This is a genomic window from Enterobacter cloacae complex sp. GYL001, from assembly GCF_049237125.1.
Taxonomy (GTDB): Bacteria; Pseudomonadota; Gammaproteobacteria; order Enterobacterales; family Enterobacteriaceae; genus Enterobacter; species Enterobacter hormaechei_C.
Genome location: NZ_JBMKGW010000009.1, coordinates 55,668 through 113,338, shown reverse-complemented (window position 1 = coordinate 113,338; position 57,671 = coordinate 55,668). Strand labels below are relative to the sequence as shown.

General features: G+C 57.7%; 47 protein-coding genes (2 of these 47 cut by a window edge). 32 read left to right on the top strand and 15 right to left on the bottom strand.

What is annotated here, in order from left to right:
• Both ACOTWU_RS16370 and livJ read left to right on the top strand, forming a co-directional pair.
• Positions 1–1,125: the 3' portion of a 4-aminobutyrate--2-oxoglutarate transaminase gene (locus ACOTWU_RS16370; protein WP_126499070.1), read on the top strand. It extends 141 nt beyond the left edge of the window; only the last 1,125 of its 1,266 coding nucleotides appear in the window; its start codon lies beyond the left edge, outside the window; its stop codon occupies positions 1,123–1,125.
• A 197-nt stretch (positions 1,126–1,322) separates the two neighbouring features.
• Complete coding sequence (gene livJ, locus ACOTWU_RS16365; RefSeq protein WP_015571474.1) at positions 1,323–2,423, top strand: branched chain amino acid ABC transporter substrate-binding protein LivJ; 1,101 nt, start codon at positions 1,323–1,325, stop codon at positions 2,421–2,423.
• Positions 2,424–2,585: 162 nt separating this feature from the next.
• On the opposite strand, the gene panM is transcribed toward livJ, so the two are convergent.
• Positions 2,586–2,969, bottom strand: a complete 384-nt coding sequence (gene panM / locus ACOTWU_RS16360; protein WP_003861532.1) for an aspartate 1-decarboxylase autocleavage activator PanM — start codon at positions 2,967–2,969, stop codon at positions 2,586–2,588.
• Between the two features lie 424 nt (positions 2,970–3,393).
• On the opposite strand from panM, the gene livK reads away from it, so the two are divergent.
• The 10 genes from livK to ugpQ all read left to right on the top strand — a co-directional run bounded on the left by livK (position 3,394) and on the right by ugpQ (position 13,431).
• Positions 3,394–4,503, top strand: a complete 1,110-nt coding sequence (gene livK / locus ACOTWU_RS16355; RefSeq protein WP_126499071.1) for a high-affinity branched-chain amino acid ABC transporter substrate-binding protein LivK — start codon at positions 3,394–3,396, stop codon at positions 4,501–4,503.
• 46 nt (positions 4,504–4,549) lie between these two features.
• Positions 4,550–5,476 carry a high-affinity branched-chain amino acid ABC transporter permease LivH gene (gene livH, locus ACOTWU_RS16350; RefSeq protein WP_003861540.1) on the top strand — a complete coding sequence of 309 codons (927 nt, stop codon included), beginning with the start codon at positions 4,550–4,552 and terminating at the stop codon, positions 5,474–5,476.
• Positions 5,473–6,750 carry a high-affinity branched-chain amino acid ABC transporter permease LivM gene (locus tag ACOTWU_RS16345; RefSeq protein WP_003861542.1) on the top strand — a complete coding sequence of 426 codons (1,278 nt, stop codon included), beginning with the start codon at positions 5,473–5,475 and terminating at the stop codon, positions 6,748–6,750. The genes livH and ACOTWU_RS16345 overlap by 4 nt, the downstream gene beginning before the upstream one ends.
• The gene (livG, locus tag ACOTWU_RS16340) at positions 6,747–7,511 is read left to right on the top strand and encodes a high-affinity branched-chain amino acid ABC transporter ATP-binding protein LivG (RefSeq protein ID WP_003861544.1); all 765 of its coding nucleotides are present in this window, start codon (positions 6,747–6,749) and stop codon (positions 7,509–7,511) included. The genes ACOTWU_RS16345 and livG overlap by 4 nt, the downstream gene beginning before the upstream one ends.
• Before the next feature lies 1 nt (position 7,512).
• On the top strand, positions 7,513–8,226 hold the full coding sequence (gene livF / locus ACOTWU_RS16335; RefSeq protein WP_126499072.1) for a high-affinity branched-chain amino acid ABC transporter ATP-binding protein LivF: 714 nt from the start codon (positions 7,513–7,515) through the stop codon (positions 8,224–8,226).
• Positions 8,227–8,473: 247 nt separating this feature from the next.
• Positions 8,474–9,790 (top strand): sn-glycerol-3-phosphate ABC transporter substrate-binding protein UgpB, encoded by a 1,317-nt coding sequence (ugpB, locus tag ACOTWU_RS16330; protein ID WP_045333883.1) that lies wholly within the window; start codon positions 8,474–8,476, stop codon positions 9,788–9,790.
• A 102-nt stretch (positions 9,791–9,892) separates the two neighbouring features.
• Positions 9,893–10,780 (top strand): sn-glycerol-3-phosphate ABC transporter permease UgpA, encoded by an 888-nt coding sequence (gene ugpA / locus ACOTWU_RS16325; protein WP_049132956.1) that lies wholly within the window; start codon positions 9,893–9,895, stop codon positions 10,778–10,780.
• Positions 10,777–11,622, top strand: coding sequence for a sn-glycerol-3-phosphate ABC transporter permease UgpE (gene ugpE / locus ACOTWU_RS16320; RefSeq protein ID WP_015571468.1), 846 nt, complete (start codon positions 10,777–10,779; stop codon positions 11,620–11,622). Before ugpA ends, ugpE begins: the two co-directional genes overlap by 4 nt.
• Before the next feature lies 1 nt (position 11,623).
• Positions 11,624–12,694: a sn-glycerol-3-phosphate import ATP-binding protein UgpC gene (locus ACOTWU_RS16315; RefSeq protein WP_015571467.1), complete on the top strand. Its 1,071-nt coding sequence runs from the start codon at positions 11,624–11,626 to the stop codon at positions 12,692–12,694.
• The gene (gene ugpQ / locus ACOTWU_RS16310; protein WP_103269754.1) at positions 12,691–13,431 is read left to right on the top strand and encodes a glycerophosphodiester phosphodiesterase; all 741 of its coding nucleotides are present in this window, start codon (positions 12,691–12,693) and stop codon (positions 13,429–13,431) included. Before ACOTWU_RS16315 ends, ugpQ begins: the two co-directional genes overlap by 4 nt.
• Here the strand turns inward: ugpQ and ACOTWU_RS16305 are convergent.
• Positions 13,421–13,792: a DUF2756 family protein gene (locus ACOTWU_RS16305; protein WP_015571465.1), complete on the bottom strand. Its 372-nt coding sequence runs from the start codon at positions 13,790–13,792 to the stop codon at positions 13,421–13,423. The genes ugpQ and ACOTWU_RS16305 overlap by 11 nt on opposite strands.
• A gap of 122 nt (positions 13,793–13,914) precedes the next feature.
• On the opposite strand from ACOTWU_RS16305, the gene ggt reads away from it, so the two are divergent.
• Complete coding sequence (gene ggt, locus ACOTWU_RS16300; RefSeq protein ID WP_072134592.1) at positions 13,915–15,660, top strand: gamma-glutamyltransferase; 1,746 nt, start codon at positions 13,915–13,917, stop codon at positions 15,658–15,660.
• Between the two features lie 87 nt (positions 15,661–15,747).
• Here ggt and yhhY read toward each other — a convergent pair whose 3' ends face one another.
• Positions 15,748–16,236, bottom strand: a complete 489-nt coding sequence (gene yhhY / locus ACOTWU_RS16295; RefSeq protein ID WP_220719716.1) for an N-acetyltransferase — start codon at positions 16,234–16,236, stop codon at positions 15,748–15,750.
• Positions 16,237–16,547: 311 nt separating this feature from the next.
• On the opposite strand from yhhY, the gene ACOTWU_RS16290 reads away from it, so the two are divergent.
• The 5 genes from ACOTWU_RS16290 (at position 16,548) to gntU (ending at position 21,489) form a co-directional block, all read left to right on the top strand.
• Positions 16,548–17,585, top strand: a complete 1,038-nt coding sequence (locus ACOTWU_RS16290) for an oxidoreductase (RefSeq protein WP_220719715.1) — start codon at positions 16,548–16,550, stop codon at positions 17,583–17,585.
• Between the two features lie 123 nt (positions 17,586–17,708).
• Positions 17,709–18,404 carry a pirin family protein gene (locus ACOTWU_RS16285; RefSeq protein WP_003861565.1) on the top strand — a complete coding sequence of 232 codons (696 nt, stop codon included), beginning with the start codon at positions 17,709–17,711 and terminating at the stop codon, positions 18,402–18,404.
• A gap of 91 nt (positions 18,405–18,495) precedes the next feature.
• Positions 18,496–19,491: a gluconate operon transcriptional repressor GntR gene (gene gntR, locus ACOTWU_RS16280; protein ID WP_003861567.1), complete on the top strand. Its 996-nt coding sequence runs from the start codon at positions 18,496–18,498 to the stop codon at positions 19,489–19,491.
• A 126-nt stretch (positions 19,492–19,617) separates the two neighbouring features.
• Complete coding sequence (gene gntK, locus ACOTWU_RS16275; RefSeq protein ID WP_003861569.1) at positions 19,618–20,145, top strand: gluconokinase; 528 nt, start codon at positions 19,618–19,620, stop codon at positions 20,143–20,145.
• Between the two features lie 3 nt (positions 20,146–20,148).
• A complete protein-coding gene (gene gntU / locus ACOTWU_RS16270; RefSeq protein WP_017693851.1) occupies positions 20,149–21,489 on the top strand; it encodes a gluconate transporter in 1,341 nt (446 codons plus the stop codon).
• A 161-nt stretch (positions 21,490–21,650) separates the two neighbouring features.
• Here the strand turns inward: gntU and yhgN are convergent, their stop codons facing one another.
• Positions 21,651–22,244, bottom strand: a complete 594-nt coding sequence (gene yhgN / locus ACOTWU_RS16265; protein ID WP_003861574.1) for an NAAT family transporter YhgN — start codon at positions 22,242–22,244, stop codon at positions 21,651–21,653.
• A gap of 178 nt (positions 22,245–22,422) precedes the next feature.
• Between yhgN and asd the strand changes: the two genes are divergently transcribed.
• The 6 genes from asd (at position 22,423) to glgP (ending at position 33,134) form a co-directional block, all read left to right on the top strand.
• Positions 22,423–23,526, top strand: a complete 1,104-nt coding sequence (asd, locus tag ACOTWU_RS16260) for an aspartate-semialdehyde dehydrogenase (protein ID WP_003861575.1) — start codon at positions 22,423–22,425, stop codon at positions 23,524–23,526.
• Positions 23,527–23,765: 239 nt separating this feature from the next.
• On the top strand, positions 23,766–25,952 hold the full coding sequence (gene glgB, locus ACOTWU_RS16255; RefSeq protein WP_023304556.1) for a 1,4-alpha-glucan branching enzyme: 2,187 nt from the start codon (positions 23,766–23,768) through the stop codon (positions 25,950–25,952).
• Entirely contained in the window at positions 25,949–27,922 is a 1,974-nt protein-coding gene (gene glgX / locus ACOTWU_RS16250; protein ID WP_126499073.1) for a glycogen debranching protein GlgX, read from the top strand. The genes glgB and glgX overlap by 4 nt, the downstream gene beginning before the upstream one ends.
• 17 nt (positions 27,923–27,939) lie before the next feature.
• Positions 27,940–29,235, top strand: a complete 1,296-nt coding sequence (glgC, locus tag ACOTWU_RS16245; protein WP_017384139.1) for a glucose-1-phosphate adenylyltransferase — start codon at positions 27,940–27,942, stop codon at positions 29,233–29,235.
• Positions 29,235–30,668 carry a glycogen synthase GlgA gene (gene glgA / locus ACOTWU_RS16240; protein WP_017384140.1) on the top strand — a complete coding sequence of 478 codons (1,434 nt, stop codon included), beginning with the start codon at positions 29,235–29,237 and terminating at the stop codon, positions 30,666–30,668. Before glgC ends, glgA begins: the two co-directional genes overlap by 1 nt.
• Positions 30,669–30,686: 18 nt before the next feature.
• Positions 30,687–33,134 carry a glycogen phosphorylase gene (glgP, locus tag ACOTWU_RS16235; RefSeq protein ID WP_045338506.1) on the top strand — a complete coding sequence of 816 codons (2,448 nt, stop codon included), beginning with the start codon at positions 30,687–30,689 and terminating at the stop codon, positions 33,132–33,134.
• 87 nt (positions 33,135–33,221) lie between these two features.
• Here the strand turns inward: glgP and glpD are convergent, their stop codons facing one another.
• Positions 33,222–34,730: a glycerol-3-phosphate dehydrogenase gene (gene glpD / locus ACOTWU_RS16230; RefSeq protein WP_015571453.1), complete on the bottom strand. Its 1,509-nt coding sequence runs from the start codon at positions 34,728–34,730 to the stop codon at positions 33,222–33,224.
• Positions 34,731–35,015: 285 nt separating this feature from the next.
• Here glpD and glpE point away from each other — a divergent pair, with 285 nt between their 5' ends.
• Genes glpE through ACOTWU_RS16215 form a run of 3 tightly spaced genes read left to right on the top strand, consistent with a single transcriptional unit; the run spans position 35,016 to position 37,001 of the window.
• Entirely contained in the window at positions 35,016–35,348 is a 333-nt protein-coding gene (glpE, locus tag ACOTWU_RS16225) for a thiosulfate sulfurtransferase GlpE (protein ID WP_008503062.1), read from the top strand.
• A 47-nt stretch (positions 35,349–35,395) separates the two neighbouring features.
• Positions 35,396–36,226 (top strand): rhomboid family intramembrane serine protease GlpG, encoded by an 831-nt coding sequence (gene glpG / locus ACOTWU_RS16220; RefSeq protein WP_015571451.1) that lies wholly within the window; start codon positions 35,396–35,398, stop codon positions 36,224–36,226.
• Between the two features lie 16 nt (positions 36,227–36,242).
• Positions 36,243–37,001 (top strand): DeoR/GlpR family transcriptional regulator, encoded by a 759-nt coding sequence (locus ACOTWU_RS16215; protein ID WP_032655365.1) that lies wholly within the window; start codon positions 36,243–36,245, stop codon positions 36,999–37,001.
• A 62-nt stretch (positions 37,002–37,063) separates the two neighbouring features.
• Here ACOTWU_RS16215 and malT read toward each other — a convergent pair whose 3' ends face one another.
• A complete protein-coding gene (gene malT / locus ACOTWU_RS16210; RefSeq protein WP_015571449.1) occupies positions 37,064–39,769 on the bottom strand; it encodes an HTH-type transcriptional regulator MalT in 2,706 nt (901 codons plus the stop codon).
• A 572-nt stretch (positions 39,770–40,341) separates the two neighbouring features.
• On the opposite strand from malT, the gene malP reads away from it, so the two are divergent.
• Both malP and malQ read left to right on the top strand, forming a co-directional pair.
• On the top strand, positions 40,342–42,735 hold the full coding sequence (gene malP / locus ACOTWU_RS16205; RefSeq protein WP_015571448.1) for a maltodextrin phosphorylase: 2,394 nt from the start codon (positions 40,342–40,344) through the stop codon (positions 42,733–42,735).
• A 9-nt stretch (positions 42,736–42,744) separates the two neighbouring features.
• Positions 42,745–44,823 carry a 4-alpha-glucanotransferase gene (gene malQ / locus ACOTWU_RS16200; RefSeq protein WP_045348705.1) on the top strand — a complete coding sequence of 693 codons (2,079 nt, stop codon included), beginning with the start codon at positions 42,745–42,747 and terminating at the stop codon, positions 44,821–44,823.
• A gap of 111 nt (positions 44,824–44,934) precedes the next feature.
• Here the strand turns inward: malQ and gntT are convergent, their stop codons facing one another.
• From gntT to gntX, 3 genes are all read right to left on the bottom strand, one after another.
• Positions 44,935–46,251 (bottom strand): gluconate transporter, encoded by a 1,317-nt coding sequence (gntT, locus tag ACOTWU_RS16195; protein WP_017384145.1) that lies wholly within the window; start codon positions 46,249–46,251, stop codon positions 44,935–44,937.
• A 305-nt stretch (positions 46,252–46,556) separates the two neighbouring features.
• Complete coding sequence (gene nfuA / locus ACOTWU_RS16190; RefSeq protein ID WP_003861601.1) at positions 46,557–47,132, bottom strand: Fe-S biogenesis protein NfuA; 576 nt, start codon at positions 47,130–47,132, stop codon at positions 46,557–46,559.
• 61 nt (positions 47,133–47,193) lie between these two features.
• Positions 47,194–47,874, bottom strand: a complete 681-nt coding sequence (gene gntX / locus ACOTWU_RS16185) for a DNA utilization protein GntX (protein ID WP_126499075.1) — start codon at positions 47,872–47,874, stop codon at positions 47,194–47,196.
• Between the two features lie 36 nt (positions 47,875–47,910).
• Between gntX and bioH the strand changes: the two genes are divergently transcribed.
• Positions 47,911–48,693, top strand: a complete 783-nt coding sequence (gene bioH / locus ACOTWU_RS16180; RefSeq protein ID WP_126499076.1) for a pimeloyl-ACP methyl ester esterase BioH — start codon at positions 47,911–47,913, stop codon at positions 48,691–48,693.
• Here the strand turns inward: bioH and feoC are convergent.
• The 5 genes from feoC to greB all read right to left on the bottom strand — a co-directional run bounded on the left by feoC (position 48,668) and on the right by greB (position 54,703).
• Positions 48,668–48,904: a [Fe-S]-dependent transcriptional repressor FeoC gene (gene feoC, locus ACOTWU_RS16175; RefSeq protein ID WP_039269603.1), complete on the bottom strand. Its 237-nt coding sequence runs from the start codon at positions 48,902–48,904 to the stop codon at positions 48,668–48,670. The genes bioH and feoC overlap by 26 nt on opposite strands.
• A gap of 11 nt (positions 48,905–48,915) precedes the next feature.
• On the bottom strand, positions 48,916–51,234 hold the full coding sequence (gene feoB, locus ACOTWU_RS16170; RefSeq protein ID WP_015571442.1) for a Fe(2+) transporter permease subunit FeoB: 2,319 nt from the start codon (positions 51,232–51,234) through the stop codon (positions 48,916–48,918).
• Positions 51,235–51,264: 30 nt separating this feature from the next.
• On the bottom strand, positions 51,265–51,492 hold the full coding sequence (gene feoA, locus ACOTWU_RS16165; protein WP_015571441.1) for a ferrous iron transporter A: 228 nt from the start codon (positions 51,490–51,492) through the stop codon (positions 51,265–51,267).
• 319 nt (positions 51,493–51,811) lie between these two features.
• Positions 51,812–54,142 (bottom strand): Tex family protein, encoded by a 2,331-nt coding sequence (locus ACOTWU_RS16160; RefSeq protein WP_015571440.1) that lies wholly within the window; start codon positions 54,140–54,142, stop codon positions 51,812–51,814.
• Between the two features lie 87 nt (positions 54,143–54,229).
• The gene (gene greB / locus ACOTWU_RS16155) at positions 54,230–54,703 is read right to left on the bottom strand and encodes a transcription elongation factor GreB (RefSeq protein ID WP_017384149.1); all 474 of its coding nucleotides are present in this window, start codon (positions 54,701–54,703) and stop codon (positions 54,230–54,232) included.
• A gap of 228 nt (positions 54,704–54,931) precedes the next feature.
• Between greB and ompR the strand changes: the two genes are divergently transcribed.
• Entirely contained in the window at positions 54,932–55,651 is a 720-nt protein-coding gene (gene ompR / locus ACOTWU_RS16150) for a two-component system response regulator OmpR (protein WP_001157751.1), read from the top strand.
• Positions 55,648–56,994 carry a two-component system sensor histidine kinase EnvZ gene (gene envZ / locus ACOTWU_RS16145; RefSeq protein WP_003861615.1) on the top strand — a complete coding sequence of 449 codons (1,347 nt, stop codon included), beginning with the start codon at positions 55,648–55,650 and terminating at the stop codon, positions 56,992–56,994. The genes ompR and envZ overlap by 4 nt, the downstream gene beginning before the upstream one ends.
• A gap of 93 nt (positions 56,995–57,087) precedes the next feature.
• Here the strand turns inward: envZ and pckA are convergent, their stop codons facing one another.
• Positions 57,088–57,671 carry the final stretch of a phosphoenolpyruvate carboxykinase (ATP) gene (pckA, locus tag ACOTWU_RS16140; RefSeq protein ID WP_017693860.1) on the bottom strand. 1,033 nt of this gene lie beyond the right edge of the window, so the window shows 584 of its 1,617 coding nt (coding positions 1,034–1,617); its start codon lies off the right edge, out of view — the gene reads right to left on this strand; it ends in the stop codon at positions 57,088–57,090.

Here is a 57,671-nt window from a genome sequence, read left to right as displayed (position 1 = left end):
GGGATCGCCGTGCTGAATACCGGGCATCGTCATCCTAAAGTTATCGCCGCCATCGAAAAACAGCTTTACGCCTTTACCCATACCGCTTATCAAATCGTCCCCTATGAAGGTTATGTGGCGCTTGCCGAGCGCATCAACCAGCGCGTACCCATAGAGGGGCCAGCCAAAACCGCCTTCTTCTCAACGGGGGCGGAAGCGGTCGAAAACGCGGTGAAAATCGCCCGCGCGTACACCAGACGTCCCGGCCTTATCACCTTCGGCGGCGCGTTCCACGGCCGTACCTTTATGACCATGGCGATGACCGGCAAAGTGGCGCCCTATAAGCTCGGCTTCGGCCCGTTCCCCGGCTCGGTGTACCACGCGCAATTCCCCAACAGCCTGCACGGGGTTAGTACCGCCGAAGCGCTAAAAAGCCTGGAGCGCATCTTCAAAGCCGATATCGCGCCCGATCAGGTGGCGGCAATCATTATTGAACCGGTTCAGGGCGAGGGCGGGTTCAACGTCGCGCCCGCTGATTTTATGCAGGCGCTGCGTGCCCTGTGCGATACCCACGGGATTTTACTGATTGCCGACGAAGTGCAAACCGGCTTCGCCCGTACCGGCAAGCTGTTCTCCATGGAAAACCACTGCGTGAAGCCCGATCTGATCACCATGGCGAAAAGCCTGGCGGGCGGGATGCCGCTCTCTGCCGTCTCTGGCCGGGCGGAGGTGATGGATGCGCCCGCCCCGGGCGGTCTGGGCGGAACCTACGCGGGTAACCCGCTGGCGATTGCGGCGGCCCATGCGGTGCTGGATGTGATTGACGAGGACGATCTCTGCACCCGCGCGGCGCATCTCGGGCATCATCTGGTCGAGGTGCTGAATAAAGCGAAGGATGGCTGTCCGTATATCGCCGATATCCGTGGGCAGGGCTCGATGGTGGCGGTAGAATTTACCGATCCGCAAACCGGACAGCCGTCGCCCGAATTTACCCGTCAGGTTCAGGAGCGCGCGTTGAACGAAGGGCTGCTGCTTTTGAGCTGCGGCGTTTACGGCAACGTTATTCGCTTCCTCTACCCGCTCACCATCCCCGAAGTGCAGTTCCGTAAAGCGCTGGATATTATTTCCGCCTCGCTGACACGATAAAGCCAAAAGCCCGGCTGAAATGACAGTTGGGCTTATCATATTTTCATTTCAAATTAGCTATTCCAAAATCATAAAAATGGGGTATGTTTTAGCAGAGTATGCTGAAAAAGCGCGAACAGCACGCCTATAACCGAAATAAAGCGCTACACAACAACATCACAACAATCGTTATAACCATAATAATGGGGAATCTCAGGATGAACATGAAGGGTAAAGCGTTACTGGCAGGATGTATCGCGTTGGCATTCAGCACTATGGCCCAGGCCGATATTAAAGTGGCCGTGGTGGGCGCGATGTCCGGTCCGGTAGCACAGTACGGCGACCAGGAATTTACCGGCGCGGAACAGGCGGTTGCAGACATTAATGCTAAGGGCGGCATCAAGGGCGAAAAGCTGCAAATCGTAAAATATGACGATGCCTGTGACCCGAAACAGGCGGTCGCGGTGGCGAACAAAGTGGTAAACGACGGGATCAAATACGTTATCGGTCACCTGTGCTCCTCTTCCACCCAGCCCGCGTCTGACATCTACGAAGACGAAGGCATTCTGATGATCACGCCGGCCGCGACGGCGCCAGAGCTGACCGCGCGCGGCTATAAGCTGATCCTGCGTACCACCGGTCTGGACTCCGATCAGGGGCCAACCGCCGCGAAATACATCGTGGAAAAAGTGAAGCCGCAGCGCATCGCGATTGTTCATGACAAACAGCAGTACGGCGAAGGCTTGGCCCGTGCGGTGCAGGATAACCTGAAAAAAGCGAACGCCAACGTGGTGTTCTTTGACGGTATCACCGCCGGTGAGAAAGACTTCTCGACCCTGGTCGCGCGTCTGAAGAAAGAAAATATCGATTTCGTTTACTACGGCGGCTACCACCCGGAAATGGGGCAGATCCTGCGCCAGGCGCGTGCGGCGGGTCTGAAGACGCAGTTCATGGGGCCAGAAGGTGTCGCGAACGTTTCCCTGTCTAATATCGCGGGTGAATCCGCTGAAGGGCTGCTGGTGACCAAGCCGAAGAACTACGACCAGGTGCCTGCGAACAAACCTGTCGTTGACGCCATCAAGGCGAAGAAACAGGATCCAAGCGGTGCGTTCGTCTGGACCACCTACGCAGCGTTGCAGTCTCTGCAAGCGGGCCTGAACCAGTCAGCCGATCCGGCGGAGATTGCCACCTGGCTGAAAGCGAACTCGGTGGAAACCGTGATGGGGCCGCTGTCCTGGGATGAGAAGGGCGACCTGAAGGGCTTTGAGTTCGGCGTGTTTGACTGGCATGCTAACGGTACGGCGACAGACGCAAAATAAACGCAAAAAGGCAACGCAAGTTGCCTTTTTTAATGTTTTCTCCCTCTCCCCGTGGGAGAGGGCCGGGGTGAGGGCATCAGGCCGCTCAGCCCTCTTTTGCCCGGTGGCGCTTCGCTTACCGGGCCTACAATAAGCACCTCGCAGCCGCCACCCGGCTTTCTTTTAGCGCTTCTCCCACCCGTTCGCCTGCGCCGTAAACCCTAACGCCTGCATAAACGCCGCCATCACGCCGCGATCCTCTACGCCCACGTCGGCCATCCACCAGGAGGTTACGCTCGGGTTTTCGCGGATCACCTCTTCAATCAAATACTGCCCGACCCCGCGACGACGGGTCACGTCGCGCACGCGCAGGGAATCCAGCGCCCCTTCCGTGCCGCTCAGCGTTACGCGGACGGCGGCCAGCAGACGTTCATTAAAACGCGCGGCATAGATGCGGTGGTTTTCATCGACGGCCAGCGATGAAGGGGAATATTCCGGCCAGATCTTGCCCAGGTCGATATGATCCTGGTCGCTAAAGGTCACCAGACGCACGATAGTCAGTTTCATTAGCTGATTGTCCAAATCAAAAAGAGTAAGGCCAGTGTACTCAATTTATTTGCTCAGGCGCTTTCTCTTTTTCTTCCCATTTACCAGGTGATTAGTTTTTTGGCAGCGCGATGGGCAGTTTGAAAACACATGGATCGAAAAATAAGCAGAATTTTAACCTGAAGGGTAGTGATTTATTCGGCGCTTTGTACCGTTATTTTATGCTGCCAACTGCGCTTTTATTTGTTTATCTCCGCCTGATTTCAGAATATTATCTTTGCTTAATCGCCTGAAAAATAGAGATTTTAGTCTGGTTTTTGACAAAAAACTGCGCTAAACCATTAAAGGCACTGGTAAAAATAGCGTTGTTCATTAAAAGTACAGAATGCTTTTTAACCATAATAAAACAAAATATAAACACGACATCACGAATGGGGATTCAGAGATGAAAAGGAACGCGAAAACGATAATCGCGGGGATTGTCGCACTGTCGATCTCGCATGCCGCTATGGCAGACGACATTAAAGTTGCGGTAGTGGGGGCGATGTCCGGCCCTGTTGCCCAGTGGGGTGACATGGAGTTCAACGGCGCGCGTCAGGCCATTAAAGATATCAACGCCAAAGGCGGCATCAAAGGCGACAAGCTGGTAGGCGTGGAGTATGACGACGCCTGCGATCCAAAACAGGCCGTCGCGGTCGCCAACAAAATCGTTAACGACGGTATCCAGTACGTCATCGGGCACCTGTGTTCCTCCTCCACGCAGCCCGCATCTGATATCTACGAAGACGAAGGCATTCTGATGATCACCCCGGGCGCCACCAACCCGGAACTGACCCAGCGCGGCTACCAGCACATCATGCGTACCGCCGGTCTGGACTCTTCTCAGGGGCCAACCGCCGCCAAATACATCCTCGAAACCGTTAAGCCGCAGCGTATCGCCATCATCCATGACAAGCAGCAGTACGGCGAAGGCCTGGCGCGTTCCGTGCAGGACGGACTGAAAAAAGGCGGGGCGAACATCGTCTTCTTCGACGGCATTACCGCTGGTGAGAAAGACTTCTCCGCGCTGATCGCCCGCCTGCAAAAAGAGAATATCGACTTCGTTTACTACGGCGGCTACTACCCGGAAATGGGGCAGATGCTGCGCCAGGCACGCGCTACCGGCCTGAAAACCCAGTTTATGGGGCCAGAGGGCGTCGGTAATGCCTCCCTGTCGAACATCGCGGGCGATTCTGCCGAAGGCATGCTGGTGACGATGCCAAAACGCTATGACCAGGATCCGGCGAATAAGGCTATCGTGGATGCGCTCAAGGCGCAGAAGAAAGATCCGAGTGGTCCGTACGTCTGGATCACCTATGCCGCCGTGCAGTCTCTGGCAACGGCCATGGATCGTACCGGCAGTAAAGAGCCGCTGGATCTGGTGAAAGATTTAAAAGCGCACGGGGCGAACACCGTGATTGGGCCGCTGAACTGGGATGAGAAAGGCGATCTGAAGGGATTTGAGTTTGGTGTCTTTAAGTGGCACGCCGACGGGTCTTCCTCGGTCGCCAGATAATCATCCCACCGCCCGGCTCACCGGGCGGGTATAAAAAGGTTTGCATATGTCCGAGCAGTTTCTCTACTTTTTGCAGCAGATGTTTAACGGCGTCACGCTGGGAAGCACCTACGCGCTGATCGCCATCGGCTACACGATGGTTTACGGCATTATCGGCATGATCAACTTCGCCCACGGCGAGGTGTACATGATCGGTAGCTACGTCTCCTTTATGATCATCGCCGCGCTGATGATGATGGGCATCGACAGCAGCTGGCTGCTGGTGGCCGCCGGGTTTGTCGGCGCGATTGTGATCGCCAGCGCCTACGGCTGGAGTATCGAACGGGTAGCCTACCGGCCGGTGCGCAGCTCCAAGCGCCTGATCGCGCTGATCTCCGCCATCGGTATGTCCATTTTCCTGCAAAACTACGTCAGCCTGACCGAAGGTTCACGCGACGTGGCGCTGCCAAGCCTGTTTAACGGCCAGTGGATTGTGGGGGCCAGCGAAAACTTCTCCGCCTCTGTCACCACCATGCAGCTGGTTATCTGGGTTGTGACCTTTATTGCCATGCTGGCCCTGACCCTGTTCATCCGCTACTCCCGCATGGGACGCGCCTGCCGCGCCTGCGCGGAAGATCTGAAGATGGCGAGCCTGCTCGGGATTAACACCGACCGCGTGATTGCCCTGACCTTCGTGATCGGCGCGGCGATGGCGGCGGTGGCTGGCGTGTTGCTCGGCCAGTTCTACGGCGTAATCAACCCGTACATCGGCTTTATGGCCGGGATGAAAGCCTTCACCGCGGCGGTACTGGGCGGCATTGGCAGCATTCCGGGCGCGATGATCGGCGGCCTGATCCTGGGCGTGGCCGAAGCGCTCTCTTCGGCGTACCTGAGCACCGAATATAAAGATGTGGTGTCGTTTGCCCTGCTGATTCTGGTTCTGCTGGTCATGCCTACCGGTATTCTGGGCCGTCCGGAGGTAGAGAAAGTATGAAACCGATGCATTTTGCGATGGCGCTGCTCTCTGCCGCCATGTTCTTCGTCCTGGCGGGCGTCTTTATGGGCGTCCAGTTAGGACTGGACGGCACGAAGCTGGTGGTGGATACCGCTCCCGACATCCGCTGGCAGTGGGTGTTTATCGGCACCGCGGTGGTGTTCCTGTTCCAGCTGCTGCGTCCGCTGTTCCAGAAGACGCTGAAAAACGTCTCCGGGCCGAAATTCGTCCTGCCGGCGATCGACGGTACAACGGTGAAACAGAAGCTGTTCCTTGTGGCGCTGCTGGTGGCTGCCGTGGCGTGGCCGTTTATGGTATCGCGCGGGACGGTGGATATTGCCACCCTGACCATGATCTACGTGATCCTCGGTCTCGGCCTGAACGTGGTGGTGGGATTGTCAGGCCTGCTGGTGCTGGGCTACGGCGGCTTCTACGCCATCGGCGCCTATACCTTCGCGCTGCTGAACCACTATTACGGCCTCGGCTTCTGGACCTGTCTGCCGCTGGCGGGGCTGGTCTCCGCCGCCGCGGGCTTCCTGCTCGGCTTCCCGGTGCTGCGCCTGCGCGGTGACTACCTGGCGATTGTGACCTTAGGCTTCGGCGAAATCGTCCGTATCCTGCTGCTCAACAATACCGAAGTGACCGGCGGTCCGAACGGCATCAGCCAGATCCCGAAACCGACCTTCTTCGGCCTGGAGTTCAGCCGTACCGCCCGCGAAGGCGGCTGGGATACCTTCAGCAACTTCTTTGGCATCAAATACGATCCGTCCGACCGCGTGATCTGGCTCTATCTGGTGGCGCTGCTGCTGGTGGTGATTACCCTGTTTGTGATCAACCGTCTGCTGCGCATGCCGCTGGGCCGCGCGTGGGAAGCGCTGCGTGAAGATGAGATCGCCTGCCGCTCCCTCGGCCTGAACCCGACCCGCATCAAGCTGACCGCGTTTACCATCAGCGCCGCGTTTGCCGGTTTCGCCGGGACGCTGTTTGCCGCACGTCAGGGCTTCGTCAGCCCGGAATCGTTCACCTTTGCCGAATCCGCCTTTGTGCTGGCGATTGTGGTGCTCGGCGGAATGGGCTCGCAGTTCGCCGTGATCCTCGCGGCTATCCTGCTGGTGGTCTCCCGCGAGCTGATGCGCGACTTTAACGAATACAGCATGTTAATGCTGGGTGGTTTGATGGTGCTGATGATGATCTGGCGTCCGCAGGGTCTGCTGCCGATGACCCGTCCACAGCTGAAGCTGAAACGCACACAGGCGAAAGGAGAGCAGGCATGAAGCCTTTATTATCCGTTAACGGCCTGATGATGCGCTTTGGCGGCCTGCTGGCGGTCAACAATGTGAATCTGGATCTGCACAAGAAAGAGATTGTCTCCCTGATTGGCCCGAACGGCGCGGGAAAAACCACGGTCTTTAACTGTTTGACCGGCTTCTACAAGCCGACGGGCGGCACCATCATGCTGCGCGACCAGCACCTTGAAGGGCTGCCGGGCCAGCAGATTGCCCGCATGGGCGTGGTGCGCACCTTCCAGCACGTGCGTCTGTTCCGCGAGATGACGGTGATTGAGAACCTGCTGGTGGCACAGCATCAGCAGCTGAAAACCGGGCTGTTCTCCGGCCTGCTGAAAACCCCGGCCTTTCGCCGCACGCAGGAGGAGGCGCTCGACCGCGCCGCGACCTGGCTCGACCGTATCGGCCTGCTCCAGCACGCCAACCGCCAGGCGAGCAACCTCGCTTACGGGGATCAGCGTCGCCTTGAGATCGTGCGCTGCATGGTGACCCAGCCGGAGATCCTGATGCTCGACGAACCAGCGGCAGGTCTCAATCCGAAAGAGACCAAAGAGCTGGACGAGCTGATTGCCGAGCTGCGCGACCATCACGACACCACCATCCTGCTGATTGAGCATGACATGAAGCTGGTGATGGGCATTTCGGACCGTATCTACGTGGTAAACCAGGGCACGCCGCTGGCAAACGGCACGCCGGAAGAGATCCGCAACAACCCGGACGTGATCCGCGCATACCTTGGTGAGGCATAAGATGGAAAAAGCGATGTTAACGTTCGACAAGGTCAACGCGCACTACGGCAAGATCCAGGCGCTGCACGACGTCAGCCTGCACATCAATCAGGGCGAAATCGTCACCCTGATTGGCGCCAACGGCGCGGGTAAAACCACGCTGCTCGGCACCCTGTGCGGCGACCCGCGCGCCACCAGCGGGCGGATTGTGTTTGACGGCAAAGATATTACCGACTGGCAGACGGCTAAGATCATGCGTGAAGCGGTGGCGATTGTCCCGGAAGGGCGCCGCGTATTCTCCCGCATGACGGTGGAAGAGAACCTGGCGATGGGCGGTTTCTTCGCCCATCGGGATGAATTCCAGACCCGCATCAAGGGGGTGTACGAACTCTTCCCGCGCCTGTGGGAGCGTCGTATTCAGCGAGCGGGCACCATGTCCGGCGGCGAGCAGCAGATGCTGGCGATTGGCCGCGCGCTGATGAGCCAGCCGCGCCTGCTGCTGCTGGACGAGCCGTCGCTTGGTCTTGCGCCGATCATTATCCAGCAGATCTTCGACACCATCGAGCAGTTGCGTAAAGAGGGGATGACCATCTTCCTCGTCGAGCAGAACGCCAACCAGGCGCTGAAGCTCGCCGACCGTGGCTACGTGCTGGAGAACGGGCGCGTGGTGCTCTCCGATACCGGCGATGCGCTGCTGGCGAACGAAGCGGTGCGGAGCGCGTACCTGGGCGGCTGAGCCGTCTGTATTGCCCGGTGGCGCTTACGCTTACCGGGCCTACGGATACCATGTAGGCCGGGTAAGGCGCAGCCGCCACCCGGCTTTTTTCATATTAACCCCCTTCACACAACCATCATCCCCCTGACGCCTGGCTGTCACTTATCTGTAAACAAACAGTTATTTTTCTGTCATTCGAGCATGTCATGTTACCTCGCGAGCATAAAACGCGTGATATCGCGCATCCGGCACAATAAGAGAGATGACAATGACATCGTTACGACACACAGCTTTGGGTCTGGCACTGGGTCTGGCTTTTGCGACGAACGCAATGGCTGTGACCACCATTCCGTTCTGGCATTCCATGGAAGGGGAGTTGGGTAAAGAGGTTGACTCCCTGGCGCAGCGTTTCAACGACACCCACCCGGATTACAAAATTGTGCCGGTGTACAAAGGCAACTACGAGCAGAGCCTGAGCGCGGGCATCGCCGCCTTCCGTACCGGTAACGCGCCTGCGCTGTTACAGGTTTATGAAGTGGGCACCGCCACCATGATGGCCTCCAAAGCCATCAAGCCGGTCTATGAAGTGTTCAAAGAAGCAGGTATTAACTTCGATGAATCCCAGTTCGTACCGACCGTCTCCGGTTATTACACCGATTCCAGAACCGGGCACCTGCTGTCCCAGCCGTTTAACAGCTCCACGCCGGTGCTGTACTACAACAAAGACGCCTTCAAAAAAGCCGGTTTAGATCCGGAGCAGCCGCCAAAAACCTGGCAGGATCTGGCGGAGTACACCGCGAAGCTGAAAGCGGCGGGGATGAAGTGCGGCTACGCCAGCGGCTGGCAGGGCTGGATCCAGATTGAAAACTTCAGCGCCTGGCACGGGCTGCCGGTTGCCACCCAAAATAACGGCTTCGACGGTACCGACGCGGTGCTGGAGTTCAACAAGCCGGAGCAGGTGAAGCACATCGCGCTGCTGGAAGCACTCAACAAGAAGGGCGACTTCAGCTACTTCGGGCGTAAAGACGAATCCACCGAGAAGTTCTACAACGGCGACTGTGCCATTACCACCGCCTCGTCCGGCTCGCTGGCGGATATACGTCACTATGCCAAATTCAACTACGGCGTGGGCATGATGCCGTACGACGCCGACGTGAAGGGCGCGCCGCAAAACGCCATCATCGGCGGGGCGAGCCTGTGGGTGATGCAGGGTAAAGACAACGGCACCTACAAAGGCGTGGCCGAGTTCCTCGACTTCCTGGCGAAGCCGGAAAACGCCGCCGAGTGGCACCAGAAGACCGGCTATCTGCCGATCACCAAAGCCGCGTACGACCTGACCCGCGAGCAGGGCTTCTACAGCAAGAACCCGGGCGCAGACATCGCGACGCGCCAGATGCTGAACAAGCCGCCGTTGCCGTTCACCAAAGGCCTGCGTCTGGGCAACATGCCGCAGATCCGCACCATCGTCGATGAAGAGCTGGAAAGCGTGTGGACCGGTAAGAAAACGCCACAGCAGGCGCTGGACTCTGCGGTAGAGCGCGGGAATCAGCTGCTGCGCCGCTTTGAGCAGTCGACCAAATCGTAAAAAAATGCCCGGTGGCGCTGCGCTTACCGGGCCTACGACGTGCCCCATGTAGGCCGGGTAAGGCGTAGCCGCCACCCGGCAATGTTCAGGAACCTAATCTCAATGTCCTCATCCCGTCCGGTGTTCCGTTCCCGCTGGCTGCCGTACCTTTTGGTCGCACCGCAGCTGGTCATCACCGTTATCTTCTTTATCTGGCCTGCGGGCGAAGCGCTGTGGTACTCGGTACAAAGCGTCGATCCGTTCGGGCTTTCCAGCCAGTTTGTCGGGCTGGACAACTTTACCGCGCTGTTCCACGACAGCTACTACCTGGACTCCTTCTGGACGACGATCAAATTCAGTGCGCTGGTCACCGTGAGCGGTCTTGTCGCGTCGCTGTTTTTCTCCGCGCTGGTGGATTACGTGGTGCGCGGCAGCCGTCTGTATCAGACCCTGATGCTGCTGCCCTACGCCGTGGCTCCTGCCGTGGCCGCCGTGCTGTGGATCTTCCTGTTTAACCCAGGGCGCGGGCTGATTACCCACTTCCTGGGCGAGTTTGGCTACGACTGGAACCACGCTCAGAACAGCGGTCAGGCGATGTTCCTGGTGGTGTTCGCCTCGGTGTGGAAGCAGATCAGCTATAACTTCCTGTTTTTCTTTGCCGCGCTACAGTCTATCCCGCGTTCGCTGGTGGAGGCCGCCGCCATCGACGGTGCAGGGCCGGTGCGCCGCTTCTTCCGCCTGTCGCTGCCGCTGATCGCCCCGGTGAGTTTCTTCCTGCTGGTGGTTAACCTCGTGTACGCCTTCTTCGACACCTTCCCGGTGATTGACGCCGCCACCGCGGGCGGCCCGGTGCAGGCGACCACCACGCTGATCTACAAGATCTACCGCGAAGGCTTTGCGGGGTTGGATCTCTCCGCTTCTGCCGCGCAGTCGGTGGTGCTGATGTTCCTCGTCATCATCCTCACGGTGGTGCAGTTCCGCTATGTCGAAAGTAAGGTGCGCTACCAATGATTGAGAACCGTCGCGGGCTGACGATTTTCAGCCATACCATGCTGATTTTAGGGATTATCGTCATCCTGTTCCCGCTTTACGTGGCCTTCGTCGCCGCCACGCTGGACACCAAAGCGGTGTTCGACACCCCGATGACGCTGATCCCGGGCGGACACCTTTTCGAAAACATGAAGACCATCTGGACCCAGGGCGTGGGCGCCAACAGCGCGCCGTTCTGGCTGATGATGCTCAACAGCTTCATCATGGCGTTTGGCATTACGGTCGGCAAAATTACGGTGTCGATGCTCTCAGCGTTCGCCATCGTCTGGTTCCGATTTCCGCTGCGTAACCTGTTTTTCTGGATGATTTTCATCACCCTGATGCTGCCGGTTGAGGTGCGTATCTTCCCGACGGTGGAGGTGATCGCCAACCTGAAGATGCTCGACAGCTACGCGGGCTTAACCCTGCCGCTGATGGCCTCGGCGACCGCCACCTTCCTGTTCCGCCAGTTCTTTATGACCCTGCCGGATGAGCTGATTGAAGCCGCGCGCATCGACGGGGCCTCGCCGATGCGCTTCTTCCGCGACATCGTGCTGCCGCTGTCGAAAACCAACCTCGCGGCGCTGTTTGTGATCACCTTTATCTACGGCTGGAACCAGTACCTGTGGCCGCTGCTGATCGTTCAGGACGTCAACCTCGGCACCGCCGTGGCAGGCATCAAAGGCATGATCGCCACCGGCGAAGGCACCACCCTCTGGAACCAGGTGATGGCGGCGATGCTGCTCACCCTTATCCCACCCGTAGTCATTGTTTTAGCCATGCAGCGCGCGTTTGTCCGCGGCCTGGTCGATAGCGAGAAATAAGATGGCAGGTTTAAAATTACAGGCAGTAACCAAAAGCTGGGACGGTAAAACCCAGGTCATTCAGCCGCTGACGCTTGACGTGGCGGACGGGGAATTTATCGTCATGGTCGGCCCATCCGGCTGCGGAAAATCCACCCTGCTGCGTATGGTGGCCGGGCTGGAGCGCGTAACGTCCGGGGATATCTGGATTGACCGCCAGCGCGTCACCGAGATGGAACCCAAAGATCGCGGCATCGCGATGGTATTCCAGAACTATGCCCTCTATCCGCACATGAGTGTGGAAGAGAACATGGCCTGGGGGCTGAAAATTCGCGGTATGGGCAAAGGTCATATCGACGAGCGCGTAAAAGAAGCCGCGCGCATTCTGGAACTTGACGGCCTGCTTAAGCGCCGCCCGCGCGAGCTTTCCGGCGGCCAGCGTCAGCGCGTGGCGATGGGGCGCGCCATCGTGCGCGATCCGGCGGTATTCCTGTTCGACGAACCGCTGTCAAACCTCGACGCCAAACTGCGCGTGCAGATGCGCCTTGAGCTACAGCAGCTGCATCGCCGCCTGAAAACCACGTCCCTCTATGTGACCCACGATCAGGTTGAAGCCATGACCCTCGCCCAGCGCGTGATGGTGATGAACAAAGGCATCGCCGAGCAGATTGGCACCCCGGTGGAGGTCTACGAAAAACCGGCCAGCCGTTTTGTGGCGAGCTTTATCGGCAGCCCGGCGATGAACCTGCTGGACGGGCGGATCAATACGGCGGGAACCCACTTCGAGCTGGAAAGCGGGATGGCGTTGCCGATCAACTGGTACTATCGTGGCTACGCCGGGCGTAAGATGACGCTCGGTATCCGCCCGGAGCATATTGGTTTGACGTCTCAGGCGGACGGCGGCGTGCCGCTGGTGATGGACACGCTGGAGATGCTGGGCGCAGACAACCTGGCGCACGGACGCTGGGGCGAGCAAAAGCTGGTGGTGCGCCTGCCGCATCAGGAGCGCCCGAAGGCAGGCAGCACGCTGTGGCTGCATATGCCGGAAAATCACCTGCACTTATTTGACGGTGAAACAGGACAACGAGTATGAGCAACTGGCCTTACCCCCACATCGTCGCCCACCGTGGCGGCGGTAAACTGGCGCCGGAAAACACCCTGGCGGCAATTGACGTTGGCGCGCGCTACGGCCACACGATGATCGAGTTCGACGCCAAGCTGTCCAAGGACGGCGAAATTTTCCTGCTGCATGACGACAATCTCGAACGCACCAGCAACGGCTGGGGCGTGGCGGGAGAACTGCCGTGGCGTGACCTGCTGAAGGTGGACGCGGGAAGCTGGTTCAGCGGCGAATTTAAAGGCGAGCCGCTGCCGCTGCTGGCGGAAGTGGCGGACCGCTGTCGTCAACACGGCATGATGGCCAACATCGAAATCAAACCGACCACCGGCACCGGGCCGCTGACGGGTAAAGTAATTGCCCTTGCCGCGCGCGAGCTGTGGGAAGGGATGACCCCGCCGCTGTTATCATCGTTTGACATCGACGCGCTGGAAGCCGCACAGGCCGCCGTTCCGGAGTTGCCGCGCGGGCTGCTGCTGGATGCGTGGCGAGAAGACTGGCGCGCGCTGACGACCCGCTTAGGCTGCGTGTCGATCCACCTCAACCATAAGCTGCTGGATGAAGCGCGCGTGACGCTGTTGAAGGAGGCCGGTCTGCATATCCTGGTGTATACCGTCAACAAACCCCAGCGTGCAGCCGAGCTGCTGCGCTGGGGCGTGGACAGCATCTGTACTGATGCGATTGACCAGATCGGGCCGAACTTTATTTATTAAGCATACTGCCGTTCTGCTGGGTCGGCAGCATGTGCTGCTGACCGCTGCTTTGCGATACCCCGCCTCCTAACATCCCACCGTTTGAGTTTGGCAGCGGCTGTTCAAGCATCTGGCCCTGCTGCACGCGCTGGGTGTTGGTATTCATCTGGTTTTGCAAGTGCTGCTGCTGCACCTGGGTCTGCGTTTTTAACTGCTGATTGAGCATCCCTTTCTGCTGCTGTTGCTGGCTCATCATCTCCGTCTGCATACGCTGCTGGCTCGGAATGACGTAGCCCGGCTGGTTCGGGTTGTTCAGGGTGTTGATTGGCTGTGCGAGCGCGGCGAACGGAAGCAGCGCGGTCAGGATCAGTAATCGTTTCATGGTTATCTCCTCCTTTGAGGCTTCTCTTAAGTTTACCCTGATTCCGGCATAACGATGATTTTTTAAGAGTTGTGAACCAGGCTTAAGCGGGGAATATGGGCCCCTTCACCTGGAGAACTATAATGATGAAACCAACCTTTTTGCGCTGGGTCGCCATCGCTGCGCTGATGGCAGGCGGCACATTTACCGTGGCGGCCAACCCGCCCGCCGCTCCTCCGGTCTCTTACGGCGTGGAGGAGGATGTTTTTCACCCCGTGCGGGCGACGCACGGCATGGTGGCCTCGGTTGACGCGCTGGCAACGCAGGTGGGCGTCGATATTCTTAAGCAGGGCGGTAACGCGGTGGATGCGGCGGTCGCGGTGGGATATGCGCTGGCGGTGACGCATCCACAGGCGGGGAACCTGGGCGGCGGCGGGTTTATGATGCTGCGCACCAAAGACGGTAAAACCACGGCCATCGACTTCCGTGAGATGGCGCCGAACCAGGCTTCCCGCGATATGTTCCTCGACGATCAGGGCAATCCGGACAGTAAAAAGTCTCTGACCTCGCACCTTGCCTCCGGCACGCCGGGCACCGTTGCGGGCTTCTCGCTGGCGCTGGAAAAATACGGCACGCTGCCGCTGAATAAAGTGGTGCAGCCTGCCATCAAGCTGGCGCGCGACGGCTTCGTCGTCAACGACGCGCTGGCGGACGACCTCAAAACCTACGGCAGCGAAGTTATTCCCAATCATGAGAACAGCAAGGCTATCTTCTGGAAAGACGGCGAGCCGCTGAAAAAGGGCGATAAGCTGGTGCAGAAGAACCTCGCAAAAAGTCTCGAACTGATTGCAGAAAACGGTCCGGACGCCTTCTATAAGGGGCCGATTGCCGATCAGATTGCCGATGAGATGCAGAAGAACGGCGGGCTGATCACCAAAGCGGATCTGGCGGAATATAAGGCGGTGGAGCGCGAGCCGATCAGCGGCACCTATCGCGGCTACGAGGTCTTCTCCATGCCGCCGCCGTCCTCCGGGGGCATTCACATCGTGCAGATCCTCAATATTCTGGAAAACTTCGATATGCACAAGTTCGGCTTCGGTAGCGCCGATGCCATGCAGGTGATGGCGGAGGCGGAGAAGCGCGCCTACGCTGACCGCTCGGAATACCTTGGCGATCCGGACTTCGTGAAGGTGCCGTGGCAGGCGCTGACCAACAAAGCCTATGCCAAATCGATTGCCGACGAGATCGACATCAATAAGGCTAAGCCGTCGAGCGAGATCCGCCCGGGCAAGCTGGCGCCGTATGAAAGTAACCAGACCACCCACTTCTCGGTGGTAGATAAAGACGGTAACGCGGTGGCGGTGACGTACACGCTTAACACCACTTTCGGCACCGGGATTGTGGCGGGCAACAGCGGCATTTTGCTGAACAACGAGATGGATGACTTCTCTGCCAAACCGGGCGTGCCGAACGTCTACGGCCTGGTCGGCGGCGATGCGAATGCGGTCGGGCCGAAGAAGCGCCCGCTGTCGTCCATGTCGCCCACCATCGTGGTGAAAGACGGCAAAACCTGGCTGGTGACCGGCAGCCCTGGCGGGAGCCGGATTATCACAACCGTGCTGCAAATGGTGGTGAACAGTATCGACTTTGGGATGAACGTCGCTGAAGCGACCAATGCGCCGCGTTTCCACCACCAGTGGCTGCCGGACGAGCTGCGCGTGGAGAAGGGCTTTAGCCCGGACACCCTCAAGCTGCTTGAGCAGCGCGGGCAGAAGGTGGCGGTGAAGGAGGCGATGGGCAGCACCCAGAGCATTATGGTCGGGCCGGACGGGGCGCTGTTTGGCGCATCGGACCCGCGTTCGGTGGATGATTTAACGGCGGGGTATTGATTTTTTTGCCCGGTGGCGCTGCGCTTACCGGGCCTGGAACGGCACGAACGTAGGCCGGGTAAGGCGAAGCCGCCACCCGGCAACAAACTACTTCATACGCGCCATATAATACGCATCCACATACTCGCCGTTGCGCAGGGCGTAGCGCCTGCCGGTGCCTTCAATCTCAAACCCGTGCTTTTTGTACACCGCGATTGCCGGTTCGTTATCCACAAACACCGTTAACTCGATGCGGTCGACGCGCAGCCAGTTGTCGCACATATCGATCATGGTGCGAATCAGTGCGCTGGCCACGCCGCGGTTATGCCACTGCGCGCCAACGCAGATACCGAAATCTGCAACGTGGCTGCGGCGTGGTCGCTGGGCGACATCAATGGTGAGGTGGCCGACCACGATATCATCAATGCAGGCAACCAGCTGTTTAATGCCCGGCTGCTCGCCTAGCCGCATTTGCCACATTTCCATTGAAGGATGAGGAACCTGTAGCGTGCTGTGGTACACCTCCGGCTGGGCGTGGATCTGACGAATGGCGTCGTAATCTTTCGGTTCAGCGTGGCGTATCACTATCTCACTCATTCCTTGTTCCTCAGTCAGTTAAAAGTCCCCTCCAACATCAGTGACTTTAAAAGTTGAGTCAATCGCTATTTTTTGCAAAAAGTGTTGGACAAGTGCGAATGAGAATGATTATTATTGCTCTGCATTCAGGAAGACCTCCTACGGGAACCTGAAAGCACGACATTGCTCACATTGCTTCCAGTATTACTTTAGCCAGCTTCTCGCTGGCTTTTTTTTTGCCCTTTTTCTCCCTCTCCCTGTGGGAGAGGGCTGGGGTGAGGGCAAAACATGCGCTATGGTAAAACTCAGTAACCTTCCAAAAGGACTGAGCCATGACACTACATTGTGCATTTATTGGATTTGGCAAAAGCACCACGCGTTACCACCTTCCGTATGTTCTTAACCGAAAAGAGACCTGGCACGTGGCCCATATCTATCGCCGCCGCGCGAAGCCAGAAGAGCAGTCTCCGCAGTATTCCCATATTCATTTCACCAGCGATCTTGATGAGGTGCTTAACGACCCGCAGGTGAAGCTGGTGGTGGTCTGTACCCACGCCGACAGCCACTTTGACTACGCGAAACGCGCGCTGGAAGCAGGTAAAAACGTGCTGGTGGAAAAGCCGTTCACCCCGACCATCGCCGAAGCGAAGGAGCTGTTCGCGCTGGCGAAAAGCAAAGGGCTGACCGTCACGCCGTACCAGAACCGTCGCTTTGACAGCTGCTTCCTGACGGCAAAAAAGGCAATTGAAAGCGGCAAACTCGGCGAGATCGTGGAAATCGAAAGCCACTTCGATTACTACCGCCCGGTGGCGGAAACCCAGCCCGGACTGCCGCAGGACGGATCTTTCTACGGTCTCGGTGTGCACACCATGGACCAGATCATCTCCTTGTTTGGCCGCCCGGACCACGTGGCGTATGACATCCGCAGCCTGCGCAATAAGGCCAACCCGGACGATACCTTTGAAGCGCAGCTGTTCTACGGCGACCTGAAAGCCATCGTAAAAACCAGCCATCTGGTGAAAATCGACTACCCGAAATTTATCGTTCACGGCAAGAAAGGCTCCTTTATCAAGTACGGTATTGACCAACAGGAGACCAGCCTGAAGGTCAATATCATGCCGGGTGAACCGGGCTTTGCGGCAGATGATTCCGTGGGCGTGCTGGAGTACGTGAACGACGAGGGCCTGACGGTCAGGGAAGAGCTGAAGCCGGAAACGGGCGACTATGGACGCGTCTACGATGCGCTGTATGACACCCTCGCCACCGGCGCGCCGAATTATGTCAAGGAATCTGACGTTCTGACCAACCTGGAAATCCTTGAACGGGCCTTTGAGCAGGCTTCTCCTGCCACGGTAACCCTCGCAAAATAAGCAAAAATGGCTCCTCTGCGCTTGTTCTAAATTTTTGAACAGAGGAGTCAATTTTCACCCTCTATGATCCCAGGGCGTTTGCGTCCACACTTACTCCATCGAAACGAACTGAGGGTGAAAACAATGATCTACTTACGCAAAGCAAACGAACGTGGTCACGCGAATCATGGCTGGCTGGACTCATGGCATTCATTCTCGTTTGCCGACTACTACGACCCGAACTTTATGGGCTTCTCCGCACTGCGCGTGATTAACGACGACGTGATTGATGCAGGCCAGGGCTTCGGTACCCACCCGCACAAAGACATGGAAATCCTGACCTATGTGCTGGAAGGGGCGGTTGAGCACCAGGACAGCATGGGCAACAAAGAGCAGGTTCCGGCGGGCGAGTTCCAGATTATGAGCGCGGGTACCGGGGTGCGTCACTCTGAGTACAACCCGAGCAAAACGGAAAAACTGCACCTGTATCAAATCTGGATCATTCCAGAAGAGACCGGCATCACGCCACGCTACGAGCAGCGCCGCTTCGACGCGAAACAGGGCAAACAGCTGGTGCTGTCCCCGGATGCGCGTGAAGGTTCCCTGAAAGTGCATCAGGATATGGAGCTGTACCGCTGGGCGCTGGCGAAAGATGAACAGTCTGTACACCAGATTGCCGCTAACCGCCGCGTGTGGATCCAGGTGGTGAAAGGTGAAGTGTCCATCAACGGCACCAAAGCGACAACCGCCGATGGCCTGGCAGTCTGGGATGAGCAGGCGCTCTCCGTGCATGCCGACAGCGAAAGTGAAATTCTGCTGTTTGACCTGCCGCCGGTCTAAATAATTTCTCAACCTTCCCTTTAAACGGGGAAGGTTGAGCTTTGTCCGTGATAAACTGAGCATATCTCTCACTTCAAGATTTCTCAGGACGATGAAAAAGAAACGCCCCGTACTTCAGGATGTCGCCGATCGCGTCGGTGTGACCAAAATGACGGTCAGCCGTTTTTTACGTAACCCGGAACAGGTTTCCGTGGCGTTGCGTGGCAAGATTGCCGCCGCCCTTGATGAACTGGGTTATATCCCCAACCGCGCGCCCGATATTCTCTCCAATGCGACCAGCCGTGCGGTGGGCGTCCTGCTTCCTTCCTTAACCAACCAGGTATTCGCCGAAGTGCTGCGTGGCATTGAAAGCGTCACCGATGCGTTTGGCTATCAGACCATGCTCGCCCACTACGGGTACAAGCCGGAACTGGAAGAGGAACGTCTTGAATCGATGCTTTCCTGGAACATCGACGGCCTGATTTTAACGGAACGTACTCACACCCCGCGCACGCTGAAAATGATTGAAGTGGCAGGCATTCCGGTGGTGGAACTGATGGACAGCCAGTCGCCGTGCCTCGACATCGCCGTGGGGTTCGATAACTTTGAAGCGGCGCGTCAGATGACGGCGGCGATCATCGCCCGCGGTCATCGCCATGTGGCCTATCTGGGTGCGCGTCTGGATGAACGTACTATCATCAAACAGAAGGGATACGAGCAGGCGATGCTCGACGCCGGTTTAACCCCGTACAGCGTGATGGTGGAGCAATCTTCTTCTTACACGTCGGGTATTGAGCTGATGCGTCAGGCGCGACGCGAGTATCCGCAACTGGACGGTATTTTCTGCACCAACGATGACCTTGCGGTCGGCGCCGCGTTTGAGTGCCAGCGTCTGGGTTTAAAAATCCCGGATGATATGGCGATTGCCGGCTTCCACGGCCACGACATTGGCCAGGTGATGGAGCCGCGTCTGGCGAGCGTCCTGACCCCGCGTGAACGCATGGGCCGCATTGGCGCAGAGCGCCTGCTGGCGCGCATTCGTGGTGAGGCAGTTACCCCGAAAATGTTAGATTTAGGTTTCACCTTGTCACCGGGTGGATCTATTTAATCCGACAAATTTGAAGTAGCTCACACTTATTCACTTCGCGCACGTTTGGATATTGCTTCTCTTATGCCCCGGCAGGACAATGTTACCGATAACTGTTACCCGTAACAATTGACTGAGGGACACCCTTTGAGCACGACTAATCACGATCACCACGTTTACGTCCTGATGGGCGTGTCCGGTAGCGGTAAATCTGCCGTGGCGAGCGAAGTGGCGCATCAACTCCAGGCTGCCTTTCTTGATGGTGACTTCCTCCATCCGCGCAGCAACATCATGAAAATGGCTTCCGGCGAGCCGCTGAACGACGACGACCGCAAACCATGGTTGCAGGCGCTGAATGACGCCGCGTTCGCGATGCAGCGCACCAATAAAGTCTCCCTGATCGTCTGTTCCGCACTGAAAAAAACCTATCGCGACCTGCTGCGCGACGGCAACCCGAACCTCTCTTTCATCTACCTGAAAGGTGATTTCGGGGTGATTGAAAGCCGCCTGAAGGCGCGTAAAGGCCACTTCTTCAAAACCCAGATGCTGGTAACGCAGTTCGAAGCGTTGCAGGAGCCGGGAGCTGACGAACAGGATGTCTTAGTGGTTGATATCGATCAGCCGCTGGAAGGTGTTGTTGCCAGCACCATCGAGGTTATTAATAAAAGGCAGTAAGTTTTGAGTACATTAACGCTAGTTTTGACAGCAGTGGGTTCCGTATTGCTGCTGCTGTTTTTAGTGATGAAGGCGCGTATGCACGCCTTTGTGGCTTTGATGGTGGTTTCTATTGGTGCCGGTCTCTTTTCCGGCATGCCGCTCGACAAAATCGCGGCGACTATGGAAAAAGGGATGGGCGGCACGCTCGGCTTCTTGGCCATTGTGGTGGCGCTGGGCGCGATGTTTGGCAAGATTTTGCACGAGACGGGCGCGGTCGATCAGATTGCGGTCAAGATGCTGAAATCCTTCGGGCACAGCCGTGCGCACTACGCGATTGGTCTGGCCGGTCTGATTTGCGCGCTGCCGCTGTTCTTTGAAGTGGCCGTTGTGCTGCTGATTAGCGTGGCGTTCTCCATGGCGCGGCATACTGGTACCAACCTCGTGAAGCTGGTCATTCCGCTGTTTGCGGGCGTGGCGGCTGCGGCGGCGTTCCTGCTGCCGGGGCCTGCGCCGATGCTGCTGGCCTCCCAGATGCATGCTGACTTTGGCTGGATGATCCTGATTGGCCTGTGCGCGGCAATTCCGGGGATGATTATCGCCGGTCCGCTGTGGGGCAACTTCATCAGCCGTTACGTTGAGCTGCACATTCCGGATGACATCTCCGAGCCGCACCTGGGCGAGGGAAAAATGCCGTCCTTCGGCTTCAGCCTGTCGCTGATCCTGCTGCCGCTGGTGCTGGTGGGCCTGAAAACCATCGCTGCGCGCTTTGTGCCGGTGGGGTCAACCGCTTACGAATGGTTCGAATTTATTGGTCATCCGTTCACCGCGATCCTGGTGGCGTGTTTGGTAGCAATTTACGGCCTGGCGATGCGTCAGGGCATGCCGAAAGACCGCGTGATGGAGATCTGCGGCGCCGCGCTGCAACCGGCGGGGATTATCCTGCTGGTGATCGGGGCGGGCGGCGTGTTCAAGCAGGTGCTGGTGGATTCCGGCGTTGGCCCGGCGCTGGGCGAAGCGCTGACCGGGATGGGGCTGCCGATTGCAGTCACCTGTTTCGTGCTGGCCGCGGCGGTACGTATCATTCAGGGCTCCGCGACCGTAGCGTGCTTAACCGCCGTGGGTCTGGTGATGCCGGTGATTGAACAGCTGAACTACTCCGGTGCGCAGATGGCGGCGCTCTCTATCTGTATCGCGGGTGGCTCGATTGTGGTTTCTCACGTGAACGACGCGGGCTTCTGGCTGTTCGGTAAATTTACCGGCGCAACCGAAGCGCAAACCCTGAAAACCTGGACGCTGATGGAAACCATCCTCGGCACGACGGGTGCGGTTGTCGGGATGATTGCGTTTACGCTGCTGAGCTAATCCCTGTTTTCTCCCTCTCCCTGTGGGAGAGGGTTGGGGTGAGGGCATCAGGCCGCAGAGGGCATATTTTGTCGGGTGGCGGCTTCGCCTTACCCGACCTACAAAAACCTCAGGTCCCGTAGGCCGGGTAAGCATAAGCGCCACCCGGCTTTTTTACATCTTCACCCTTTCATCCACGCCCGGATCCCGTCCAGGAACATCTGCGTCGCCATCATCACCAGAATCAGCCCCATCAGGCGCTCCAGGGCGTTTACCCCTTTCTCACCCAGCAGGCGCAGGAACAGCGACGACTGCAACAGGATAATAAATGTCCCGCCCCAGGCGATCAGCAGGGCAATCACCAGATGGCTCATCTGATTTGGATACTGATGCGACAGCAGCATCAGCGTCGCCAGAATCGTTGGCCCGGCGACCAGCGGAATCGCCAGCGGCACGATAAACGGCTCTTCACCCGCAGGCAGGCCGCTGCTGCTGCCCTCCGCGCTCGGGAAAATCATCTTAATGGCAATCAGGAACAAAATTATCCCGCCGGAAATGGAGACCGTTTCGGCGCGTAAGTTCAGGAAAGCGAGGATTTTTTCCCCGGCGAACAGGAAGATAAACATCACCAGCAGGGCGATGAGCAGCTCGCGGATCATGATCGCCCGGCGGCGCTTCGGCTCGGTATGCTTCAGCACCGACATGAAGATCGGCAGATTACCGAGCGGATCCATAATCAGGATCAATAAAACCGCTGCGGAAATGATTTCACTCATCTTAAATTATCCCTGATACTTATTGTGGTCATTGCGATGATTAGCACTTTTTCTGATTGCCGGGCAATCATCGATTAATTTCGCTTGCGACTTTGGCAGCATTTTGTAATGTGAAGCATATCCCAGTTCAATACTGGCTTGCACAATCAGCACACACCCCTTGCAGGAAAAAAATGCTATGAAAAACGTTGGTTTTATCGGCTGGCGCGGTATGGTCGGCTCTGTACTCATGCAACGCATGGTTGAAGAGCGCGATTTCGACGCCATCCGCCCGGTCTTCTTCTCCACTTCCCAGCTCGGCCAGGCTGCACCGTCCTTTGGGGGTACCACAGGCACGTTGCAGGATGCTTACGATCTGGAAGCGCTGAAGGCACTCGACATTATTGTGACCTGCCAGGGCGGCGATTATACCAACGAAATCTATCCGAAGCTGCGTGAAAGCGGCTGGCAGGGCTACTGGATTGATGCGGCCTCTTCGCTTCGCATGAAAGACGATGCCATCATTATTCTTGACCCGGTTAACCAGGGCGTCATCACAGACGGCCTGAACAACGGCGTGAAAACCTTTGTTGGCGGTAACTGCACCGTCAGCCTGATGCTGATGTCCCTCGGCGGCCTGTTCGCACAGGATCTGGTGGAGTGGGTCTCCGTGGCGACCTACCAGGCGGCCTCCGGCGGCGGCGCGCGTCATATGCGTGAGCTGCTGACCCAGATGGGCCAGCTGCACCAGAGCGTCGCTGCCGAGCTGGCAGACCCGGCGTCCGCCATCCTCGACATCGAGCGTAAAGTCACTCAGCTCACCCGCAGCGGCGAGCTGCCGGTGGATAACTTTGGCGTACCGCTGGCCGGTGGCCTGATCCCGTGGATCGACAAACAGCTGGATAACGGCCAGACCCGCGAAGAGTGGAAGGGCCAGGCTGAGACCAACAAAATCCTCGGCACCGCGAACACCATTCCGGTTGACGGTCTGTGCGTGCGTATCGGCGCGCTGCGCTGCCACAGCCAGGCCTTTACCATTAAACTGAAAAAAGATGTGTCTATTCCGACCGTGGAAGAGCTGCTGGCCGCACACAACCCGTGGGCGAAAGTGGTGCCAAACGATCGCGATATCACCATGCGCGAACTGACCCCGGCAGCCGTTACCGGCACGCTGACCACCCCGGTTGGTCGTCTGCGCAAGCTGAACATGGGGCCGGAGTACCTCTCCGCGTTCACCGTTGGCGATCAGCTGCTGTGGGGTGCAGCCGAGCCGCTGCGCCGCATGCTGCGCCAGCTGGCGTAATAATTTGTTAAACACGGGGGGTGATTGTCACCCCCTTTTTTTGCGTACTACATGGAGTAAAACGCAGATGTCTTATTTTTTATCAGGAGGACCCACGACGTTGGCTATGCTTTAAGGAAGATTTATTTCTCACCTGAGGGTAGGGCGGAGCAGAGAGGATTAACTGCACCGTTTAGGTCACATTAAAAGTCGTCCCGGAGCGCGTAAAAAGGGCGACATAAAAAAACAGGATGAACACCATGTCCGATCGTATTTCGAGAGACGTGATTAATGCGCTTATTGCGGGTCACTTTGCCGACCCCTTTTCTGTGCTAGGGATGCACCGTACAGAGGCCGGACTGGAAGTTCGGGCGCTGTTACCGGATGCAACAGAAGTGTGGGTTATCGAACCCAAAACCGGCCGCAAGGTGGGTAATCTGGAATGCCTCGACTCGCGTGGCTTCTTCTCGGGCGTCATGCCCCGCCGTAAAAATCCTTTTCGTTATCAGCTTGCCGTTATCTGGCACGGTCAGCAAAATCTGATTGACGATCCCTATAGCTTCGGCCCGCTTTTAAAAGAGATGGACGCCTGGCTGCTGTCCGAAGGGACCCATTTACGCCCCTACGAAACGCTGGGTGCCCATGCGGATACCATGGACGGTATCACCGGCACGCGTTTTGCCGTATGGGCGCCAAACGCCCAGCGCGTCTCCGTCGTCGGGCAGTTCAACTACTGGGACGGTCGTCGTCACCCCATGCGCCTGCGCCGGGAAACCGGCATCTGGGAGCTGTTTATCCCCGGCGCGCACAACGGTCAGCTCTACAAATTCGAGATGATCGATGCCAACGGCAAGCTGCGCATTAAATCTGACCCGTACGCCTTTGAGGCAGAGCTACGCCCGAATACCGCCTCGCTGATTTGCGGCCTGCCGGAGAAGGTTGTCCAGAGCGAGGAGCGCAAGCAGGCCAACCGCTTTGATGCGCCAATCTCCGTCTATGAAGTGCATCTCGGCTCGTGGCGTCGCCACACCGATAACAACTTCTGGCTGAGCTATCGCGAGCTGGCGGACCAGCTGGTGCCGTACGCCAAATGGATGGGCTTTACCCATCTGGAGCTGCTGCCGATCAACGAACACCCATTTGACGGCAGCTGGGGCTATCAGCCAACCGGGCTGTATGCGCCCACGCGCCGCTTCGGCACGCGCGATGACTTCCGCTATTTCATCGATGCCGCGCACGCCGCCGGGCTGAACGTGATCCTCGACTGGGTGCCGGGCCACTTCCCGTCGGATGATTTTGCGCTGGCAGAGTTCGACGGCACAAAGCTGTACGAGCACAGCGACCCGCGCGAAGGCTATCACCAGGACTGGAACACGCTGATCTACAACTACGGTCGCCGTGAAGTATCGAACTACCTGGTCGGGAACGCGTTGTACTGGATCGAGCGCTTCGGCATTGATGCCCTGCGCGTGGATGCGGTGGCGTCGATGATTTACCGCGACTACAGCCGCAAAGAGGGGGAGTGGATCCCGAACGAGTATGGTGGCCGTGAAAACCTCGAAGCGATTGAGTTTCTGCGCAACACCAACCGGATTATCGGCGAGCAGGTGGAAGGCGCCGTGACCATGGCGGAAGAGTCCACCGACTTCCCGGGCGTTTCCCGTCCACCGGCAATGGGTGGTCTGGGCTTCTGGTACAAATGGAACCTCGGCTGGATGCACGACACGCTCGACTACATGAAGCTCGACCCGGTTTATCGTCAGTATCACCACGATAAGCTCACCTTCGGGTTGCTCTATAACTACACCGAAAACTTCATGCTGCCGCTGTCGCACGATGAAGTCGTGCACGGCAAGAAATCCATTCTCGACCGCATGCCGGGCGACCCATGGCAGAAGTTTGCCAACCTGCGCGCTTACTACGGCTGGCTGTTCGCCTTCCCGGGTAAAAAGCTGCTGTTTATGGGCAACGAGTTCGCTCAGGGCCGCGAATGGAACCACGATAGCAGCCTTGACTGGCATCTGCTGGAAGGTGCGGACAACTGGCACCACGGCGTACAGCGTCTGGTCCGTGACCTGAACCTGACTTATCGCCACCACAAAGCGCTGCACGAGCTGGACTTCGATCCGTACGGCTTTGAGTGGCTGGTGGTGGACGACCACGAGCGCTCGGTGTTTGTCTTTGTGCGCCGCGACAAAGCGGGTAACGAGATCATCGTCGCCAGCAACTTCACGCCGGTGCCGCGCGAACACTACCGCTTCGGCATTAACCAGCCGGGCAAATGGCGCGAAATTCTCAATACCGACTCCATGCACTACCACGGCAGCAACGCGGGTAACGGTGGCCTGGTGCAGAGCGATGCCATTGAAAGCCACGGCCGTCCGAACTCCCTGAGCCTGACGCTGCCGCCGCTTGGCACAATCTGGCTGGTGCGGGAGGGTGAATGACGCAGCTTACGGCAGGTAAACCCGAACCGCTCGGGGCGAGCTTTGACGGAAAGGGGGTGAACTTCACGCTCTTTTCCGCCCATGCGGAGCGGGTGGAACTCTGTGTGTTTGACGGGGAAGGTAACGAGCACCGTTACGATTTACCGGCGCGCACGGGGGATACCTGGCATGGCTACCTGGCCGGAGGACGGCCGGGGATGCACTACGGTTTTCGCGTACACGGCCCCTGGGAGCCCTCTCAGGGGCACTGGTTTAACCCGGCGAAGCTGCTGATTGACCCGTGCGCGCACCGCGTGGACGGTGAGTTTAAAGATGACTCGCTGTTCCACGTTGGCTACGGCGAACCTGACCACCGCGACAGCGCGCCCGTCGCGCCCAAAAGCGTGGTGGTGCACGATCTCTACGACTGGGAAGACGATGCCCCGCCGCGCACGCCGTGGGGCAACACCGTTATTTATGAAGCCCACGTTAAAGGGCTGACATATCTGCACCCGTCAATCCCTAAAGAGATGCGCGGCACCTACAAAGCGCTTGGGCATCCGACGATGGTCGCGTACCTGAAGCATTTAGGCATCACCGCGCTGGAGCTGTTGCCCGTGGCGCATTTCGCCAGCGAGCCGCGGCTACAGCGTCTTGGGTTAAGCAACTACTGGGGCTACAACCCGCTGGCGATGTTCGCCCTCGACCCGCGCTACGCGGTGCAGCCGGAGAAGGCACGGGATGAGTTTCGCGATGCGGTGAAGGCGCTTCACGCGGCGGGTATCGAGGTCATTCTGGACGTGGTGCTGAACCACAGTGCGGAAAGCGATCTTGACGGCCCGACGCTCTCACAGCGCGGAATCGATAACCGTAGCTATTATTGGATCAGGGACGACGGCGATTACGAGAACTGGACCGGGTGCGGTAACACCCTCAACCTCAGTCATCCGGCCGTTACGCATTACGCGTACGAGTGCCTGAAATACTGGGTTGAGACGTTCCACGTGGACGGTTTTCGCTTCGACCTGGCGCCGGTGATGGGGCGCACCCCGGCGTTCAGCCAGCAGGCGCCGCTGTTTGAGGCCATCAAAAACTGCCCGGTGCTCTCAAAGGTTAAGCTGATCGCGGAGCCCTGGGACATCGGAGAGGGCGGTTATCAGGTGGGGAATTTCCCGCCGCTGTTTGCCGAGTGGAACGACCACTTCCGCGATGCCATCCGCCGCTTCTGGCTGACGCGCGATCTATCGCTGGGGGAGTTTGCCGGTCGCTTTGCCGGCTCCAGCGATCTCTTCAAGCGTGACGGCAAACGTCCGTCGGCCACCATTAACCTGCTGACGGCACACGACGGTTTTACGCTGCGCGACTGCGTTTGTTTCAATCAGAAACACAATGAGGCAAACGGCGAGGAGAATCGCGATGGGACTAACAATAACCATAGCTTCAACCATGGTATAGAAGGGTTAGGCGGAAGTCTGGATGTGATCGAGCGGCGACGCGCCAGCGTTCATGCGCTGCTGACGACGCTTTTGTTGTCGCAGGGCACGCCGATGCTGCTGGCGGGCGATGAGCACGGCCACAGCCAGCACGGCAACAACAACGCCTATTGCCAGGACAACACCCTGACCTGGCTCGACTGGGGAGAAGCGAACAGCGGGCTGACCCATTTCACCGCGGCGCTGATCCATCTTCGCCAGCGCATCCCCGCGCTCACCGCCGACCGCTGGTGGGAAGAGGGCGACGGAAACGTTCGCTGGCTGAATAAAGACGCGCAACCGTTAAGCGCGCAAGAGTGGCAACACGGCATACCCTGTCTGCAAATCCTGCTTTCGGATGCGTGGCTGGTGACGCTGAACGCGACGGATGACGTCGCAGAGATTGTTTTACCTGACGGGGAATGGCGAGCCATTCCTCCCTTTGCCGGAGCGGATAATCCGGTTGTTATAGCTGTCTGGCACGGGCCTGCGCACGGAGTGTGCGTATTCCAAAGATGATAAAAAAGGAGTTAGTCATGGTTAGATTAGAGAAGAACGATCCGTTAATGTTGGCGCGCCAGCTACCATTAAAAACAGTTGCCCTGATACTCGCGGGCGGGCGTGGTACCCGTCTGAAAGATTTGACCATCAAGCGCGCCAAACCGGCCGTTCACTTTGGTGGTAAGTTCCGTATTATCGATTTTGCACTTTCCAACTGCCTGAACTCAGGCATTCGCCGTATTGGCGTCATTACCCAGTATCAGTCGCACACGCTGGTGCAGCACATTCAGCGCGGCTGGTCATTCTTCAGCGAAGAGATGAACGAATTTGTCGATCTGCTCCCGGCGCAGCAGCGCGTTCACGGGGAGAACTGGTACCGCGGCACGGCGGATGCCGTGACCCAGAACCTCGACATCATTCGTCGCTACAGCGCGGAATACATCGTCATCCTCGCCGGGGACCACATCTACAAGCAAGATTACTCCCACATGCTGATCGACCACGTCGAAAAAGGGGCGCGCTGCACCGTGGCGTGTCTGCCGGTGCCTGTTGCGGAAGCAACCGCGTTTGGCGTGATGCATGTAGATGGCGATGACAAGATTATCGACTTTGTCGAAAAACCGGCGAACCCGCCAACCATGCCGGGCGACGACACCAAATCGCTCGCCAGCATGGGGATCTATGTCTTTGATGCCGATTATCTTTATGAACTGCTGGAAGAGGACGACAAAGACGAAAACTCCAGCCACGACTTCGGTAAAGACATCATCCCGAAAATCACCAAAGCTGGCATGGCGTATGCACATCCCTTCCCGCTGTCCTGCGTGCAGTCCGATCCGAATGCGGAGCCTTACTGGCGCGATGTGGGAACGCTGGAAGCGTACTGGAAAGCCAACCTCGATCTGGCGTCCGTCACGCCTGAGCTGGATATGTACGACCAGAACTGGCCGATTCGCACGCATATGGAATCGTTGCCGCCGGCGAAGTTCGTTCAGGATCGCTCCGGCAGCCACGGCATGACGCTCAACTCGCTGGTCTCTGGCGGCTGCATTATCTCCGGTTCGGTGGTGGTGCAGTCCGTGCTGTTCCCGCGCGTGCGTATAAACTCATTCTGTAATATCGATTCGGCAGTTCTGCTGCCGGATGTCTGGGTAGGACGCTCATGTCGTCTGCGTCGCTGCGTTATCGATCGTGCCTGCATCATTCCCGAAGGGATGGTGATTGGGGAAAACGCGGAAGAAGATGCGCGTCGTTTCTACCGTTCGGAAGAGGGGATCGTGTTAGTAACACGGGAAATGTTGCGGAAGCTGCAAATCAAACAGGAGCGATGATGCAGGTTTTACACGTATGTTCTGAGATGTTCCCGTTGTTAAAAACGGGCGGCCTGGCGGATGTTCTTGGTGCATTACCAGCGGCGCAAATCGCCGGAGGGGTGGATACCCGCGTGTTGTTGCCCGCTTTTCCGGATATCCGGCGCGGTATTCCCGATGCAAAGGTTGTTACCCGTCGCGAGACCTTCGCGGGACGTATCACCCTGCTGTTTGGACATTACAATGGCGTAGGGATTTACCTGATTGATGCCCCGCATTTATACGATCGACCCGGCAGCCCGTATCACGATACCAACCTGTACGCCTATACCGATAACGTGATGCGCTTTGCCCTGCTCGGCTGGGTGGGGGCGGAAATGGCCGTCGGACTGGATCCGTTCTGGCGTCCGAACGTGGTGCACGCGCATGACTGGCATGCGGGGCTGGCTCCTGCGTATCTGGCGGCGAAGGGGCACCCGGCCAAATCGGTGTTTACGGTGCACAACCTGGCGTATCAGGGCATGTATTACGCGCATCATATGAATGACATCGATCTGCCATGGTCGTTCTTTAACATGCACGGACTGGAGTTTAACGGACAGATTTCGTTCCTGAAGGCGGGTCTGTACTACGCCGACCACATCACAGCGGTCAGCCCAACCTACGCGCGGGAAATTACCCAGCCGGAGTTCGGTTACGGTATGGAAGGGCTGCTGCAACAGCGCCACCGTGAAGGTCGTTTGTCGGGCATTCTGAACGGCGTGGATGAACAGATCTGGAATCCGGAAACGGACCTCCTGCTGGCGGCGCGCTATGGTCGCGACTCCGTGGAGGACAAAGCGGAGAACAAGCGCCAGCTACAGATTGCGATGGGGCTGAAGGTCAACGACAAGGTGCCGCTGTTTGCGGTGGTCAGCCGCCTGACCAGCCAGAAAGGGCTGGATCTGGTGCTGGAAGCGCTGCCGGGATTACTGGAGCAGGGCGGCCAGCTGGCGCTGCTCGGCGCGGGCGACCCGGTATTGCAGGAAGGTTTCCTTGCGGCCGCGGCGGAACATCCGGGGCAGGTGGGCGTGCAGATTGGCTATCACGAAGCGTTCTCGCACCGCATCATGGGCGGCGCGGACGTGATTCTGGTGCCGAGCCGCTTCGAGCCCTGCGGCCTGACGCAGCTCTATGGTCTGAAATACGGCACGTTGCCGCTGGTACGCCGCACGGGCGGGCTGGCGGATACGGTGTCTGACAGCTCCCTGGAAAACCTGGCGGACGGTATCGCCAGCGGGTTTGTTTTCGAGGACAGTAATGCCTGGTCGCTCCTTCGGGCGATCCGGCGTGCTTTCGTCTTGTGGTCCCGTCCATCCCTGTGGCGTTACGTACAACGTCAGGCGATGTCCATGGACTTTGGCTGGCACGTTGCGGCGCAGTCCTACCGCGACCTTTATCAACGCTTGATGTAACGAGGCGAAGTTACTGATATGAATGCTCCATTTAGCTACTCTTCCCCCACGCTCAGCGTTGAGGCGTTGAAACACTCCATCGCCTATAAGCTGATGTTTACCATTGGGAAAGATCCCGTTATTGCCAACAAACATGAGTGGCTGAACGCCACGCTGTTTGCGGTGCGTGACCGTATGGTCGAACGCTGGCTGCGCTCCAACCGCGCCCAGCTTTCGCAGGAGACGCGACAGGTGTATTACCTGTCGATGGAGTTTCTGATTGGTCGCACCCTCTCCAATGCGCTGTTATCGCTCGGGATTTATGACGACGTCAAAAACGCACTGGAAGAGATGGGGCTGGATTTAGAAGAGCTGATTGACGAAGAGAACGACCCGGGGCTGGGTAACGGTGGTCTCGGGCGTCTTGCCGCCTGTTTCCTCGATTCACTGGCGACGCTGGCGCTGCCGGGGCGCGGCTACGGTATTCGCTACGACTACGGTATGTTCAAGCAGAATATCGTGGATGGTCGTCAGAAAGAGTCTCCAGACTACTGGCTGGAGTACGGTAACCCGTGGGAGTTCAAGCGCCACAACACGCGCTACAAGGTGCGTTTTGGCGGGCGTATTCAGCAGGAAGGGAAAAAATCCCGCTGGGTGGAAACCGAGGAGATCCTCGCCGTGGCCTATGACCAGATCATCCCCGGCTACGACACCGATGCGACCAATACGCTGCGCCTGTGGAACGCGCAGGCCAGTAGCGAGATCAACCTGGGTAAATTCAACCAGGGTGACTACTTCGCGGCGGTGGAAGATAAAAACCACTCCGAGAATGTGTCACGCGTCCTGTATCCGGATGACTCGACCTACTCAGGCCGCGAGCTGCGCCTGCGTCAGGAGTATTTCCTCGTCTCGGCAACGATTCAGGATATCCTTAGCCGTCACTATCAGCTGCACAAAACCTATGCGAATCTGGCGGAAAAAACCGCCATTCACCTCAACGATACCCATCCGGTGCTGTCGATCCCTGAGCTGATGCGCCTGCTGATTGACGAGCATAAGTTCAGCTGGGATGACGCGTTTGAAGTAACCTGCCAGGTGTTCTCGTACACCAACCATACGCTGATGAGCGAAGCGCTGGAGACGTGGCCGGTGGATATGCTCGGCAAAATTCTGCCGCGCCATCTGCAAATCATCTTCGAGATCAACGACTACTTCCTCAAGACCTTGCAGGAGCAGTACCCGAACGATACCGGTCTGCTGAGCCGCGCCTCGATCATTGATGAATCCAACGGGCGTCGCGTACGCATGGCCTGGCTGGCGGTGGTGATCAGCCACAAGGTGAACGGCGTGTCAGAGCTGCACTCGAACCTGATGGTGCAGTCCCTGTTTGCGGACTTTGCGAAGATCTTCCCGACGCGTTTCTGCAACGTGACCAACGGCGTCACCCCGCGCCGCTGGCTGGCGCTGGCGAACCAGCCGCTCTCCGATGTTCTGGATGAGAACATTGGCCGCACCTGGCGCACCGATTTGAGCCAGCTGAGCGAGCTGGAGCAGCACATTGATTTCCCGACGGTGAATAAAGCGGTACGGGAAGCCAAGCTGCTGAACAAGAAGCGTCTGGCGGTCTGGCTGGCGATGCATCTGAACGTGGTGGCGAACCCGAAAGCGCTGTTCGACGTGCAAATCAAACGTATCCACGAGTACAAGCGTCAGCTGATGAATGTCCTGCACGTTATTACCCACTACAACCGCATTAAGGCTGACCCGACGGCGGAGTGGGTGCCGCGCGTGAAAATCTTTGCCGGTAAGGCGGCGTCCGCGTACTACATGGCGAAGCACATCATTCATCTCATCAACGATGTGGCGAAGGTGGTGAATCACGATCCGGACATTGGCGATAAGCTGAAGGTCGTGTTTATCCCGAACTACAGCGTAAGCCTGGCGCAGCTGATTATTCCGGCGGCGGATCTCTCTGAGCAGATTTCCACGGCGGGGACGGAAGCATCCGGCACCAGTAACATGAAGTTTGCCCTGAACGGCGCGCTGACTATCGGCACGCTGGACGGCGCAAATGTCGAAATGCTGGAGCATGTGGGCGCGGAGAATATCTTTATTTTCGGGAATACGGCGGAAGAGGTGGAGGCGCTGCGCAAGCAGGGCTACTCGCCGCGTGAGTATTATGAAGAGGATGACGAGTTACGCCAGGTGCTGACGCAAATCGCCACTGGCGTGTTTAACCCTGAGGAGCCCGGACGCTATCGCGATCTGGTGGACTCGCTGATTAACTTTGGCGATCACTATCAGGTGCTGGCGGATTACCGCAGCTACGTGGATTGTCAGGATGAGGTGGACGAACTGTACCGTCAGCAGGAGAAGTGGACCAGCGCCGCGATGCATAACATCGCCAACATGGGATACTTCTCGTCGGACAGGACCATCAAAGAGTATGCCGAGAATATCTGGCATATTGATCCGGTGCGGTTGTAAAAACAAAGCCCGGTGGCGCTGCGCTTACCGGGCCTACGGGATCGAGTAGGCCGGTTAAGGCGGAGCCGCCACCCGGCTTTTTTTCAATTACGACGCCAACGACAATTCACGCTTTCCCGCATGTTGTTGCAACCATTGCGCCACGCGAGACTGCTGCTCGGCATTCAGCCACATCCCTTCTTTAGTACGACGCCAGATAGCATCGTCCAGACGGCGCACCCATTCGTGTTCCACCAGATAGCGCAGTTCCGCTTCGTACAGCTCATGGCCAAAATGCTCGCCCAGATCGGCAATCTCTTTCGCCTCGCCGAGGAACAGTTCGGTGTTGCTGCCGTAGGTGCGGGCATAGTGGCGCGCCATTCCTTCGGTAATGAACGGGAAGCGGCGACGCAGCTTCGCGGCGTAATCGTCGCGGTTATCGCCGATATCGCCGCCAGGCAGCACGGCGCCTTTCGTCCACGCCGGGCCGATGCCTTTGTAATACGGCGCCAGTTTCTCCAGCGCGTGCTCCGCCAGTTTACGGTAGGTGGTGAGCTTACCGCCAAATACCGACAGCAGGGGCGCCTGACCGTCCACGTCATGAATATCAAGCGTATAGTCACGGGTGATGGCCTGCGGTGAGTCAGACTCGTCATCACACAGCGGACGCACGCCGGAGTAGGTCCAGACCACGTCATCGCGCGCCAGCTGTTTCTTAAAGTGCGCGTTGTACACTTTCAGCAGGTAGCTGACTTCACTCTCGTCGATCTCTACGTTTTTCGGATCGCCTTTGTACTCTACGTCGGTGGTGCCGATGATGGAGAACTCGTCCATCCACGGGATCACAAACACAATGCGCTTGTCTTCATTTTGCAGGATATAAGCCTGTTTCTGGGTATGCACGCGCGGCACCACAATGTGGCTGCCCTTGATCAGGCGGATGCCGTACGGAGAAGGCAGGTGCATACCGTCATCGAAGAACTGTTTTACCCACGGGCCGGTGGCGTTCACCAGGCCGCGCGCTTTCCAGCTAAACTTCTCACCGGTATCCACGTCTTCCGCTTCCACAATCCACAGGCCGTTTTCGCGGCGTGCGGCGGTCGCGCGGGTACGGGTTTTCACCTCGCCGCCTTTCTTCTCGACCATCTGCGCGTTAGCCAGCACCAGACGCGCATCGTCCACCCAGCAGTCGGAATATTCGAAACCGCGCACGATTTCAGGTTTAAGAACCGACTCTGAGCCAAAACGCAAACCTGTCGAACCCGGCAGGCTGGTGCGTTTACCCAGATGATCGTACATAAACAGACCAATGCGGATCATCCACGCCGGACGCAGATGCGGGCGATGAGGCAGACGGAAACGCATCGGGATCGCCAGATGCGGAGCCATTTTCAGCAGTACTTCGCGTTCAGCCAGCGCTTCGCTGACCAGGCGAAATTCGTAGTGTTCCAGGTAGCGCAGGCCACCGTGGATCAGCTTGGAGCTGGCGGACGACGTCGCGCAGGCGAGATCGTTAGCTTCCAGCATCAGCACGGATAAACCGCGTCCTGCGGCATCAACCGCAATACCGGCACCGTTGATGCCACCGCCTATCACAATCAGATCTTTGGTTTCCATAACACCCTCATGCACTTTCGTTAAAGCTCAAAAATGTTCGATATCGCTCATAATAGCAAAGGAACGCGCTTTTGGTAACATCAAAAAAACAATTTAGAGTGATATGGATAACATAATGGCGTTTACCCGCCGCCAGGACGTACACTACGGGGTAAAATAGTGCGGTCTGATGCCCTCACCCCAGCCCTCTCCCACGGGGAGAGGGTGATCCGTTTCCCTCTCCCTCCGGGAGAGGGTAGGGTGAGGGGAAAACCGCACCACACCTGAATATAAGATGAGAACACCATGGATCAGTTTGAATGTATTAACGTAGAAGAAGCCCATCAGAAGATGCACCAGGGAAAAGCGGTGCTGGTGGATATCCGCGATCCGCAGAGCTTTGCGATGGGCCACACGCCGGGCGCGTTCCATCTCACCAACGACACGCTGGGCGCGTTTATGCGCGATAACGACTTCGATACCCCGGTGATGGTGATGTGCTATCACGGCAACAGCAGTAAAGGCGCGGCGCAGTATCTGCTCCAGCAGGGTTACGACGCGGTGTACAGCGTCGATGGCGGCTTCGATGCCTGGCATCGTCATTTCCCGGCAGAAGTTGAATACGCGTTTGAGCGCTGATCCCGCTATACTGTCCCCTTTTGTGTGGAAATAAGCGACCGCTGCCCATGTTGATGATCACCTCTTTTAGCAACCCGCGCGTCGCCCAGGCGTTTGTCGACTATATGGCGACGCAGGGCATTATCCTGACTATTCAGCAGCATACACAGACGGATGTCTGGCTGGCAGACGAAAGCCAGGCCGGCCGCGTGAACGACGAGCTTGCGCGTTTTCTGGAAAACCCGGGCGACCCGCGTTATCTGGCGGCAAGCTGGCAATCCGGCCAGACCGGCAGTGGCCTGCACTATCAACGTTTTCCGTTTCTCGCCACCCTGCGCGAGCGCGCAGGACCGTTTACGCTGCTTTTGATGGCAGCCTGCATCATCGTCTTCATTATTATGAGCGTGGTGGGCGACCAGAGCGTGATGATTGCCCTCGCATGGCCGTACGATCCCTCCCTGCAATTTGACGTCTGGCGCTACTTCACGCATGCGCTGATGCACTTCTCGGTGATGCATATCCTCTTTAACCTGCTGTGGTGGTGGTATCTCGGCGGGGCGGTGGAGAAGCGGCTCGGCAGCGGCAAGCTGATTGTGATCACCCTTATCAGCGCCCTGTTAAGCGGCTACGTGCAGCACAAATTCAGCGGTCCATGGTTTGGCGGGTTATCCGGCGTGGTGTACGCCCTGATGGGTTACGCCTGGCTCAGAGGCGAGCGCGACCCGGATAGCGGCATCTATTTACAACGTGGATTAATAACCTTTGCGTTAATATGGCTTATTGCCGGATGGTTTGATCTGTTTGGTATGTCTATCGCCAATGGTGCGCACGTTACCGGCCTGGCGGTTGGGCTGGCGATGGCGCTGGCCGATACGCTCCATGCGCGAAAACGAACATAATTCCCAGGGATATTTCATGAAACAAACACAACGTCATGACGCCATTATCGAACTGGTAAAAAAACAGGGATACGTCAGTACTGAAGAGCTGGTGGAGCAGTTTGCCGTCAGCCCGCAAACCATCCGTCGTGACCTCAACGACCTGGCCGATCAGAACCGTATTTTGCGTCACCACGGCGGCGCCGCACTGCCGTCCAGCTCGGTGAACACCTCATGGCATGACCGTAAGGCGACGCAAACGGCAGAGAAAGAGCGTATCGCCCGTAAAGTGGCGAGCCAGATCCCGAACGGCGCGACGCTGTTTATTGATATCGGCACCACCCCGGAAGCGGTCGCCCATGCGCTGCTGAACCACGAGAACCTGCGCGTGGTGACCAACAACCTGAACGTGGCCAACACGTTGATGCAGAAAGACGATTTCCGCATCATCCTCGCGGGCGGCGAACTGCGCAGCCGCGACGGGGGCATTATCGGCGAAGCGACGCTCGATTTTATCTCTCAGTTCCGCCTCGACTTCGGCATTCTGGGGATCAGCGGCATCGACACCGACGGCTCGCTGCTGGAGTTTGATTACCACGAAGTGCGCACCAAGCGCGCGATCATTGAGAACTCACGCCATGTAATGCTGGTGGTGGATCACTCCAAGTTTGGTCGTAATGCGATGGTGAACATGGGCAGCATCAGCATGGTGAATGCGGTCTACACCGACGTGATGCCGCCGGCGGGCGTCATGCAGGTGATTAAAGATAATAATGTGCAGTTAGAGTTGTGTTGAAAAGCCGTTCTCCCTCTCCCTGTGGGAGAGGGCCGGGGTGAGGGCATCAGACCGCAGAGGATCTACACTCCATATCCCATCATCTTCAACAGCTGCTGCGCATGCTGCACCGCATCCTGACGGTGCGCCACGCCCAGCTTCTGATACAGATTGCGAATGTGCGTTTTGATGGTGGTCGCCGCCACCGCCAGCTCACCGGCAATCTGCTCGTTGCTGTAGCCTGAGTAGATCAGCCCCAGCACCTGCCATTCACGCTGGGTGAGCGGGCTGGTGCGGATAAGCTCCGGCACTTCTGGATGGTTCAGCAGACGTTCAACAAAGTTCTCATCGAAGTGCGCAAACTTGTGGCGATGATGCTGGTTAATCTCGCGCAGAATGCGCTGGGCGCGATGCTGATCGAGTTCTGGCAGTGTGTTGAGCTGAATCAGCTGGCGCAGCTGCTGGGCCATCACTTCACCCTCAATCACAAAGTGGCTGATAAACCCGGTGCGGTTCGCCAGCTGTAACGCTTCCAGCAGTACGCGCTGGGCATCGTTTTTACGGCCCGCCTGCCAGTAAAGCTGGTTTAACAGCAGCAGGTTGCGGTTTAAATCGCTCATCAGGCGCAGGCTGCGGGCGTTTTCGTTTAACTCTTCCAGCACAATCTCGGCAGGCTCAAAGTCACCCAGCAGGATCTGCACGCGAGCGATGTTGCGCCACTGGCTTTGCAGGAAGTGGTTATTGGCAAATTCCGGTTTAGGCGTATGACGCAGCCAGTTGGCGGCGGACTTTTTATCGCCGGTCATCTGCCAGTAAATCACCCGCACCTTATCGGCGTTGGACACCCAGTCGCTATGGTACTGCCCGTTGCCGAGCAGGTTTTCCAGGCGGTTAAGATGGTTGCGGGCATTATCCAGGTCGCCGCGCGCCAGCGAGCACTGCACCAGCAGAGCCAGACACTGGAGCTGCTGCTGCGGCTGGAAGCTCGAAAGGACATTCAGACCCTGGCGGGCGCAGCTTTCTGCTTCATCCAGACGCGACCATGCCCACAGCAGTTGAGCGCGAATACGCAACAGGAACTCGTGCATCGGCAGCTGTTCCAGATGCTGTTCACGGATCAGCTGGAACGCTTTCTCCTGGTTTTCCCAGGCGGCTTGCAGGAACCCCTGAGCAAATAAAATCTCGCTTTGCTGGATCAGGCTCCACAGGGCGTAATGCCAGACATCGTGGCGGCGCGCCATCTGTTCGGTTTGCTGCATGAGTGAAAGCGAACGCGTGAGATCGCCCTTACAGTGCAGCACTTCGCCGTGTACCGAGGTGGCCACAATACGGCTGTAAAAATTCGCCAGCGGCAGCTCATCCAGCGCGACCATCGCCAGCCGTTCGGCTTCCTCAGGGTCACCGTCGTTAATCGCCACCTGCGCACGCAGGGCGTTAAATTCGCCATGCAGGGTGGTATCCATCTCGCTTTCCATCTCCTGCTCGGCGCGCGCCAGCAGGGTGTTCACTTCGCTGTAGCGATGCTGGCTCTGCATCAGCCAGGCCTGGAGCAGCACCAGACGCGGATTCTCCAGCAGGCTTTCCCACGGCAGCGCTTTTAACGACTCTTCCAGCAGCGTCAGTTCACTGTGGTTGAACAGTCCCCACGCGTGGTTGAGCAGAATATCGCGCAGCATACCGGCATCCCCGGCGGCCAGCGCATGGTGGATAGCCTCGCTCGGGAAACCTTGCGCCATCCAGCTTTCGGCGGCGGCGCGGTGAATGTCAGGCAGCTCTGCGGCCAGTTCCCACTGGCAACGCTGGCGCAGGAAGCTGCCAAACAGCGGATGGTAGCTAAACCATTCGCCGGGATCGTCCATGCGCGTCAGGAACAGACCCTGACGTTCAATCTCTTCGAGCTGAAGCTGCCCGTTTTCAATGCCGGTGACGCGCACGATCAGCGCATCGTTCATGGAACGCAGCAGGGAGCTTTTCAGCAGGAAATGGCGGGTGGAGAGGTCAACGCTGTCGAGTACCTCATCCACCAGATAATCCGACAGGTGGCTGGCGTTGATGCCGGCCAGGCGGCGTGCGGACTGATGCGTCGGGCTGTTGTTTTGCCGCGCGGAGAGGGCAATCAGCTGAAGCGCCGTGGCCCAGCCGGCAACGTCATCGCACAGGCGGCTGCTTTCCGACGCCTCAATCGGAGACGTCAGGCGGCAGTCAAAGAACTGCTTCGCTTCCTGATGGGTAAAGGCCAGCTGCTGACTGCCGATTTCCAGCAGCTGATCGCGCACGCGCAGGTTGGCAATGCCCAACTGCGGAAGGTTACGCGACAGGACAACCAGCGTCAGGTTTTCCGGCTGATGGCGCAGGAAGAAACGCATGGACTCGTGAATAACCGGGTTGGTGATCAGATGATAATCATCAATCACCACATACAGCGGGCGATGCCATTCGGCCAGCTCTATAAACAGCTGGGAGAAAAGAGAGGACAGGCTGGCGTACTGGCGCTTTTGCACCATCACCTCGCTGGTGACGCAGTGTCCGTTGGTTGCCTGCTGAATCGCGGCAATTAAATAGCTGGCAAAACGCTCCTGCTGGTTATCCCCTTCATCCAGGGAGTACCAGCCAAGATCGCTTTTACCTGCCGCCCATTGCGAAATGAGCGTTGTTTTTCCATAACCCGCAGGACTCGTAACCAGCGCCAGTCGGAAATTATGCGCACCGGAAAGTTTAGCCAGCAGGCGCTCGCGGACCACAGTATGGTCAAGACGAACCGGGCGACTTAATTTGGACGGAATCAACATAGTTTTCACTTCACTGTGGGGAACGAGAGAATTTATTTTTTTTGCGCTTCGTAATTAATATCTATAAGTTCGGCCAATAGAGGAACTATTGCAAGTTATGTCTGGGTTTGGAGGCTCTGAATTTGCACTCTGTCACAAAACATTCTCATCACTGATGGAACTTTCCGTAAATGGCTGGATGCCGCGCTGCTTCTGGCTTGTGTGCATAAGTCGCGGTTGCGCTGAAACTGGTTTCAGAAAGAGATAATGACGCTGAAGTTAATTAACTTCGGGGAAAGTTGCATCGGCTTAATAGGGGTGCTGAATAATCGCGACGCGCGGAAATATTATTCTACGTAAGTAATCATTTCAGCGATGATTAATTTCCTCCGAAACTGCATTTCATTTCTTTGACGCTCTTCCGGGATCGCTTTTTCAGCGAAGCGCACACTCACACAGTGGCCTCGATCACACTTTTATGCTCATCCCCGCTACTCCTCCCTGTCTAATCCCCGACAGGAGGAGGAAGAGGCGCAATGAGCCAGGCACACTAGCGTTAAATGTTTTTACTCTCTACAGGATGCCGATTCCCTATGTCACAGCCTACTTTCAACAAAGCTCAATTTCAGGCTGCCCTGACACGTCAGTGGCAGCGTTTTGGCCTTCATGCTGCAAACGAAATGACGCCTCACCAGTGGTGGCAGGCGGTGAGCGGGGCGCTCGCAGAGCAGCTGGACGCTCAGCCTGTGACGAAGCCCGTGAAAGGCCAGCGTCACGTCAACTACATTTCAATGGAGTTCCTGATTGGCCGTCTGACGGGTAACAATCTGCTGAACCTTGGCTGGTATCAGGAGGTCGGTGACGTGCTGAAAGAACACGACATCAACCTGACCGATCTGCTGGAAGAAGAGATTGATCCGGCGCTGGGTAACGGCGGTCTGGGACGTCTGGCAGCCTGTTTCCTGGATTCCATGGCAACCGTGGGCCAGTCGGCGATTGGCTATGGCCTGAACTATCAGTACGGCCTGTTCCGTCAGTCATTTGCCGACGGCCATCAGATGGAAGCGCCAGACGACTGGCACCGCAATACCTATCCGTGGTTCCGCCACAACGCGCAGCTGGATGTGCAGGTCGGGATTGGCGGGAAAGTCACGAAGCAGGGACTCTGGGAACCGGCGTTCACCATTACCGGTGAAGCCTGGGACCTGCCGGTACTCGGCTACCGTAACGGCGTGGCGCAGCCGCTGCGCCTGTGGCAGGCGAAGCACGCGCATCCGTTTAACCTGACCAAATTCAACGACGGTGATTTCCTGCGCGCCGAGCAGCAGGGGATCGACGCCGAGAAGCTGACCAAAGTCCTCTACCCGAACGATAATCATCTGGCGGGTAAAAAGCTGCGTCTGATGCAGCAGTACTTCCAGTGCGCCTGCTCCGTGGCGGATATTCTGCGTCGCCACCACCTGGCGGGCCGCAAGCTGGCTCAGCTGCCGGACTTCGAAGTTATTCAGCTTAACGACACGCATCCGACCATTGCGATCCCGGAGCTGCTGCGCGTGCTGATCGACGAGCATCAGCTGAGCTGGGACGACGCCTGGGCCATTACCAGCCGCACCTTCGCCTACACCAACCACACCCTGATGCCGGAAGCGCTCGAGTGCTGGGATGAGAAGCTGGTGAAAACGCTGCTGCCGCGCCATATGCAGATCATCAACAAGATTAACGACCAGTTCAAAACGCTGGTGGAGAAAACCTGGCCGGGCGATAAGGCCGTCTGGGCGAAGCTGGCCGTTGTGCACGACAAGCAGGTGCGCATGGCGAACATGTGCGTGGTCAGCGGCTTTGCGGTGAACGGCGTGGCCGCGCTGCACTCGGATCTGGTGGTGAAAGATCTCTTCCCGGAATACCACCAGCTGTGGCCGACCAAATTCCATAACGTGACCAACGGCATCACGCCGCGTCGCTGGATTAAGCAGTGCAACCCGCTGCTGGCCGGCCTGCTGGACAAGACCCTGAAGAAAGAGTGGGCCAACGACCTGGACCAGCTCATCAACCTGGAAAAACAGGCCGACAACGCGAAGTTCCGCGAGCAGTACCGTGCCATTAAGCTGGAGAACAAGGTTCGTCTGGCCGAGTTTGTGAAAATGCGCACCGGAATTGAGATCAACCCGAATGCGATTTTCGATATCCAGATCAAACGACTGCACGAGTACAAACGTCAGCACCTGAACCTGCTGCACATTCTGGCGCTGTACAAAGAGATCCGCGAGAACCCGCAGGCCGACCGCGTCCCGCGCGTGTTCCTGTTCGGTGCGAAAGCGGCGCCGGGCTACTACCTGGCGAAAAACATTATCCTTGCCATTAATAAAGTGGCGGCGGCGATCAACAGCGATCCGAAAGTGGGCGACAAGCTGAAGGTGGTGTTCCTGCCGGACTACTGCGTTTCTGCGGCTGAAATGCTGATCCCGGCGGCGGATATTTCCGAGCAGATCTCTACCGCCGGTAAAGAAGCGTCCGGTACCGGCAACATGAAGCTGGCCCTGAACGGCGCGCTGACCGTCGGCACGCTGGACGGTGCGAACGTCGAAATCGCCGAGAAGGTCGGCGAAGAGAACATCTTTATCTTCGGCCATACTGTTGAAGAAGTGAAAGCCATCAAAGCCAAAGGGTACGACCCGGTGAAATGGCGTAAAAAAGATAAAGTGCTGGATGCGGTGCTCAAAGAGCTGGAAAGCGGGAAGTACAGCGACGGCGACAAGCACGCGTTTGACCAGATGCTGCACAGCATGGACAAACAGGGCGGCGACCCGTACCTGGTGATGGCTGACTTCTCGGCTTACGTTGAAGCGCAGAAGCAGGTCGACGTGCTGTATCGCGACCAGGATGCCTGGACCCGCGCGTGTATCCTGAACACCGCGCGCTGCGGTATGTTCAGCTCTGACCGCTCAATCCGTGATTATCAGGCTCGTATCTGGCAGGCAAAACGCTAAGGAAGCGCGATGGAGAGTAAACGTCTGGACAGTGCCGCGCAGGCGGCGGGAATTAGCCTCAGTTACATCAATGCGCACGGCAAACCGCAGTCTATTGGTGCGGACACCAAAAGACGTTTGCTGGATGCCATGCACAAAACCGACGCGAAAGCGTCGGGTGCGCCGGTGCCGAACGTCAAGGTCTTTACCGCGGGCAAAAAGATGCCGCTGGCGGTGGAAGGGCGCGGCGAGTTCAGCTGGCTGCTCACCACCGAAGAGGGGCATCAGCACAAAGGCCATGCCACCGGCGGCAAAACCCTCAACCTTCCGGCGAAGCTGCCGGAGGGCTACCACACGCTTACGCTGACCCGGGACGACCAGCGTTTTCACTGTCGGGTGATTGTGGCGCCAAAGCGCTGCTATGAGCCGCAGGCGCTGCGTGAAGGCAAAAAGCTGTGGGGCGCCTGCGTGCAGCTCTATACCCTGCGTTCGGACAGCAACTGGGGCATTGGCGATTTTGGCGACCTGAAAAAGATGCTGGCATCTGTTGGTGAGCGCGGCGGCGCGTTCATCGGCCTCAACCCGATCCACGCCCTCTATCCGGCGAATCCGGAAAGCGCCAGCCCGTACAGCCCGTCTTCCCGTCGCTGGCTGAACGTGATTTACATCGACGTTAACGCGTTAGACGATTTCAAAAACAGCAAAGAGGCGCAGGCGTGGTGGAAACTTGAGACCACGCAACAGCTGCTGAAACAGGCCCGCGATGCGGACTGGGTGGATTATGCCTCCGTTACCGCGCTGAAAATGGCGGCTCTGCGTCTGGCCTGGAAGGGCTTTGCGAAGCGTGACGACGAGCAGATGGCAGCCTTCCGCCAGTTTGTAATGCAGGAAGGCGAGAGCCTTTACTGGCAGGCAGCGTTTGATGCGCTGCATGCGTATCAGGTTCAGGAGGACGAGATGCGCTGGGGCTGGCCGGTGTGGCCGGAAGCGTATCAGTCCGTGGATACCCCGGAAGTGAAGGCGTTCTGTGAGACGCATGCCGACGAGGTGGATTTCTATCTCTGGTTGCAGTGGCTGGCGTACAGCCAGTTTGCCGCCTGCTGGCAGGTGAGCCAGGGCTATAACATGCCGATCGGGCTGTATCGCGATCTGGCCGTCGGCGTGGCGGAAGGCGGGGCGGAAACCTGGTGTGACCGTGAACTTTACTGCCTGAAAGCTTCTGTGGGGGCGCCGCCGGACATTCTTGGCCCGCTTGGTCAGAACTGGGGCTTGCCACCGATGGATCCGCACGTGATGGCGGCGCGTGCCTACGAGCCGTTTATCGACCTGCTACGCGCTAACATGCAGAACTGCGGCGCGTTGCGTATCGACCACGTGATGTCCGTGCTGCGCCTGTGGTGGATCCCGTACGGTGAAACGGCTGACCACGGGGCGTACGTGCAGTATCCGGTGGACGACCTGCTCTCAATCCTCGCGCTGGAGAGTAAACGTCATCAGTGCATGGTGATTGGCGAAGATCTCGGTACCGTGCCGGTGGAAATTGTCAGCAAGCTCCGCGACAGCGGGGTTTACTCCTACAAAGTGCTCTATTTTGAAAACGACCATGAGAAAACCTTCCGCGCGCCGAAAGCGTACCCTGAACAGTCAATGGCAGTCGCGACGACGCATGATCTTCCTACGCTCAGAGGCTACTGGGAAAGCGGCGACCTGACGCTCGGCAAAACGCTGGGTCTCTACCCAGATGAAGAGGTTCTGCGTGGGCTGTATCAGGATCGCGAGCTGGCGAAGCAGGGGCTGCTGGATGCGCTGCATAAGCATGGCTGTCTGCCGAAGCGCGCCGGGCATAAGGCGTCGCTGATGTCGATGACGCCAACGCTTAATCGTGGCTTACAGCGCTATATTGCCGACAGCAACAGCGCGTTGCTCGGTCTGCAACCGGAAGACTGGATTGATATGGCGGAGCCGGTAAACATCCCCGGCACCAGCTATCAGTACAAAAACTGGCGTCGCAAGCTGTCCACAACGCTTGAAGCGATGTTTGCCGATGACGGGGTGAACAGGTTGATTAAGGATTTGGATAAACGGCGAAAAGCAGCCGCGAAGAAGTGATAAAAAACCCGCCAGTGGCGGGTTTTTTATTGCCCGGTGGCGCTAACGCTTACCGGGCCTACGTGCATTAAGTAGGTCGGGTAAGGCATAGCCGCCACCCGACTTAATACATCAAACCACCATATTCAACAGCAGCACCCCGACCAGACCGCACACCGAAATGATGGTTTCCAGCGCGGACCAGGACTTGATGGTTTCACCGATGGTCAGGTTGAAGTACTCCTTGAACAGCCAGAAGCCCGGATCGTTCACGTGGGAGAAAATCACGCTACCGGAACCAACCGCGATAACCATCAGCTCAGGGCTGACGCCCGTGGTCGCAATCAGCGGCGCAACGATACCGCCCGCGGTAATCGCCGCAACGGTCGCAGAGCCCAGCGCGATACGCAACACCGCGGCAATAGACCATGCCATCAGCAGCGGGGAGACGTTGGTTTCATGCATCATGGCCGCGATGTATTTATCCACGCCGCTGTCGACCAGCACCTGCTTGAACGCGCCGCCACCGCCGATGATCAGCAGCATCATGGCAATGATTTTGATGGAAGAAGTCAGCGTGTCGTTGATCTGATCCATGGAACGACCACGGTTAAGACCGAAGGTGAACATGGCGATCAGGACCGCAATCAGCGTCGCCATCACCGGGTCGCCCAGGAACTCCGCAACGGACAGGAACGCGTGACCTTTCGGCAGAACCATCTCTGCTATGGCACGCATCGCCATCAGGATCACCGGTACCAGTGAGGTCCAGACGCTGACGCCAAAGCCTGGCATCTCTTCTTCAGTAAAGGTTTTGGCGCTGTACAGCCCTTCCGGGATAGGCTTATCAATGCCTTTCAGGAAGCGCGCATACACCGGGCCTGCCAGAATCACCGTCGGGATCGCCAGAATCGTACCAAACAGCAGGGTTTTACCCATATCGGCATGGAAGATGGTGGCGATAGCCGTTGGGCCCGGATGCGGCGGCAGGAAACCGTGGGTGACGGACAGCGCCGCAGCCATCGGCACACCCACGAACAGCAGCGGGATGTTGGCGGCAGCGGCGATGGTGAACACCAGCGGCAGCATCAGCACGAAGCCCACTTCATAGAACAGCGCGAAACCGACGGTAAAACCGGTTAACACCACCGCCCATTGAATGTTCTTCTTACCAAATTTGTCGATCAGCGTGGTGGCAATACGCTGTGCGCCACCGCAGTCCGCGAGCATTTTACCGAGCATGGCGCCGAAGCCCATGATCAGCGCCAGGCTGCCGAGCGTACCGCCGACACCGGCTTTAATGGAGCTGATAACTTTAACCAGCGGCATTCCCTGCATCAGACCGACTGCAAGTGCCACCAGAACCAGAGCGATAAATCCGTTCATTTTGAAGCGGATCATCAAGAGCAGTAATAACACAACACCGATAGCGACGATGACTAATGGCATGATTGACCTGGCCTTTGAATTGTTATGGGTAACGTCATTGTTTCAACGACAAATTCCGGTTGTCCCAACTGGGAACAGAGTGTTAACGGCACTCATACTGATGCCTGCGAAAACGTTAAGTTTAGTCGGCTGTTATAAGGGTGTTGAGTGCCCACGAGAATGATACGGGTAACATGCGGTGATTGAGAATCACCCAGGGAGGCAAAATTTGAATTATGAGACGCAGGTCAACATACAGAGGGGGAGGCAAGAAAAAGTAGGCCCGGTAAGCGCAGCGCCACCGGGCAATACAGACGGGGACTGAATCAGTAGTAAGAGTGCTCGCCGCGCTGGTGCTCGGTCAGATCGCGCACGCCTTTCAGTTCCGGAAATTCGTTCAGCAGCTGCTTCTCGATCCCTTCTTTCAGGGTTACATCAACCATGGAGCAGCCGTTACAGCCGCCGCCGAATTGCAGGATCGCCAGACCATCTTCGGTGATTTCCATCAGGGAAACACGTCCCCCGTGGCCGGCCAGCTGCGGGTTGATCTGCGATTGCAGCAGATATTCCACACGCTCCATCAGCGGGGCATCGTCAGAAACTTTACGCATCTTCGCGTTTGGCGCCTTCAGCGTCAGCTGAGAACCCAGCTGGTCAGTGACGAAATCAATCTCCGCATCTTCAAGATACGGCGCGCTCAGCTCATCAACGTACGCGGTGAGCTGTTCAAATTTAAGGGCAGTGTCAGTTGCTTCCACAGCATCCGGAGGACAATAAGAGACACCACATTCTGCATTCGGAGTGCCTGGATTGATCACAAACACGCGGATCTGCGTCCCTTCTTCCTGATTTGCCAGCAGTTTGGCAAAGTGCGCTTGTGCAGAATCGGAAATACGGATCATAGCTTTGGCCTAATAGTTGACTAAATTACCTGGGTATAATCATACGCCCATTGAAGAAGGGCTACAAGGTACGGCACAGACACCATACCTGAACTGACGCGGCGCCGCTTTGCAAAAGCAGTCGGGAAAGTTCAGCCACGGTACTGCCCGTGGTGACGACATCATCCACAATCGCGATATGGAGGCCGTTGACCGGCAATTCAAGGCGAAAGGCGTTTTTCAGGTTCCTTTTGCGCGACCGGGCGTTGAGCCGGTGCTGAACGGCAGTGGCATGAGTACGTTTCAGCGCAGAGGCTGGGTACCGGCAACCCAGCCAGTGGGCGAGCGGACGGCACAGCAGGTCGCTCTGATTGTATCCCCGCCGCCAGTGCCGACGCTGAAACAGTGGCGCGTTCACAAGCGTGTCGACCGGCGGCAGCCCGCGCGTTCTTCGCGCCTGTAATACCGCCAGTAACAACAGGCGTGCCAGGGGCTGCGCCAGTGCAGTCTGGCTGGAAAACTTAAACTGATGAACCAGACGACTCAGCGGCAAAACGTAATCATCTACCGCCACCAGCGCGCTCCACGGCGGCGCTTTTTTCAGGCAACGGCCGCAGGGGAGCGTCTGGCTTACGGCAGGCAAGCCGCATTGCGGACAGCCCTTCAGGTAACCCAGCGCTCGCGTGCAAACGGAACAGACGCCCCACGCGCTCATCGCAAGTGGCATTCGGCATAGCCAGCACAAGCCGGGCACTGTTAGCATACGCAACCTCCATGTGAAAAAAGAGAACGTTAACTGATGAAGACGCTGTGGTGGCAGACCGTTGGGACGGGAAATTGTCATCTTGTGCTGCTGCACGGATGGGGACTGAACGCCGAAGTGTGGCGTTGCATAAGTGAGGAACTGGCCTCGCAATTCACGGTACACCTGGTGGATCTACCGGGCTATGGCCGCAGCCACGGCTACGGCGCGATGACGCTCGACGACATGGCGGAGCAGGTTCTGGAAGCGGCGCCGCAAAAAGCCGTCTGGCTCGGCTGGAGCCTGGGCGGGCTGGTGGCAAGCCAGATTGCGCTGCGCCATCCTGAACGGGTCCAGGCGCTGATCACCGTTGCCTCATCACCCTGTTTCAGCGCCCGCGAGGCGTGGCCGGGCATCAAACCTGAGGTGCTGGCCGGGTTCCAGCATAAGCTGAGCGAAGACTTCCAGCGGACGGTGGAGCGTTTCCTGGCATTACAGACGATGGGAACAGAAACCGCCCGTCAGGATGCGCGGACGCTGAAGCAGACGGTGCTTTCTCTGCCGATGCCGGAGGTTGAGGTGCTGAACGGAGGGCTGGAAATCCTGAAAACGGCCGATCTGCGCGAGCCGCTGGCGTCGTTAACGGTGCCGCATCTGCGTATTTATGGCTATCTGGATGGACTGGTTCCGCGCAAGGTGGTTCCGCTGCTGGATGCGCTGTGGCCGGAGAGTAAATCAATGGTGGTTGCCAAAGCGGCACATGCGCCGTTCATCTCTCATCCTGCTGAGTTTTGTTCGGCGCTGTCCGGTTTTATCAGCGAAGCGTCCACCACTCCCTGAGACAGGCTTTACCTTCAGGACAACTCTTACAACTGCCGGACAGACAACCGTCCGGCTCTTCCTGAATGCGCACGGCTTTCCCCATGGCCTCCAGCCTTTCCAGCATGGCATCGATCATCGGCTGCGGCGTATGCAGGCTGAGGCTAAGCTGCTTCGCCTCCATTCGTCCCTGTAACGCCAGTAAGTCACGAATCTGAATCAACGATGCCATCTTTCTTCCCCTCAGTGACAGTCGCCCGCAGGGCTGCTACAGCAGGTCGTCGGGGTTTTGCGCGTTGCCAGCAGGTTAACGTCAACGCGGCTACGCGCCCGGCGCAGCAGGCCAATCACCATCACGTTAAACAGGATCACCGCGAGGATACAGACCAGGCTGTAGCGCGGATGCTGGCTGTAATTGACGGCCTGATAAAACACGGTCGCCAGCGAGTAGGCAATGTTCAGCCCCCACAGAATGGAGAAGCCCATCCAGCCGCGGCTGGACTCACGGGCAATGGCGCCCATGACCGAGATGCACGGAATATAGAGCAGGACGAAGATCAGGTAGCTGTAGGCCGCCGACGCGCTGCCAAATTTCTGGCCCATCACGCCCATTGCTCCGGTCGCCATTTCGCCGTCGCCTTTGCTGGCTTCAATCGGGTTCGCCAGTACGCTCAGGCTGAAGGTGTCTTTCAGGCTCTGCCAGGTTTCTTCCACCGCGCCAAGCAGTTCATCGCCGAGGTTGAACGCTGCCGGATTAAATTCCTCTTCCTGGATGTTTTCCGCGGTGTAAAGCGTGTTCAGGGTGCCGACAACCACCTCTTTTGCCATCGCGCCGGTGAACAGGCCCACGGTTGCCTGCCAGTTGTCTTCCTGAACGCCAATCGGTTTGAAGACCGGCGTAATGATCCGGCTGACGGAGGCCAGGGCAGAGTCATTAATGTTGTCCGCGGCCTGGCCGCTCAGAGTGAAGCTGTTCAGGGCGCTCAGGAAAATGCTGACCACCACAATCACCTTACCGGCGCGCAGAACGAAGCCCTTCAGGCGCTGCCATGTCTGAATAATCAGGCTTTTCAGATGCGGAACGTGATAAACCGGCAGTTCCATCACGAACGGCGACGCTTCGCCACGCATGATGGTGTGCTTCAGCATCAGGCCGGTGAGAATAGCCATCACGATACCCAGCACATACAGGGAGAAGACGGCCAGCGCCCCTTCCTGACCAAAGAACGCCGCGGCAAAGACCGCGAAGATCGCCAGCCGCGCGCCGCAGGACATGAACGGCGCCATCATGATGGTCATCAGGCGTTCGCGCGGGGCATCCAGCGTACGCGCGCCCATGACTGACGGCACGTTACAGCCAAAGCCGACAATCAGCGGCACGAAGGATTTGCCCGGCAGCCCCAGCGCCTGCATCAGGCGGTCCATCACGAAGGCGGCGCGCGCCATGTAACCGGAATCCTCAAGGAAGGAGAGGAACAGGTACATCATGCCGATCTGCGGCACCAGCGGCAGGACGGTATTGATCCCGCCGCCGATCCCCTGCGCAAGGAAGATGGTCAACCATTCCGGAAAGTGGAGGGTGTAGCCCAGCCACTGAATACCGTGCACGAAGATAGCGACAGAGCCGCCATCAAAGATAGGTTGTAATGCACCGCCGATGTTAATGGCGAGCAGGAACATCACATACATCACCAGTAAAAAGATCGGTAAACCGAGGAAGCGGTTGAGCACAATTTTATCCACGGCGGCGGTGAAGCGGCTGGGTTCAGCGGTTAATGCATTGCTGACCACGTCACAGATAGCGGCGATGGCCTGATAGCGCGCATCCGCAATGTGCAGGGCCGGGTCATCCAGCTCGTCGCTAAGGCGAGCCTGTGCGACATCCAGCTTATCCGCCGCATCGCCTGCGTAGGCGCGGCTGTAGATATCGCCTTCCAGCATTTGCAGGCCAAGCCACAGACGTTGTCTGGCGGGCATGCTGTTATCCATCTCCTGCGCCAGCTGCCCGGCTTCGCGCAGCAGCGGCTGGGCGTAGTGCACCAGTTCGACGTCGGCATTGCCCGTGTGGCGGTCAATCGCCAGCTTCAGGGCGTCAATGCCGCGAGCGCGGGTGGAAACCAGCGGAACCACCGGGCAGCCCAGACGGGCGGAGAGGGCATCGACGTCGATGCGCAGCTTTTGCTTCTCCGCGATGTCGAGCATGTTAAGCGCCACGATGCAGGGAATACCCAGCTCCAGCAGCTGTAACGTGAGATACAGATTTCGTTCGAGGTTAGAGGCATCCACCACGTTGATAAGCAGATCCGCGTCGCCGCTCAGAATATAGTGGCAGGCAATTTGCTCATCGAGAGAGGTCTGGGATGAAATCGTGGTGAGGGAATAGGTCCCCGGTAAATCAACCAGCGTGACCTGATTATCTGTCGTGGTGAACTGGCCTTCTTTGCGTTCAACCGTCACGCCTGCCCAATTTCCCACACGCTGGCGTGCGCCAGTTAACTGATTAAATAAGGTTGTCTTGCCGGAATTAGGATTGCCAATTAAGCCAATAGTTAATTTTTTCATTGTAGTAGACTCACTGAAACCGCTGGCTTGTTAACGGGATAAAGATTCAATTTCAATTAATGCGAGATCTTTTTTACGCAGAACCAGATTAACGCGTCGGGTTTCGATATGAACTGGATCGCCCAACGGTGCAACGCGCACAACCTGGAATGATGAGCCGGGTAGCATGCCCAGTGACAGGAGCTTCTGCCGATAGGCCGGGCTTATCTCACGGGTAAAACCGATAATTTTCCACGCACTGTCTGGAGTGAATTGCATAGCGCCTGATTCCACGATAGGTTAAATAATCTACACTGCGATGATAATGAGAATAGTTTTTATCAGCAATAATAAAAATGTGACGGGATGTTGTTAATCGTATTAATTTGCGGTCTGCTTGACCTTGCTCAATATTTTCGAAATTGAGGTGAAAATAAAAAGAGGGCTATTTGTTAATGAGGTGATAATTCGTGGTTTAAATATGGATACAACATATTTATTTTAATTCCCTGCGGCCTGCTTGCCGGGCGGCACTGCGTTTGCCCGGCCTACAAAACCGTAGGCCCGGTAAGCGTCGCGCCACCGGGCATTTACAGCATTAGCGTTTCTTACCCATCGCCGCTGCCAGCGCATCCATCATCGCGCTGTTGCCCGCCGGCTGTGCGTCACGTCCGCGTGGCTTCGCGGCTTTCGCTGCCGGACGCTGCTGTTCACGGCCACCGCCATTACCGCCACGGCGCGCGTTAGTGTCGCCCGGCTGCTCGTCCAGACGCATGGTCAGGGCAATACGCTTGCGCTGGAGATCCACTTCGAGCACTTTCACCTTCACGATGTCGCCCGCTTTGACCACGGTGTGCGGATCTTCAACGAACTTGTCGGCGAGGGAAGAGATATGCACCAGACCATCCTGATGCACGCCGATATCCACAAACGCGCCAAAGTTGGTGACGTTGGTTACCGCCCCCTCCAGCACCATGCCCGGCAGCAGGTCGTTCATGGTTTCTACGCCCTCAGCAAAGGTCGCGGTTTTAAACTCAGGACGCGGATCGCGGCCCGGTTTTTCCAGCTCTTTGATGATGTCGGTGACCGTCGGCACGCCGAACTGTTCGTCGGTGAAATCCACCGCTTTCAGGTTACGCAGCGCGCTGCTGTCGCCCATCAGGTCTTTCAGCGCCTGCCGGGTGGCGGCCAGGATACGCTCGACAACTGGATAGGCTTCCGGGTGAACGGTAGAGGCATCCAGCGGGTTATCGCCGTGGTTGATGCGCAGGAAGCCCGCGCACTGCTCAAATGCTTTCGGCCCCAGACGGCTCACCTTCAGCAGCTGCTGGCGGTTCTGGAACTGACCGTTTTCATCACGCCAGGCGACGATATTCTGCGCCATCATACGGGTCAGGCCCGCCACGCGGGTCAGCAGGGGCACGGAAGCGGTGTTCAGGTCCACGCCGACGGCGTTAACACAGTCTTCCACTACCGCATCCAGCTTACGCGCCAGCTGCGTCTGGCTCACGTCGTGCTGATACTGGCCCACGCCGATAGATTTCGGGTCAATCTTCACCAGCTCCGCCAGCGGATCCTGCAAACGACGGGCGATAGAGACCGCGCCGCGCAGGGAAACGTCCAGATCCGGGAACTCCTGCGCTGCCAGTTCCGAGGCGGAATAGACAGATGCCCCCGCTTCACTGACGATCACTTTCTGCGCCGTCACTTTCGGGAACTGCTTCTGCACGTCGAGATAGAAACGTTCAGTTTCTCGGGACGCCGTACCGTTACCGATGGCAACCAGCTCAACGTTGTACTTCTCGCACAGCGCGGCGACGACGACAGCCGCTTTCGCTGCCTGACCGGTGTGCGGGTAAATGGTGTCGGTGGCAACCAGCTTGCCGGTGCCGTCAACCACGGCCACCTTCACGCCGGTACGCAGACCCGGATCGAGACCCATGGTGGCGCGCAGGCCAGCTGGCGCCGCCATCAGCAGGTCGTGCAGGTTACGGGCGAAGACGTTGATCGCTTCGTCTTCGGCGCGCTCGCGCACGGTGCCCATCAGCTCGGTTTCGAGGTGCATCAGCACCTTGATGCGCCAGGTCCAGCTCACCACGCCTTTGCGCCAGCTGTCCGCCGGGGCGTTGTTCAGGCGCAGGCCCAGATGGTCGATAATGATCTGCTCGCAGTGGCTCTCTTTTGGCGGCTCGTCAAACTGTGGATCGGCATTCAGGGAGAGTTGCAGCACGCCTTCGTTACGGCCGCGGAACATCGCCAGCGCGCGGTGAGACGGCGCGGTAGAAATGGGTTCGTGGTGATCGAAGTAGTCGCGGAATTTCGCGCCTTCTTCCTCTTTGCCGGACACCACGGTGGAGACGATATGCGCGTTCTTCCACAGGTAATCACGCACTTTGGCCAGCAGCGCCGCGTCTTCGGCGAAGCGCTCCATCAGAATATAGCGCGCGCCGTCCAGCGCAGCTTTGGTGTCCGCTACGCCTTTATCGGCGTCGATAAATTTGGCGGCTTCGGTTTCCGGATCGTGAGACGGCTCGTTCCACAGCAGATCGGCCAGTGGCTCAAGGCCGGCTTCGATCGCAATCTGCCCGCGCGTGCGGCGCTTCGGTTTGTACGGCAGATAGAGGTCTTCGAGCTCGGTTTTACTCAGGGTACCGTTAATGGCTTTTTCCAGGTCACTGGTCAGCTTGCCCTGCTCGCCGATAGATTTGAGGATCGCCTGACGTCGGTCTTCCAGCTCGCGAAGATAGCCCAGACGGGTCTCCAGGTTTCGCAGCTGCGTGTCATCCAGACCGCCGGTGACTTCCTTACGATAACGTGCAATAAACGGCACGGTGTTCCCTTCATCAAGCAGGCGAACGGCAGCTTCTACCTGTTCGGCTCTGGCCTGAAGTTCACCCGCAATAATGCGGCAGAGCGACTCTTTCATCATGGTCAGTTCATCTTGTGGATCGAAAATCAGGGGGATAGTTATACGGGCTGACACCAAAAAATGCCAGCCGGGGAGGGCGCTCTCGGACTATTTAACATACTCGATTTCGTTGACGTACCAGCTTGCTTCACCCGCAGGCGTCTGGACAACGGCTAAATCGCCTACCTCTTTTTTCAGCAGGGCGCGGGCCATGGGTGAGTCGATAGAAATGTAATCCTTACGACCGAAAATTTCATCGTAGCCGACGATACGAAAACGCAGGGTGTCGCCGCTGTCGTTTTCAATTTCGACCCACGCGCCGAAGAAGACTTTACCTTCCTGCTGCGGGGAGTAATCGACAATTTTGAGATTCTCGAGGCACTTCGTCAGGTAGCGTACCCGGCGATCGATTTCGCGCAGCCGCTTTTTATTGTACTGGTAGTCCGCATTCTCGCTGCGGTCGCCCAGGCTTGCTGCCCAGGTGACTTTTTTGGTCACTTCCGGACGCTCTTCGCGCCACAGGTAATCCATCTCTTTTTTGAGTTTCTCGTACCCTTCACGGGTGATCAGAGGCGTTTTCATGGTGCAGCCTTTAATGCCGGTTAACTGTCTTTGCGCACAATACGTAGCGCACAGTGTAACAGACAAGATTAATAATGATTTATGTGATGAAATGAACAGATAAGCTGCTGTTAAATATGCTTTGTAACAATTTCGTCTAGAATTTATACCAGAATTTGCTGGTCGAACCCGTGCACTTTTTTAGAATACGCTGTTCCAGGCTTATCCGAACCTTTGGGAGTACACACAATGCAAGAGAACTACAAAATTCTGGTCGTAGATGACGACATGCGCCTGCGTGCGCTGCTGGAACGTTATCTGACCGAGCAGGGCTTCCAGGTTCGTAGCGTCGCGAACGCGGAACAGATGGATCGTCTGCTGACGCGTGAATCCTTCCACCTGATGGTGTTGGACCTGATGCTGCCTGGCGAAGACGGGCTCTCTATTTGCCGCCGTCTGCGCAGCCAGAGCAACCCGATGCCGATCATCATGGTGACGGCGAAGGGTGAAGAAGTTGACCGCATTGTCGGCCTTGAGATCGGCGCTGATGACTACATTCCAAAGCCGTTCAACCCGCGTGAACTGCTGGCGCGTATTCGCGCCGTGCTGCGTCGTCAGGCGAACGAGCTGCCGGGCGCGCCATCTCAGGAAGAGGCCGTCATTGCATTCGGTAAGTTCAAGCTGAACCTCGGCACCCGTGAAATGTTCCGTGAAGATGAGCCAATGCCGCTCACCAGCGGTGAGTTCGCGGTGCTGAAAGCGCTGGTCAGTCACCCGCGTGAGCCGCTCTCCCGTGACAAGCTGATGAACCTGGCGCGTGGTCGTGAATACTCCGCGATGGAGCGTTCTATCGACGTGCAGATCTCTCGTCTGCGCCGTATGGTGGAAGAAGATCCGGCGCATCCTCGTTATATACAGACCGTGTGGGGTCTGGGCTACGTGTTTGTCCCGGACGGCTCTAAAGCATGAGGCGAATGCGCTTCTCGCCGCGAAGTTCGTTTGCCCGCACGCTGTTATTGATCGTCACCTTGCTGTTTGTCAGCCTGGTGACGACCTACCTGGTGGTGCTGAACTTTGCAATCCTGCCGAGCCTTCAGCAGTTTAATAAGGTGCTGGCATACGAAGTGCGTATGCTGATGACCGACAAACTGCAACTGGAGGACGGCACGCAGTTGGTTGTTCCCCCGGCGTTCCGTCGGGAAATCTACCGTGAGCTGGGCATTTCTCTCTACTCGAACGAAGCGGCGGAAGATGCCGGCCTGCGCTGGGCGCAGCACTATGAATTCCTTAGCCAGCAGATGGCGCAGCAGCTTGGCGGCCCGACGGAAGTGCGCGTTGAGGTCAATAAAAGCTCGCCGGTTGTCTGGCTGAAAACCTGGCTGTCACCCAACATCTGGGTGCGCGTTCCGCTCACCGAGATTCATCAGGGCGACTTCTCGCCGCTGTTCCGATACACCCTGGCGATCATGCTGCTGGCCATCGGCGGCGCATGGCTGTTTATTCGTATCCAGAACCGACCGCTGGTCGATCTGGAGCATGCGGCATTGCAGGTCGGTAAAGGTATTATCCCACCGCCGCTGCGCGAGTATGGCGCATCGGAAGTGCGCTCGGTAACGCGTGCGTTTAACCACATGGCGGCAGGCGTTAAACAGCTGGCGGACGACCGTACGCTGCTGATGGCGGGGGTCAGCCATGACCTTCGCACCCCGCTGACGCGTATCCGGCTGGCAACAGAGATGATGGGCGAGCAGGATGGTTATCTTGCAGAGTCCATCAACAAGGATATCGAAGAGTGTAACGCCATCATCGAGCAGTTTATCGACTACCTGCGCACCGGGCAGGAGATGCCGATGGAGATGGCGGATCTGAACGCAGTTCTGGGCGAAGTGGTTGCTGCCGAAAGCGGCTACGAACGTGAAATTGCGACCGACCTTCAGGCAGGTGAGATTCAGGTACGTATGCATCCGCTCTCCATTAAACGCGCGGTGGCGAATATGGTGGTTAACGCGGCGCGGTACGGCAACGGCTGGATCAAAGTCAGCAGCGGTACGGAACTCAACCGCGCCTGGTTCCAGGTGGAAGACGATGGCCCGGGCATCAAGCCTGAGCAGCGTAAGCACCTGTTCCAGCCATTTGTGCGCGGCGACAGCGCGCGCAGCACCAGCGGAACCGGCCTGGGCCTGGCGATTGTGCAGCGTATTGTTGATAACCATAACGGACTGCTGGAAATTGGCACCAGCGAGCGGGGTGGTTTGAGCATTCGTGCGTGGTTACCGGTGCCGGTTTTACGGGGGCAGGTGAAAGAGAGTTAAAAAAGGGTGGGGCCTGATGCCCTCACCCCGGCCCTCTCCCACGGGGAGAGGGAGAAAACATTAAAAAAGGCAACTTTCGTTGCCTTTTTGCTTTTACCTTGGTCCCGCACTCACCAGCGCAGCACCGGCCGGGGTGTCGGTATACTTCTCGAAGTTTTCGATAAACAGTTTCGCCAGCGATTCAGCCTTCTCACGCCACTGTTCCGGTGAACCGTAGGTGTTACGCGGATCCAGGATACGCGTATCCACGCCCGGCAGCTCTGTTGGGATCGCCAGATCGAACATCGGCAGCGTAAAGGTCTCAGCGTTATCCAGCGAACCATCCAGAATCGCGTCGATGATGGCGCGTGTATCTTTGATGGAGATACGTTTGCCCGTACCGTTCCAGCCGGTGTTCACCAGGTACGCCTGGGCGCCGGATGCCTGCATGCGTTTCACCAGCACTTCCGCGTACTGCGTTGGGTGCAGCGACAGGAACGCCGCGCCGAAGCAGGCGGAGAAGGTTGGGGTTGGCTCGGTCACACCGCGCTCGGTACCCGCCAGTTTAGCGGTAAAGCCGGAGAGGAAATGGTACTGCGTCTGGCTGGCGGTCAGGCGGGAAACCGGTGGCAGCACGCCGAACGCATCCGCGGTCAGGAAAATCACCTTCGTGGCATGACCCGCCTTCGATACCGGCT

What these genes read in the sequence shown, in the direction of transcription:
- livJ (WP_015571474.1), top strand. Translation starts at nt 1,323, where the DNA reads ATGAACATGAAGGGTAAAGCGTTACTGGCAGGATGTATCGCGTTGGCA.
- panM (WP_003861532.1), bottom strand. Translation starts at nt 2,969, where the DNA reads ATGAAACTGACTATCGTGCGTCTGGTGACCTTTAGCGACCAGGATCAT.
- livK (WP_126499071.1), top strand. Translation starts at nt 3,394, where the DNA reads ATGAAAAGGAACGCGAAAACGATAATCGCGGGGATTGTCGCACTGTCG.
- livH (WP_003861540.1), top strand. Translation starts at nt 4,550, where the DNA reads ATGTCCGAGCAGTTTCTCTACTTTTTGCAGCAGATGTTTAACGGCGTC.
- ACOTWU_RS16345 (WP_003861542.1), top strand. Translation starts at nt 5,473, where the DNA reads ATGAAACCGATGCATTTTGCGATGGCGCTGCTCTCTGCCGCCATGTTC.
- livG (WP_003861544.1), top strand. Translation starts at nt 6,747, where the DNA reads ATGAAGCCTTTATTATCCGTTAACGGCCTGATGATGCGCTTTGGCGGC.
- livF (WP_126499072.1), top strand. Translation starts at nt 7,513, where the DNA reads ATGGAAAAAGCGATGTTAACGTTCGACAAGGTCAACGCGCACTACGGC.
- ugpB (WP_045333883.1), top strand. Translation starts at nt 8,474, where the DNA reads ATGACATCGTTACGACACACAGCTTTGGGTCTGGCACTGGGTCTGGCT.
- ugpA (WP_049132956.1), top strand. Translation starts at nt 9,893, where the DNA reads ATGTCCTCATCCCGTCCGGTGTTCCGTTCCCGCTGGCTGCCGTACCTT.
- ugpE (WP_015571468.1), top strand. Translation starts at nt 10,777, where the DNA reads ATGATTGAGAACCGTCGCGGGCTGACGATTTTCAGCCATACCATGCTG.
- ACOTWU_RS16315 (WP_015571467.1), top strand. Translation starts at nt 11,624, where the DNA reads ATGGCAGGTTTAAAATTACAGGCAGTAACCAAAAGCTGGGACGGTAAA.
- ugpQ (WP_103269754.1), top strand. Translation starts at nt 12,691, where the DNA reads ATGAGCAACTGGCCTTACCCCCACATCGTCGCCCACCGTGGCGGCGGT.
- ACOTWU_RS16305 (WP_015571465.1), bottom strand. Translation starts at nt 13,792, where the DNA reads ATGAAACGATTACTGATCCTGACCGCGCTGCTTCCGTTCGCCGCGCTC.
- ggt (WP_072134592.1), top strand. Translation starts at nt 13,915, where the DNA reads ATGATGAAACCAACCTTTTTGCGCTGGGTCGCCATCGCTGCGCTGATG.
- yhhY (WP_220719716.1), bottom strand. Translation starts at nt 16,236, where the DNA reads ATGAGTGAGATAGTGATACGCCACGCTGAACCGAAAGATTACGACGCC.
- ACOTWU_RS16290 (WP_220719715.1), top strand. Translation starts at nt 16,548, where the DNA reads ATGACACTACATTGTGCATTTATTGGATTTGGCAAAAGCACCACGCGT.
- ACOTWU_RS16285 (WP_003861565.1), top strand. Translation starts at nt 17,709, where the DNA reads ATGATCTACTTACGCAAAGCAAACGAACGTGGTCACGCGAATCATGGC.
- gntR (WP_003861567.1), top strand. Translation starts at nt 18,496, where the DNA reads ATGAAAAAGAAACGCCCCGTACTTCAGGATGTCGCCGATCGCGTCGGT.
- yhgN (WP_003861574.1), bottom strand. Translation starts at nt 22,244, where the DNA reads ATGAGTGAAATCATTTCCGCAGCGGTTTTATTGATCCTGATTATGGAT.
- asd (WP_003861575.1), top strand. Translation starts at nt 22,423, where the DNA reads ATGAAAAACGTTGGTTTTATCGGCTGGCGCGGTATGGTCGGCTCTGTA.
- glgB (WP_023304556.1), top strand. Translation starts at nt 23,766, where the DNA reads ATGTCCGATCGTATTTCGAGAGACGTGATTAATGCGCTTATTGCGGGT.
- glgX (WP_126499073.1), top strand. Translation starts at nt 25,949, where the DNA reads ATGACGCAGCTTACGGCAGGTAAACCCGAACCGCTCGGGGCGAGCTTT.
- glgC (WP_017384139.1), top strand. Translation starts at nt 27,940, where the DNA reads ATGGTTAGATTAGAGAAGAACGATCCGTTAATGTTGGCGCGCCAGCTA.
- glgA (WP_017384140.1), top strand. Translation starts at nt 29,235, where the DNA reads ATGCAGGTTTTACACGTATGTTCTGAGATGTTCCCGTTGTTAAAAACG.
- glgP (WP_045338506.1), top strand. Translation starts at nt 30,687, where the DNA reads ATGAATGCTCCATTTAGCTACTCTTCCCCCACGCTCAGCGTTGAGGCG.
- glpD (WP_015571453.1), bottom strand. Translation starts at nt 34,730, where the DNA reads ATGGAAACCAAAGATCTGATTGTGATAGGCGGTGGCATCAACGGTGCC.
- glpE (WP_008503062.1), top strand. Translation starts at nt 35,016, where the DNA reads ATGGATCAGTTTGAATGTATTAACGTAGAAGAAGCCCATCAGAAGATG.
- glpG (WP_015571451.1), top strand. Translation starts at nt 35,396, where the DNA reads ATGTTGATGATCACCTCTTTTAGCAACCCGCGCGTCGCCCAGGCGTTT.
- ACOTWU_RS16215 (WP_032655365.1), top strand. Translation starts at nt 36,243, where the DNA reads ATGAAACAAACACAACGTCATGACGCCATTATCGAACTGGTAAAAAAA.
- malT (WP_015571449.1), bottom strand. Translation starts at nt 39,769, where the DNA reads ATGTTGATTCCGTCCAAATTAAGTCGCCCGGTTCGTCTTGACCATACT.
- malP (WP_015571448.1), top strand. Translation starts at nt 40,342, where the DNA reads ATGTCACAGCCTACTTTCAACAAAGCTCAATTTCAGGCTGCCCTGACA.
- malQ (WP_045348705.1), top strand. Translation starts at nt 42,745, where the DNA reads ATGGAGAGTAAACGTCTGGACAGTGCCGCGCAGGCGGCGGGAATTAGC.
- gntT (WP_017384145.1), bottom strand. Translation starts at nt 46,251, where the DNA reads ATGCCATTAGTCATCGTCGCTATCGGTGTTGTGTTATTACTGCTCTTG.
- nfuA (WP_003861601.1), bottom strand. Translation starts at nt 47,132, where the DNA reads ATGATCCGTATTTCCGATTCTGCACAAGCGCACTTTGCCAAACTGCTG.
- gntX (WP_126499075.1), bottom strand. Translation starts at nt 47,874, where the DNA reads ATGCTAACAGTGCCCGGCTTGTGCTGGCTATGCCGAATGCCACTTGCG.
- bioH (WP_126499076.1), top strand. Translation starts at nt 47,911, where the DNA reads ATGAAGACGCTGTGGTGGCAGACCGTTGGGACGGGAAATTGTCATCTT.
- feoC (WP_039269603.1), bottom strand. Translation starts at nt 48,904, where the DNA reads ATGGCATCGTTGATTCAGATTCGTGACTTACTGGCGTTACAGGGACGA.
- feoB (WP_015571442.1), bottom strand. Translation starts at nt 51,234, where the DNA reads ATGAAAAAATTAACTATTGGCTTAATTGGCAATCCTAATTCCGGCAAG.
- feoA (WP_015571441.1), bottom strand. Translation starts at nt 51,492, where the DNA reads ATGCAATTCACTCCAGACAGTGCGTGGAAAATTATCGGTTTTACCCGT.
- ACOTWU_RS16160 (WP_015571440.1), bottom strand. Translation starts at nt 54,142, where the DNA reads ATGATGAAAGAGTCGCTCTGCCGCATTATTGCGGGTGAACTTCAGGCC.
- greB (WP_017384149.1), bottom strand. Translation starts at nt 54,703, where the DNA reads ATGAAAACGCCTCTGATCACCCGTGAAGGGTACGAGAAACTCAAAAAA.
- ompR (WP_001157751.1), top strand. Translation starts at nt 54,932, where the DNA reads ATGCAAGAGAACTACAAAATTCTGGTCGTAGATGACGACATGCGCCTG.
- envZ (WP_003861615.1), top strand. Translation starts at nt 55,648, where the DNA reads ATGAGGCGAATGCGCTTCTCGCCGCGAAGTTCGTTTGCCCGCACGCTG.